This is a genomic window from Enterococcus sp. DIV1444a (assembly GCF_051712125.1).
Taxonomy (GTDB): Bacteria; Bacillota; Bacilli; order Lactobacillales; family Enterococcaceae; genus Enterococcus; species Enterococcus faecalis.
This window is the reverse complement of the sequence record NZ_JBIOOG010000001.1, coordinates 2,777,501-2,821,852: the sequence shown is the minus strand read 5'-3', so window position 1 is coordinate 2,821,852 and position 44,352 is coordinate 2,777,501. Positions and strand designations below refer to the sequence as shown.

Sequence of the window (44,352 nt, the reverse complement as noted above, 5' to 3'; positions counted from 1 at the left end):
ACAGTGACCTCCTATATGTTTAAATTTTGGTTATCTAAAAAATGTGGATAACTTAAAAGAATGAGCATAGTCGATTTTAGCATTTTTTTTAAACTTTTTCCACAAGCAATTGTTCAATGTGGAAAAAAAGTACACAAGGGTGAAAAAAGTTTTCCACAGGGTGTCGACACTTGCGGAAGAGAATGGTAACTGAACAAGTTATCCACAAAAAGCTGAGAATAATTAACCTTGATATAATCATCTTTCAAGAACTTATCAACAGCTAAAAAAACGCCTGTGTAAAACTTTTTAACAGGCTGTTTTTTTGTGTAAAACTAGTGGAAAAATGGTCGTGAACAGAAAAAAATGTGGAAAACTATCCACAAGCTACTCACAGGAAAATTTAATTTGTGGATAATTGAAACGAATCTTTCTCAGGAAATATTTCTTAAATTTTATTGACAAAAGACCCTATTACTCGTTATACTATCAAAGTATGTCTATATATTGATGGATAGTTACAATTTCAGGAGGTGTAATTGCATGAAAAGAACGTATCAACCAAACAAACGTAAACGCCAAAAAGTTCACGGATTCCGTAAACGTATGAGCACTAAAAATGGCCGTCGCGTATTAGCAAGCCGTCGTCGTAAAGGTAGAAAAGTTATTTCTGCTTAATGATGGTCTGGTCTTTTAAACAGTCAATTTCTAAGAACCCTTAGTTATCTCCATAATTTTTTGGAAGATGTGAAGATAACTAAGGGTTCTTTTTCTATTTTCAATAAAAGAAAGCAGGATTCTATAGAAAAGGCTACTAAAAAAGAGCGGAAATATGCTATTATTATTAAGAAGTAAAAAAATATAGAAACAAAGGGATGCCGATGAAAAAGTCCTACCGTGTCAAGAAAGAAAAAGAATTTCAACAGGTGTTTAATAAAAAACAATCTTGTGCAAATCGTCGTTTCGTTGTGTACGTTTTAGAGAAACCACAACAAGCCCATTTTCGAGTGGGAATTTCTGTTGGGAAGAAAATTGGAAACGCGGTCACAAGAAATGCTGTGAAGCGGAAAATCCGCGCGAGTTTATTTCAATTAAAAGACCGTATCTCTCCAGAAATTGATTTTATCGTGATTGCACGTCCAGGATTGGATAAGTTATCGTCTGAAGAAGTGAAAGCTAATTTAATCCATGTGTTAAATTTAGCTAAAATATTAGATGTAAGAGAGGGAATTGAGTAGTGAAGAAGTATAAGCGCTTATTATTAATGGCTGGGTTAGTGACCTTAGTCTTTGTTTTATCCGCCTGCGGAACCGCGCCCGTAAGTGAAAGTAGTACAGGAATTTGGGATCGATACATTGTTTATTATTTTGCCCAAGCGATTAAGTTCCTATCATTAGGCGGCAGTGTCGGAATTGGGATTATCCTATTTACGTTAGTCATCCGGATTATTTTATTGCCGTTGATGCATTTTCAAACGAAGAGTATGCGTAAAACACAAGAGTTGCAACCGCAATTAAAGGCCTTGCAACAAAAATATTCTTCAAAAGATCCTGAAACACAACGCTTATTCCGAGAAGAACAGCAACGTTTGTATGCAGAAAATAATGTGAATCCTTACATTGGCTGTTTACCACTGTTGGTTCAACTACCAATCATGATGGCTTTGTATCAAGCCATTTCGCGCGTGCCTGAATTAAAAGAGGGAACGTTCATGTGGTTAAGCCTCGATAAGCCGGATCCGTATTTAATTTTACCAATTTTAGCAGCTGTCTTTACGTTTGCTAGTACGTATCTTTCAAGTATGAGCCAACTAGAAACAAATGCCTCACTAAAAATTATGAATTACGTTATGCCAGCGATGATCTTCTTTATGGGGATTTCATTGGCCAGCAGTTTATCTCTTTACTGGGTGGTCTCAAATGCCTTCCAAACAGGGCAAACATTGTTATTGAATAATCCATTCAAAATCCGTAAAGAGCGGGAGGAAGCAGCACGTCAAGCCAAAGCACGGGAGCGAGCGCTTGAACGAGCAAAAAGTCCTAAGAAAAAAGGGAAGAAAAAATAAAGGAGGTCGTTCAGATGCCGATTTATGAAGGAAATACAATCGAAGAAGCAACGCAGAAAGGCTTACAAGCACTTGGTTTAACCAAAGAGGATGTTACAATTGATGTGTTAGACGAAGGAAAAAAAGGATTTTTAGGTCTAGGAAAAAAACTTGCCCAAATTTCAATGGAACCAACGATTAGTGAGCAAGTCACAGAAGCGGTCGAAGAAACAGTGGAAGATATTGTTGTTGCCGATGAAGCAACAGCAGTGGAAGAAGCAGTTGAGGAATTAACCGAAACAATTCCTAGTCTCTCAGAGGAACCAACACATTCTTTAGAAAATCTGGAAGACGAAGCTGCTATTACTGAATTAGCGATGTATTTAACGAATATTTCAAATGAACTGAACGCTCCTGCCATGGTTCGCATAGCGCGCGAGAACGGCAATATTATCTTCCATTTAGAAACAGAAAAACAAGGTATCTTAATTGGAAAACACGGAAAAGTTTTAAATGCGTTACAATATTTAGCGCAAGTCTTTATTCACCGCATTGCAAGCAATAAGCTATCGATTGTTGTGAATGTCGGAAATTATCGCGAAAAACGTCATGAAATTTTGGAACGTTTAGCGAAACGCACTGCGGAAAAAGCCAAGCGCACTGGGCGACCAGTCTTCTTGGAACCAATGCCGGCTTTTGAAAGAAAACAAATCCATCACACGCTAAGCAAAGATGAACAAATCAAAACCCATTCTGAAGGGGATGAACCTTATCGTTATTTAGTGGTTGAACCAGTTAAGAAGTATTTTTAAACAGAGGTCGGGACGGAACCGTTTAGCTCCGAGAAATAAGAAGGAATTTCCGAAAATTGCTTTTTAATTTTTGGAGAATTTCGGCTTATTTCCGAAGGAGTTGGTTCTGTTCCCGCCGTTTATCAGGTTTTGAGCCTGGGACAAAAATCACTTGGGATTTTTGTCCCAGGCTCTTTCCAAGTTAAATGATTTTTTTAGCCGTTTCCGTTTCTTTTTTGTGTTATGATAATCAGTAATTACTCCAATAGTAAGTTCAAATGAAAAAGTTTTGTAAAGAGACGTAGGGGGAGCAACAGGTATGCGTACGGAGAAAATACTGGTTGTAGATGATGATGCAACGGTTCGTCGCTTGATTTGGAAAGCATTACAATCAACAGGTATTCTTATTTACCAAAGTGAATCAATTGAAAAAACAAAAGATATCGTGTCCAGAGTCACCTTTGATTTGTTCATTTTAGATGATACTTTGGAACATGACAGTGATGGTTACTACTTAGTCCAAATGATTAGAGAGAAATATCCACTGGTGCCAATTATCTTTTTTAGTAGCAAAAAAGAAGAAGAGGATATCATTGCAGCCTTGGAAATGGGCGTAGATAGTTATATAACGAAACCTTTTTCTTTGAATGTTTTTAAGGCTCAGGTGATTGCTTCGTTGAATCGGGCTCGAATGATTAAAAAACAATTGAATGTTTATAAAAAAGAAGAGTTACAAGTAGGCGATTTCCGTTTTGATTATGGTCGTTATCAACTATTTAAAAAGGATTTACCTATTCCATTGTCTTCGAAAGAAGTTCAATTAATTCAATTTTTTCTGGAGAATCCCGAGCAAGTATTCTCTAAAGAACAAATTTACAGTAGCGTTTGGGGCACCGGAGATGTCGATGCGAATACGATTATGGTTTTTATTAATCGTTTACGAAGTAAATTAGAAGAAAAACCGAAAGAACCTTGTTACCTTCGGACCGTTTGGGGCATTGGTTATACCTTTACGCCAAATGGTTGTGAACAAAAAAAATGAAAAAAGGCCCGCAGTCGCTAGTTCAACTGCGGGCCTTATTGGCTTATTCAATTTGCCGACGTTCCATTTCTTTCAAAATAAATTGAAGCGAACGATTTAGATGTTCATGGGTTAAAAGTGTAATCTGGTCAATATTCTTTGTTTTCATTCCGCGAAAAATTAACCAATGTTCTTCCAGTGCAATACTGCGACGTTCTGAGGCACGAATCGCAATATCTCTGAAATAGATTAAGTAAGCATGGAGATCAGTCACAATTTTTTTTAAACGTAGCATCTGACTCTTAGTATAAATAAAGGAATTAAAATCTGAAAAGTTCTGTAGTAAGTCATCTACTTGGTCGTTTTTATTGTATTGCTCACCTTGATGAAGTAAGGCTTCCAGTTCATCAAAATCTTCTGGTGTCATGAGTTCCATAGCTTTAATGGTTGCTAAAGTGTCCAAAGATTTACGAATATCATAGATTTCATAAGCATCTTTCATACTAATCCCTTTGACCACGATACCCACCATAGGTATATGTTCCACCAATTGTTCTTTGACCAATTCTTGCAAAGCAAAGCGAATGGGCGTCCGACTAATGTTTAATTGCTCGGAAAATTCTTTTTCGTTAATCCGTTCACCCGCAGGAATATCCCCTAAAATAATGGTTTTTTTAAAGGCTTCATAGGTACAGATTTTTAGAGGTTTACTGCTGGTTAAATCTAAGTTCCGTTTTACTGCTTCAACCGTTGGATTCATATGAGGCACCTCCCTATAGGTTATTTTTATAGATAATAAATATAATATTAAAAAAGAAAATATAACGCAAGAAAAGACTAAATGAAAAGAAAACCGAGGAGAAAAGGCACTCCTACGGTTTCAATGATAACGTTTAATTTTGTGGAATAAATAGAGGCATGTGCCCTAACGCAACAATGGTTACAATAAAGATAACGAAAATTCCTAAAGCGTATTTTGCTGATTCTTTTTGCCATTGCCCCATATCTAAGCCAGTTAAACGTAATAACAAGTAGATAAATGCTACTAATGGACTTAATAAGTGGAATGCTTGTCCCATTAAAGAAGCTAAAGCCATAGACATGTTATCAAATCCATAAGAACGGCCAGCTTCTGCAAGAACTGGCATCACACCAAAATAGAAGCCATCATTTGAAATAAAGAAGGTTCCTGGCGCCGAAATGAACGCAATCACTAAGCCCCAAGCGCCGGCTAATTGTTTTGGAATAATATTGACAAAGCTATTTGCTAAGGCATTGGCCATACCAGATCCTTGGAATAAGCCCATGAAGACGCCGGCTGCAAAGACCAAGATAACCACCTGTACAGCATCGCCAGCGTTCGCACTGATGCGACTGCTTTGATCTTTTAATTTTGGATAGTTAATCATTAAAGCAATACAAGTACCGACTAGGAATAGTAATAGCGGTGGCATTTCAATCCATGAAGGCAAACCTAATTGACCCACGAAGGAGCTTAGGACTAACCAACCAATTAAGATAATCGTTAAAATGCCATTGAAAGCAAAATTCTTTGGACGACGAATTTCTAATAACTCAGGATCGTTAACAATAGTCATTTCTTCTAATTCTTTATCGGTAAGAGCTGTCACACCTAAGCGGGCACGTTCTTTTTTCCCCATGCGATAAGCAACAAAGAAGATAACATATAATACAGATAAAATCATACCAGGTGCTAAATAAGAAAGGATGTCGGCGTCCACTTCTAGTACAGCCATAGCACGAGCTGTTGGGCCACCCCAAGGTAATAAGTTCATAATGGTGTTCTGTAAAATAACAAGCACACCTAAGTTCATCATTTTCATATTAAGTTTTTTATAGATCGGGATAAATGCAGAACAGCAAATTAATGTCGTCGTTGTTCCATCGCCGTTTAAGGAAACAGCAGCAGCAACTACCGCAGTAGCCATCAAGACTTTCATCGGATCGCCTTTGGCAAAGTAAATCATTTTTTTGGTGATTGGATCAAACAAACCAGCATCTAACATAATAGAGAAGTAAAGAATGGCAAATAATAACATAATACCAGTTTTTGAAGTAGTTGAGATCCCATCTAAGACGAAATTCCCAATGTTGACTTCAGGGACAACGCCGTCAGCGCCAGGTGGCGGACTCGCTACCCCAGTTGCAATTGCAATCAAAGTAAAAATAAGAGGAATAATTACTAAAGATGTAAACGGTGACAATTTCTTTTTCATGATTACATACATAAAGATGATAATCATACCATAAGCTAAAATAGTGAGTAACATGTTTTTCTTCCTTTCTTTTTTAGAACTTTATTGTAAGCGTTAACAACCGGTGTTAATAAAAAAGAATAGCCATGAGAAATGTTTCACAGTATTCTGGTTTACAACAAAAAATATTTTTTGTGTTTGTCTATAGTGTGAGAATATACAAACTTTCGCAGAGAATAAAGAGCCTAAAACAAAAAGAACATCAAAAAAACAATTCAACAATCAATTTCTTATTAATAACTTAATATAATATTAATAGAATCTTAACGGCTGATAAATGCTTATATACCAATGTTTATAGAGTTTTTTTCACAAAATAAACAATAAAAGAACAATCTGGGCTGGTGTTTTCACTAGGTTTTTTAACTGTTTTTTCTATAATGGACGTATACCAAGAATTAGTGAAAGGAGAGACAATATGGGCCTATTTAAGTCCTTATTCAAGAAAGAGCAACACACGCAGGATACCGAGATTAATGAAAGCGTTATCCAACGTGAAGCGGATAACTTGGAAAAGCGATGGATAGATATACCAGCATATATTCCTGCTGAGCCAAAAGAATATCAATTGGTAAGTATTGTGGCCACTGCCATCGCAGCAGGAGAGTTTCCGGAAAGTCGTTTTGTCATCAAAAAAATCGCAAAACGAAATCCAGAAGCAAAAGAAGTTGCCATTATTGCAGCAAGTATAGCTGCAGAGCTTTCAGAAGAGTCTCAGCTAGTTGTCAAAAGAATTTCAAAACAAAACCTTGAGGAGGATCATTATGTTACGCAAATTTAAAATTTCAATTGATGGGAAAGAATATTTAGTCGAGATGGAAGAAATCGGTGGAGTCCCACAACCAGCGCCTGTTGCGCCCCAACCAACAGCCCCAGTTGCTACGGCAGAAACGCCAGCTCCTGCTGTTGAAGAAGCCCCAGCGCCAGCGGCACAGACAGCCGCCCCAGCAGGAGCAGATGCAATGCCAGCGCCAATGCCAGGAACTGTGTTAAAAGTATTAGTCAATGTTGGTGATACGGTGTCAGAAAACCAACCATTGTTAATTTTAGAAGCAATGAAGATGGAAAACGAAATCGTTGCAGGAAAAGCAGGTACGGTAACAGGAATTCATGTTACACAAGGCCAAATTGTGAATCCAGGAGAACCATTAATAACAATTAATTAGAATTAATTTAAGAAGAGGAAGTGATTTGTGTGGAGACACTGATTCAAGGTGTTATAGGAATGGGCCAAGAGCCAGGACGCATTGTGATGATGCTGATTGGTGGACTATTAATGTATTTAGGAATAAAAAAAGAGTATGAACCAACACTTTTAGTGCCAATGGGTTTAGGAACGATTTTAGTGAACTTTCCTAATTCTGGCGTATTGAGCGCTGGCGGCGAACCAGGTCCGTTTAATGTTCTTTTTGATTTTGGAATAAAAACAGAATTATTCCCGTTATTATTATTTATTGGGATTGGGGCAATGATTGATTTCGGTCCATTATTACAAAATCCGTTTATGTTGATGTTTGGTGCCGCTGCACAGTTTGGGATTTTCTTTACAGTTATTATGGCTGTTTTATTAGGTTTTGATTTAAACGATGCTGCTTCAATTGGGATTATTGGTGCCGCCGATGGTCCAACGTCCATTTTCGTAGCAAATACCTTACATTCAAAATACATGGGGGCCATAATGGTTGCCGCATACTCCTACATGGCGTTAGTTCCGATTATTCAACCAGTAGCGATTAAAGCAGTGACGACGAAAGCCGAACGTCGTATCCGTATGACTTATCGGGCTGGGGAAGTTTCTCAAACAGCGAAAATTCTTTTCCCAGTTGTTATTACGATTGTCGCTGGTTTAATCGCGCCTGTGTCCTTACCATTAGTTGGTTTCTTAATGTTTGGGAACTTATTAAGAGAATGTGGCGTTTTGGATCGCTTATCCATTACAGCTCAAAATGAATTGGTGAATATTATTAGTATCTTGCTAGGACTATCTATTTCCGTTAGCATGAACTATGCAGAGTTTTTAAAAGTCGATACGTTGATGGTTATTGGCTTAGGGTTAGTCGCCTTTATTATGGACTCAGTCGGCGGCGTGCTTTTTGCTAAATTCTTGAATTTATTTAGAAAAGAAAAAATCAATCCAATGATTGGTGCTGCGGGTATTTCCGCTTTCCCAATGTCTAGTCGGGTCATTCAAAAAATGGCTACGGATGAAGACCCACAAAACTTTATTTTAATGCATGCTGCTGGTGCCAACGTTTCAGGACAAATCGCTTCTGTAATTGCTGGTGGCTTACTATTAGCCTTTTTAACATAGGACGGAAAGGAGAACGAATACATGTCTGTTAACATGGAAGATTTAAAAATTGCTTTTGAACTGTTAGGTTTTGGTTGGGGCGGCGTTTTCGTTGTTTTATTTATCATTTATCTAGCATCTAAATTACTATCAAAATTATTCCCGATTAAAAAATAAAGGAGGTTATTGCTGTGAGCAGCGTATATACAATGAAAAGAATCTGGTTGCAAAAAGATAAAAAAGCTTATCAAGCTTGGCGCGAATTAATGGAAAAAGCCGCATTGCAAACGACAGAAGCACTTGATTACACCGTTGGCATATATGATGACACAGCATTAATCGCCTCTGGCTCGCTTTCAGGCAAAACGATTAAGTGCGTGGCCGTTTGTAAAAAATATCAATCTGAAAATTTGTTAACCCAATTGGTGGTTCATCTACTTGAAAAACTGAGAGAAGAAAACCAATTACACAGTTTTTTGTATACAAAACCAAAAAATGAACAAATTTTTCAGTCGCTAGGCTTTCAAAAAGTGGTTGCGAACCAAGAGGTGCTGTTTATGGAGCAAGGCAAACCAGATTTTGCCGATTATCTTGGTTACCTGACACAGCATAAAAAAGCAGGGCCAGCCAGTAGCATTGTTATGAATGCAAATCCTTTTACGAAAGGCCATCAGTACTTAGTCGAAAAAGCAGCCAAAGAAAGTCCGCACGTTTATGTGTTTGTTTTATCTGAAGATAAATCGCTGTTTTCAAAAGAAGCACGTTTCGCAATGGTGCAAAAAGGGGTAGCCCATTTACCCAATGTGACAGTCCTATCTACAGAAGATTACTTAGTTTCGTCTGCGACTTTTCCTACCTATTTTTTGAAAGAAAAAGCGCCATTAGAGGTAGCTGCAATTCAAGCAACGCTTGATGCAACGTTATTTAAAGAAAGGATTGCGCCAATACTTGAAATTCAGCAACGTTATGTGGGAGAAGAGCCTTATTCAGAAGTGACCGATGTCTACAATCAAGCAATGCAACAAGTTTTCGGACAAACGATAACGCTAACCATTGTCCCGCGATTAGCGATTGATGGAGAGCTGATTAGTGCGACGAAAGTTCGCAAAGCGATGGCTGAAGGCGACAAAGAGACACTCAAGAAGTTTTTACCAGCAACAAGTTATCAATACTTAGTAGAACACAAGAAACTAATGAGGTGAAGAAAGTGAAGATTATCAAAAATGCTACTGCAGGAACAGTAGAATCAAGTGATATTATGATTACCGTCCAACCCCTTGAAGCAACAGAAAATACCATTGAATTAGAAAGTAGTGTCGAAAAACAATTTGGCAATCAAATTCGTCAGGTGATTACGACAACTTTAGAACATTTAGATGTTCAAGGCGTTGCGGTTAAGGCGATTGATAAAGGGGCGTTAGATTGTACGATCAAAGCGCGGATGATTACAGTTTTACATCGAGGCGCTGAAAAAGAAACGTATGATTGGAAGGAGTTAGACTCATGGAACGTTTAAGAAGAACAATGATGTTTGTCCCTGGAGCGAACGCAGCAATGCTAAGAGATGCACCTTTGTATGGGGCAGATTCAATTATGTTTGATTTAGAAGATGCGGTTTCATTAAAAGAAAAAGACTCTGCCCGTGTTTTAGTCCATTCTGCTTTGAAAACTTTCGATTATGGCAATATTGAAATTGTTGTTCGGATCAATGCTTTAGATGCCGGTGGCGCAGAAGATATTGAAGCGATGGTCTTAGCTGGTGTCGATGTGATTCGTTTACCAAAAACAGAAACAGCCCAAGATATCATTGATGTCGAGGCAGTCATTACAGAAGTAGAACAGCAAAATGACATTCCCGTAGGAACAACGAAAATGATGGCTGCTATTGAATCGGCCGAAGGTGTTCTAAATGCACCCGCGATTGCCAAAAGTTCAACTCGCTTGATTGGCATCGCGTTAGGCGCAGAAGACTATGTTACCAATATGAAAACACGGCGCCATCCAGATGGCCAAGAACTATTCTTTGCTCGTAGCATGATTTTACATGCCGCTCGAGCAGCTGGGATTGCAGCTATTGATACGGTCTATTCAGATGTAGACAATACGGAAGGCTTTGAAGCCGAAGTTCGTTTGATTAAACAGCTAGGTTTCGATGGGAAATCGGTGATTAATCCTCGTCAAATCCCATTAGTTAATACTATTTATGCGCCAACAGAAAAAGAAATCCAGAATGCTAAGGAAGTAATCTGGGGCATTCGGGAAGCCGAAGCAAAAGGGTCAGGCGTTATTTCTGTAAATGGAAAAATGGTTGATAAACCAATTGTTGAACGAGCTGAACGGGTCATTGCGTTAGCATTGGCGGCTAAATTAATTACCGAGGAGGAAATATAGACATGGTAGTAAATAAAGTAGGCAAAGACATTCCTCAATCTTATGCAGAGCAATACGGCATTTATGAAGGAGAATTAGCACACATTGATGCTTATCAAGAAGCGAGCCGAGCAATTAAACCAGTGAAACCTCGGGAGACAAAGCTTTTAGGAAGCATTCGTGAAGCAATTGAAAAAACAGGTTTGAAAGATGGCATGACCATCTCTTTCCATCACCATTTCCGTGAAGGAGACTATGTGATGAATTTAGTTTTAGCCGAAATTGCCGCAATGGGGTTGAAAAATATTTCGATTGCACCTAGTTCAATTGCAAATGTTCATGAACCTTTGATTGAACACATTAAAAATGGAGTAGTCACCAACATTACTTCTTCTGGTTTGAGAGATAAAGTGGGGGCCGCTATTTCCTCAGGTATCATGGAAAACCCTGTGGTGATTCGTTCACATGGTGGCCGAGCACGGGCAGTAGCAGCAGGCGATATCCATATTGATGTGGCCTTCTTAGGTGCGCCAAGTTCAGACGCTTATGGAAATGCGAATGGCACCAAAGGAAAAGCCACCTGTGGTTCTCTTGGTTATGCGATGGTCGATGCAAAGTATGCGGATCAAGTAGTCATCATTACTGACACATTAGTGCCATATCCTAATACTCCTATTAGTATTCCGCAAACAGATGTTGATTATGTAGTAGAAATTGATGCAATTGGTGATCCAGATGGAATTGCCAAAGGCGCAACACGTTTTACAAAAAATCCTAAAGAATTGCTGATTGCTGAATATGCCGCAAAAATAATTACACATTCTCCTTACTACAAAGAAGGCTTCTCATTTCAGACTGGAACAGGTGGCTCTTCACTTGCAGTTACACGGTTCATGAGAGAACAAATGATTAAAGATGGTATTAAAGCAAGTTTCGCTTTAGGGGGAATTACGAATGCAATGGTGGAACTTTTGGAAGAAGGTTTAGTAGAAAAAATTATTGACGTCCAAGACTTTGACCACCCATCAGCTATTTCTTTAGGCGAAAATGCGAATCATTATGAAATTGATGCCAATATGTATGCCTCACCGCTTAGCAAAGGGGCGGTTATTAATCAATTAGACACAGCTATTTTATCTGCTTTAGAAGTGGACACAGATTTTAATGTAAATGTCATTACTGGTTCAGATGGTGTCATTCGTGGTGCTTCTGGCGGACACTCCGATACAAGTATGGCTTGTAAAATGAGTCTAGTGATTGCGCCACTTGTTCGTGGACGGATCCCAACAATCGTTGAGCAAGTAAATACAGTCGTTACACCAGGTACGAGTGTCGATGTCGTGGTAACAGAAGTCGGCATTGCAATCAATCCAAAAAGAACAGACTTAATTGATTGTTTTAAAGCTTTAGACGTTCCTCAGTTTACATTAGAAGAGTTGAAAGACAAAGCCTACAATATTGTCGGCACCCCAGAACCAATTAAATATGGAGACAAAGTCGTTGCGTTAATTGAATACCGAGATGGTAGTCTAATTGATGTGGTACGCAATGTTTAACGGGGAAAAAGTAACACTTTTAGAGATGTTGGATGCTCGCGAACAAAGAGTTGCCACACAGAAGGAATTGTTAGAAACTGCTCCAGAAGCCAGTCTCTTATCTGCCACAATGAATATCCCTGGAGAAGTAAAAAATTCGCCTACCTTAACAGCTGTTTTTTTAGAAGTAATTGAAGAAGTCGAGCAACAATTGCTGGATCAAGTGCCGATTGTTAATTTTTACCGGAATGAAAAAACAGGGCCTGAATATTATTTGGCGGTTTCATTAGCCCCACAAGAATTAAAACAAAGAATGGTCAAAATTGAAGAAACACATCCTTATGGTCGTTTAGTGGACCTAGATGTTTTATGGGGAAATGAGGAACTAAAAAGCCTTCATCGAGGAGATTTAGGCTTGCCACTACGGCGCTGTTTTATTTGCCAAGAAGAGGCGAAAGTCTGTGGACGAAATCGACGTCACAGTCTTGAAGTAATGCAAGAAAAAATAACAGAAATAATTTTGACACGAAAGGAGCAGCCAAGTGAGTAAAAAAATTCGTTTTACAGAAACGGTGTTACGCGATGGACAACAAAGTTTAATTGCAACACGGATGCCAACCTCAGATATGCTGCCGATTATTAAAACAATGGACGAGGCAGGATTTCATGCATTAGAAATGTGGGGCGGAGCAACGTTTGATTCCTGTGTCCGCTATTTAAACGAGGACCCGTGGGAACGTCTTCGCCAAATTCGCAAAGAAGTTAAAAATACTAAACTTCAAATGTTATTACGAGGACAAAATTTACTAGGATATCGTCATTACGCCGATGATGTGGTGCGGGCCTTTGTCGAAAAATCAGTTGAAAATGGGATTGATATTATTCGTATTTTCGATGCCTTGAATGATGTCCGTAATTTACAAACAGCGATTCAAACCACAAAAGAAGCTGGCGGACACTGTCAAGCAGCAATCTCTTATACCACGAGTGAAATTCATACCATCGATTACTTTGTAAAATTAGCCAAAGAATTAAGTCAAACAGGAGCGGATTCCATTTGTATTAAGGACATGGCAGGCGTTTTAACGCCACAAACTGGTTTTGAATTAGTGAGCAAAATGAAAGATGCCATTGATTTACCTTTAGAGGTGCATACGCATGCGACTAGTGGTATTTCTGAGATGACCTATTTAAAAGTTGCTGAAGCAGGTGCGGATATCATCGATACAGCTATTTCTTCTTTCGCTGGCGGTACGAGTCAACCAGCTACAGAATCTGTGGCCATTGCGTTAGAAGATTTAGGCTTTGAAACAGGTTTAAATATGGAAAAAGTAACAGAGATTGCTGACTATTTCAATCCGATTCGTGATCGCTTTAGAAGTGAAGGCATTTTAAACCCTAAAGTTAAAGATACAGAACCGAAAACCTTGATTTATCAAGTGCCTGGTGGTATGTTATCAAACTTATTAAGTCAATTAACGGAGCAAGGTTTACAAGACAAATATGAAGAAGTTTTAGCTGAAGTACCTAAAGTAAGAGCAGATTTAGGGTATCCGCCACTAGTTACGCCGCTTTCACAAATGGTCGGAACACAAGCCTTAATGAATGTGATTTCTGGGGAAAGATACTCCTTAATACCGAATGAAATCAAAGATTATGTGCGCGGAGAATACGGCAAATCACCAGCACCTATCGCAGAAGAGATTAAACAAAAAATCATTGGGGATGAAGAAGTAATCACTTGTCGACCAGCGGATTTATTGAAACCAGAGTTGCATAGTTTAGAAAATGAAATCCAACAATATGCAAAATCTGAAGAGGATGTCCTATTATACGCGATGTTCCCACAACAAGGAAAAGACTTTTTAGGCCGTCGCGAAGATCCTTTTTACGACGTACCGTTACAGAAAGTGACAGTCAAACTTGACTTGCCAGAATAGCACGGGCAAGTGCTCCGCAGATGCATAAAGAAGCAAGGGTTTGAGCGACGATAACGGTTGTTCAAACCCTTGCTTCATCAAATAGAAAAACAGGCAGCCCGTGAAAGGAAGTGACAATGTGTTAGAAGAAGTTCTAGCAATTCATCAAAAAAATATTGGCGTGCTAAGTCTTGAAGCAACAGAAGCGGTATTAAACCATCATGATTTAGCCAAAATGTATACACCTGGTGTCGCAGAATTGAGTTTAATGATTGCCCAAAATCATGAATTAGCGCGCGAGTGGACCATTAGTGGTAAGTTAATTGCGGTTATTACAGATGGATCAGCTGTTCTGGGTCTCGGCAATATGGGCACGCAAGCGGGCTTGCCAATTGTTGAAGGCAAAGCTTTACTTTATAAAAATTTAGCTGGTGTCGATGCTATTCCTTTAGCACTGGAACAAAAATCAGTTGACGAGATGGTTCAAACAATTGAAAATTTACAAAATAGTTTTGCAGGAATCCATTTAGAAGATATTTCTGCACCAAAATGTTTTGAAATTGAAGAAAAACTTCAACAACGTTTGAACATTCCTGTGTATCATGATGACCAAGAAGGCACAGCCATTGTCGTTTTAGCTGGACTAATCAACGCAGCTAAAATTAAAGGAAAACCTTTAAATGAATTACGTGTGGTGATTAACGGAGTTGGTGCTTCTGGTGTAGCGACCGCTAAGTTATGTATTCAAGCGGGGATTACGCATCTCACCTTAGTAGATCGCCAAGGTGTTTTAAGAGAAGAAGACCCGACATTGAATCCTTACCAACGTGCTTTGCTTCGACAGGTAATAAAACCATCAGTAGAAAACAAAGATTTAGCTACCGCTGTCGTCAATCAGGATGTTTTTTTAGGCTTATCAGAAGCGGATGTGCTAACGCCAGCCCTGATTAAATCAATGAACCAAGACCCAATTATCTTTGCTTTAGCAAATCCTAAACCAGAAATTGAACCAGCCCTCGCCCAAGCCAATGGCGTCCGTTTATTAGCAACTGGTTCTTCCAAATATCCGAATCAAGTGAACAACATTTTAGCTTTTCCAGGTCTTTTTAAAGGGTTATTGGCAGCGAAAGGCAGAAAAGTCGATGTCGGTTTGCAAATGACAGTAGCACGAAGCTTGGCCGCTATGATTTCAGAACCCACAGCAGAAAAATTCATACCTAATGTATTTGATGGCGGCGTAGTTGACACGGTTTTTAATGCTGTACTAGACTATATAAAACAAGAGAAGGCCACAGCAGAAGAAGGGACGTAAAAGGCAATGACAAAGCAAGCAAGGAGTAAATTAGCACAGCAAGCACAATTGGCACTACTCTACGAAGTGACCTGTTTAAATAAACCAGGCTTGGTGGATCCAGTTGATGCAGGCGCCCATCAAGATATGGATGTTTTCACTTTTTTAGAAAGTAGTGTAGTTTTGACTCCTTATTTTGAAACCTTCGTTCAAGCTGGGACAGAGCTACGTCATTTGCCGATTGAGGCAACCTTTCGCGAGATTCGGCAAGTGGGGTTAGAAGCAGAACGAGCGATGTTTGAGGCAACAGAAGGTATCAATACACATAAAGGAGCGATTTTTTCTCTAGGTATTTTTTTAGCTATCTGTGGTCGTCTAATGATTTGGGAGACCCCTTGCTCCTTACAATTGTTTCAACAAACGCTTCAAACAATGACGCAAGACTTACTGGCCGATTTTGAAAATCTCGCTACGAATGAGCTAGAAAAACTAACTTGGGGTGAACGATTATTTGTTCAGTATGGCTTGACTGGAATCCGTGGTGAGGCGCAACAAGGGTATCCTGCTGTCTTTGAACAGGGGGTGCCTTATTATCAAAAACATCAAGGAACACAACAACAAAAACTCATTGATACGCTCCTTTATTTATCGCTCTATGTTGAGGATACGAATTTGATTAAACGAAGTCAAAGTGTCCAAATTTTTGAAATATATCAACCGTTAATCCAGGAATATTTTGCTTTAGGGGGGACACAAACGTTACGGGGAACTCTTTGCTTAGAAAGATTGAATCACTTATTCAAAGAAAAAAATTGGAGTATTGGTGGCAGTGCAGATGCTTTAATTTTGGTGGTGTTTTTAGATAAACTAATGAAATTAAATTGGCTGACTGCTTAATTAAAAAGATAGTTACAACGCTGACTTGGTCAGTTATTTTGACCTTATATGCCTATGGAAAGGTCTCAAGAGAATTCAAGAAAGCGATTGACAAATACCACGAAACACAGTATATTTTATTACGAAATCATTCTTATCAGAGTATACAAATACGATGATAAACAGTTGAAGCGAATCTTGATTTGCTTTTCCTAAACCTGATTCTTTTAGAATCAGGTTTTTGTTTGTCTAAAAGGCGGCATTCGTTCAAAAACGGCTGTCGCCTTATTTTATGAAATTTTTTTAATATAAAAATTTCATAAAATAAAATCTTAAAAATAGAAAAAATGTTATAGATTAGAGTCATTTTTTTGATGTAAAGTTTTTATGACTTACAGCCATAAAATTGATAAAAACAGTCAAAGAAGTAGAAAAAATAATAGTGGAATTACTCAAAAAAATAAAAAAATTTTCCGTTATTTAATTATCGATTTATCAAACGATAAGTTATAATAAAATAATTTATTTATCTTTAATGATTGGGGAGAAACGTATAAACTTCCTCATTTTACTCTCATTGTATAATAACTCACTAATGAATTAGTGAGTTTTTTAACATATCCATGATGTTTGTTATCAAATGAATTTTTATATAAAAATTCACAGCATTATATTTTGAAAAGCTGAGGAAATGTACTAAACTGCAGGTGTTAAATCCATTTAAATCGCTAAAGGGGGAGATGAACAACTAGGGGAAGCTAATTATCTTGGTATTTATCGTTTATTTTAAAGAAAAGAGGGACGATCAGATGAAAAAGAAAATTGTTGAGGATTTTAATCGGAAAAGTCAGCATAAAAAATGGACAAAACGCAAGATGCTTAATTTAGCAATATCAAGTGGTTTATTATTTACGTCATTAGCAATCCCTGTAAGTATAGCTGTTACCTCTGGCACAATCAGTGCATCAGCAGCGGTCTTGGATATCGAACTATTATCAAATGTTACGTCAAATAATGACAGTGGCACTTCAACGAGCAATCGTTGGACAGCCGCAAACCAAAATCAACCAGTTAATTTCACTGTTTCTGGTGGCGCTTTAGCAGATGCTTCCGCTGTGTTTAGTGGACAAAAACAAGCGGTGTTAGTGGTTCCTCCTGAGTTAAGAGGAGATGTAGCTGCAGCAGGCAGCGCAGCAATCAATACCAACGTTACGATTGATCTTTCAAAAGTTACTTTTTTGACTGCCGTTTTGAATGCAGCCAATGATTTAACCAATGTCATTACTCAAATTACCAGTGGAGCGTTAGGGAATTTAACTGGTGTTGATATTGATTTGACGGAAGTGAATCGTCAGTTGGAATTAGTTAATAACATTGAAAACTTAGGTGCTGCTTCATTTACAGCTCCGGAAACGTTAGCCGCTGACGGCTCATACATTAGCGCACCAATTAGTGATGGTTTAGGGTTAGTTTTAGCCCAAAATGTTTCAAACATCTTGCAAGATTTGAATGCAGCAGTTCAAGCTTTGGAGGCAAAAGGAACCAGTATCCCAAGTAATCTTGTCGCCGCAGCCATAAATGCAGCCTTGCTTCCTGTCAAAGGCACGGTAAACGTGGCTGTTTCAGGTGCTTTGCCTTTATTAGCGGTTGGTGGTTCAGGCGTAAATGAGTTAGTGGATGCTTCTTTACTAGGCGCAACCACGGTTACTTTACCAACTACCGTTTCAACACCTCAAAATTTATCCAATAATTTAGATGCTCGTTTTGTAGGAACAGTCGTTCAAACAGACCTTTTAGACGTTAATTTATTAGCAACAGCAGATGGTGTGTCCAACATTTATTTTGCTGCAGGTACTACTAGTGAAGTAACTGCACCAACAATCACAGGAGTAACAGGCAATTCAACGGCAGGTTACGAGATCAAAGGAACTGCTGACGCCAACGCCACGGTTGAAATTCGAAATGCAGGAGGCACCGTGATAGGCACAGGCACCGCCGATGGGACAGGGGCATTTACAGTCACCATTCCCGCAGGTGAAGCAGGCGCCAATGAAACATTAACCGCCGTAGCGAAAAACGCCAGCGGTACAGAAAGTACGCCAACAACGTTCCAAACGCCAGCGGATGAAGCAACCGTAACCGCACCAACAATCACAGGAGTGACAGGTAATTCAACGGCAGGTTACGAAGTTAAAGGAACTGCTGACGCCAATGCCACGGTTGAAATTCGAAATGCAGGAGGCACCGTGATAGGCACAGGGACCGCCGATGGAACAGGAGCATTTACAGTCACTATTCCTGCAGGAGAAGCAGGTGCTAATGAAACGTTAACCGCCGTAGCGAAAAACGCTAGCGGCACAGAAAGTACGCCAACAACGTTCCAAACGCCAGCGGATCCTAATACACCCGTGGCAACGCCAATTGTTGAGACTGTAACAGGTAGCACAACAAAAGGCTATGAAGTCACAGGGACTGCTGAAGTTGGAACCACCATTGAGGTTCGCGATGCAGCGGGCACGGTTCTTGGTACTGCAACAACTGGAACTGACGGAAAATATACAGTAACTTTAGATCCAGGAAAAGCAACAGCAAATCAAACGCTGAGCGTGGTAGCGAAAAACGCTAGTGGCACGGAAAGTCAACCAGCAACGGCGACAACACCAGCTGATGTCACTGCACCAACAGTTGATAACATCACAGGCAACTCTGGTTCGGGTTATGAAATTACAGGAACAGCAGACCCTAATACAACAATCGAAGTTCGTGATCCAGCTGGGGCAGTCATTGGTACAGGTACCTCTGATGCGAATGGTGATTTTACTGTAACGCTACCAACGGGAACGACAAATCCTGGGGATACGTTAACAGTAATTGGAAAGGATAACGCGGGAAATGAAAGTCAACCGACCGAAGTACTTGTTCCTGCTGATGCCACGGTGACAGCACCAACTGTAACAGGAGTAACAGGTAATTCAGTTGCTGGCTATCAAGTGACAGGCACTGCTGATCCGAATGCTACCATCGAAATTCGTGATGCAGATGGGAACGTGATTGCAACAGGGACTGCCGATGGGACTGGTTCCTTTGCCGTGAACCTTCCAGCTGGGACGGCAAGTGCGAATGAAACATTGACAGCGTTAGCCAAAGATCCTGCTGGCAATCCAAGTACACCGACAACCTTCCAAACACCAGCAGATGAAGTAGTGGCACCGCCAAGTGTTGACAAAGTTACCGGGAATACAACACAAGGTTATCAAGTGACAGGTACCGCTGAACTTGGCACTACCATTGAGGTTCGTGCAACAGATGGAACAGTTTTAGGCACCACAACAACTGGACCGACTGGCCAATATACTGTGACGTTAGCTTCAGGAAAAGCAACAGCTAAACAAGCAGTGAATGTGGTTGCTAAAAATGATACTGGACTTGAGAGCCAACCGACTACAGCTATGACACCAGCTGATGTTACCACACCAACAATTGGTGACATTACTGGAGATTCAACAACTGGTTATGAAATCACTGGGACGGCGGACCCTAATACTACCATTGAGGTACGGAACCCAGACGGAACAATTATTGGCACAACGACAACGGATGATCAGGGAAACTTTACTGTAGACATTCCAGCGGGAGCCGCTAATCCTGGTGATACATTAACTGTTGTTGGAAAAGACGGTGACGGCAATGAAAGTCAACCAACGGAAGTGACGGTTCCTGAAGATGCAACCGTGGCAGCGCCAACTGTGACGACTGTTACAGGAACAACTGCTACTGGGTATCAAGTAACCGGTACGGCAGAGCCAAATGTCACCATTGAGATTCACAATGAAGCAGGTTTAGTTATTGCTACGGGAATGACTGATGGTGCTGGCGCCTTTACAATCACTCTTCCGACGGGCACAGCAACAGCCAATGAAGCTTTAACTGCCGTTGCGAAAGATGCTACTGGGAAAGAAAGTAATCCGACTGCATTCAAAACACCTGCTGATCCAGATGCACCAGTCGCGACACCTACTGTTGACAAAATCACTGGTAGCACGACAAAAGGCTATCAAGTAGTAGGAACAGCAGAAGTTGGTACAACAGTTGAGGTGCGTGACGCAGATGGCACAGTCCTTGGCATGACAACGACTGGAATTGATGGCAAATATACAGTGACTTTAGAGCCAGGAAAGGCCTCAGCTAACGAAACAGTAACTGTCGTAGCGAAAAATGCAACAGGGACAGAAAGCCAGCCGGCTACAGCAACTACACCAGCCGACTTAGCCACACCAACCATTGACTCAATTACCGGAAATTCTGGTAAAGGGTACGAAATCACTGGCACGGCGGATTCACAAACCACCATTGAGGTTCGTGATGCAGATGGCACAATCATTGGTGCTACAACTGCAAATGAAACCGGCCAATATACGGTGACTCTACCAGCTGGCGTAGTGACACCAGGAGAAACGATTACGATTATTAGCAAAGATGGCGCTGGCAATGAAAGTCAGCCAGCTACAAAAGTTATTCCAGCGGATGTTGTTTTAGCGGCGCCAACCATTACGAAGGTTGAAGGGAACAAAGCTAATGGCTATACGGTCACTGGAACTGCTGATCCAAATGTCACGGTTCAATTTTATAATAGCAGTGAACAATTGTTGGCAAGTGGCAACACAACTGCTGGAGGTACCTTCTCCGTTCATATTGCAGCAGGGTTAGCAACAGAAAAAGAAACGTTAACCGCACTAACCACAGATACACAAGGAAATGTGAGTCCTAAAACCACATTTATGACACCAGCCGATATTACGGGAGAACCAGAAATTAAAATTGTGGCACCAACTGTTTCTTCAGTTTTAGGAACGTCTAAAGCCGGCTACCTCATCAAAGGAACAGCTGAACCAAACCGAATCATTCAAATTAGTAACCGACTATTAAGAAGTGTGATTGCTGTAGGTGCCACCGATGCTGAAGGTAACTTCGCTATCCAATTAACAGCGGGCCAAGCGACTGCTCAACAAAGTTTACTTGCGACAGCTACAGATGGCGCAGGACATTACAGTACGGCTACAACCTTCATGACGCCAGCTGACCCAACAAATCCTGGAGGAGGCAATGGTAACACTGGCGGAAATAACGGCAATACAGGCGGCAACACAGGAAACAATGGCGCAACTGGCGGGAATAATGGGAATGGTTCAAACACAGGTTCAAATCCAAATGGGGGTTCTGGTTTAGGCACAACAGGTTCTGGCTTAGGTTCACTAGGCAATGGCCTCGGTACAAATGGTAGTGGCTACAACCCGAAACTAAGTACCATTAGTTATGGCACTGGAAATCACGGGAAAACAGGCTACTTACCTAGTACAGGTGAAAAAGAGTCCTCAGCCGTGACAACGAGTTTGTTTGGTGCCTTTGTCGCATTCCTTGCGAGCATGGGAATCATCAAACGCAAACGTAAAAACTAGCTCTCTCCTTTAATTCCTATAGATGAGAAAACGTATTGTTGAGAATTCCCCACTCAATGATACGTTTTCTTGTTCCATTTAATGAAGAAAAATTGCCAAATAGAATAAAATGTGCTATTCTATTTTCAGAAAATCGAAGGAACAAGCAGTGAAAGTGCTAAATCCAACCTGAATTTTTTAATGCAGGAGGAGTGGGCGCTTTTTTTGTTGTTATGAAGAAAGGAAGCTAATTATGCAATCAGCTACAATGGAATTTGATACAATTGCGGCGATTTCTACGCCGCCAGGTGAAGGTGCGATTAGTATTGTTCGTTTAAGTGGCGAGCAAGCAGTTGCTATTGCAAACAAAGTTTATCGGTCAGGCACTAAAGATTTAGCTAAAGTCCCCACGCACACGATTCATTATGGTCATATTGTTGATCCGCAAAACGATCAATTGATTGATGAAGTCATGCTTTCTGTGATGCGGGCGCCGAAAACATTTACACGAGAAGACGTGGTAGAAATTAACTGTCATGGCGGCATTGTCGTGGTGAACCAATTACTGCAATTACTGTTACGTGAAGGCGCACGAATGGCCGAACCTGGTGAATTTACAAAACGTGCTTTTCTAAATGGCCGAATGGATCTTTCACAAGCAGAAGCAGTGATGGACTTAATCCGTGCCAAAACGGATAAAGCGATGAATGTTGCATTGAACCAATTGGATGGCAACTTGTCGACGTTAATTCGTTCATTAAGACAAGAAATTTTGAACACTTTAGCTCAAGTAGAAGTAAATATTGATTATCCAGAATATGATGACGTCGAAGAATTAACCACGAAACTACTTTTAGAAAAAGCCGAATTTGTGAAAGCACAGATTCAACAATTATTAACGACCGCTAAACAAGGAAAAATTTTGCGAGAAGGCCTAAGTACAGCAATTATTGGCCGACCAAATGTCGGGAAATCCAGTTTGTTAAACTATCTGTTACGAGAAGAAAAAGCCATCGTTACAGATATTGCTGGGACAACACGTGATGTCATTGAAGAATACGTTAACGTTCGCGGCGTTCCTTTAAAATTAATTGATACAGCGGGGATTCGCGAAACAGAAGACATTGTTGAACGAATTGGTGTCGAACGTAGCCGCAAAGCGTTAGCAGATTCAGATTTAATTTTGTTAGTCTTAAATCAAAGCGAAGAATTGACAGAGGAAGATCGGCAACTGTTGGAAGCAACGAAAGGCTTAAAACGCGTCATTCTTTTAAATAAAATGGACTTGCCGACAAAACTAGATCCTAACGAATTACAAGAATTAGTCCCTGCAGAAGAAATTTTATCCGTTTCAGTGTTATCAAACACAGGCTTAGACCAGTTAGAAGCGAAAATTGCTGATCTTTTCTTTGGCGGCCAAACAGGCGAAAAAGATGCTACCTATATTTCTAATACACGTCATATTGCTTTGCTGGATCAAGCAGCGCTTTCGTTACAAGAAGTGATTAACGGCATCGAAGCAGGTATGCCAGTTGATTTAGTTCAAATTGATATGACCCGTTGTTGGGATTATTTAGGTGAAATCGTCGGCGATAGTGTCCAAGATGAATTAATTACACAGTTATTTAGTCAATTTTGTTTAGGAAAATAAGACAAGAGAGGAATTTTTTATGAATCAATATCAAGCAGAATCATATGATGTTATTGTCGTCGGTGCTGGACATGCTGGCTCTGAAGCAGCCTTAGCAGCCGCACGAATGGGCGTTAAAACGTTACTTTTAACGATTAATTTAGATATGGTTGCTTTTATGCCATGTAACCCTTCTGTTGGCGGACCTGCCAAAGGAGTCGTTGTCCGAGAAATCGATGCATTAGGCGGCGAAATGGGTAAAAACATTGATAAAACCTACATCCAAATGCGGATGCTAAATACTGGTAAAGGTCCAGCGGTACGTGCGTTGCGCGCGCAAGCCGACAAACATGCCTATGCGACAGAAATGAAACATACCATTGAAAAAGAAGAAAATTTAACACTTCGTCAAGGGATTGTTGAAGAATTAATCGTGGAAGATGGCGTTTGCCGTGGTGTTGTAACTTCAACAGGTGCCGCGTACCATAGTCAAGCAGTGGTGATTACTGCCGGGACTGCCTTGCGTGGCGAAATTATTATTGGTGAATTAAAATATTCTTCAGGACCAAACAATTCGCAACCTTCCGTTGGTTTAGCCAATCATTTAAAAGAATTAGGTTTAGAAATCGATCGCTTTAAAACAGGAACGCCGCCACGAGTAAAATCAAGTACGATTGATTATTCTGTGACAGAGGAACAACCAGGCGATAAAGAACCCAACCACTTTAGTTATAGCACGCCAGATAGTGCCTATAATCAAAACCAAGAACCTTGTTGGTTAACTTATACGAATGAAACAACGCATGAAATTATTCAAAAAAATCTACATCGCGCCCCAATGTTTACTGGGATTGTTGAAGGTGTTGGCGCTCGGTATTGCCCATCCATCGAGGACAAAATTGTTCGCTTTTCAGACAAACCAAGACACCAATTGTTCTTGGAACCAGAAGGGTTGAATACCGAAGAAGTTTACGTTCAAGGCTTATCTACTTCTTTACCAGAAGATGTGCAAACAGAAATGCTTCATTCTATTGAAGGATTAGAAAAAGTAGAAATGATGCGTACAGGTTACGCTATTGAATACGATGTAGTAGTCCCTCACCAATTACGCCCAACATTAGAAACAAAGGTCATCGAAAATCTTTATACAGCAGGCCAAACGAACGGAACTAGTGGCTACGAAGAAGCTGCTGGTCAAGGTTTGATGGCAGGGATTAATGCTGCATTGAAAATTCAAGGCAAAGAGCCTCTTGTTTTAAAACGTAGTGATGGCTATATTGGCGTCATGATTGACGATTTAGTTACAAAAGGTACCAACGAACCTTATCGCTTGTTAACGTCACGTGCGGAGTATCGTTTGATTTTACGACATGACAATGCAGACTTACGTTTAACAGAAATGGGTCATGAAATTGGTTTAGTTAAAGAAGAACAATATGCCGCCTATCTAGTCAAAAAAACGGCTGTTGAAGCGGAAATTGCCCGCTTAGGTAAACATCGGATTAAACCAACAAAAGAAGTGCAAGCATTTTTGGAAACCAAAGGCGCTGCTGGCTTAAAAGACGGTATTTTAGCAAGCGATTTTCTGAAACGCCCAGAAATCAGTTATCAAGAAGTCGCTCAATTTATTCCCGCACCTGAAGAGGCGCTCGATCCGAAAGTGATTGAACAAGTAGAAATTCAAATCAAGTACGAAGGCTACATTAAAAAAGCCATGGAAAAAGTTGAGAAACTAAAACGCATGGAAGCAAAACGCATTCCAGAAAACATTGATTACCAAGCGATTAACGGCTTGGCGACAGAAGCAAAACAAAAACTACAAAAAATCCAACCAGAAACGATTGCCCAAGCAAGCCGTATCAGCGGTGTGAACCCCGCTGACATTAGTATTTTGATGGTCTACATCGAACAAGGAAAAATCGCGAAAGTGCAAGGATAATAAGTGGAGGGCGGTTTTAATTCAGCTGCTTATCATAAGATTTAGAAAGTGGAGAATAGGTCGAAGCGACTTGTTCTCCGCTTTCTCTTTTTTTGTTTCACATGAAACATCTACGATTATTCACTTGCTTAAAAACCAGACAATTTTCTTTATTTGTCAAAGAATTTCTTAAAAAAAAGGGTTATCTTTTGGGTATTTTTTTTGGTAGCAGTATGATGAGGGTATCAAATGATAGGAGGAAACGAGAATGAGATACACAAATGGAAATTATGAAGCATTTGCTCGACCAAGAAAACCAAAAGGTGTAGATGACAAGAGTGCCTACATTGTTGGTGGTGGCCTAGCAGGTTTAGCAACGGCTGTTTTCTTAATTCGTGACGGTCAAATGAAGGGCGAAAATATTCACATTTTTGAAGAACTCACGCTGTCTGGCGGTTCTTTAGATGGTAAATTTATTCCCCATGATGGCTTTGTCACGCGCGGCGGACGCGAAATGGAAAACCATTTCGAGTGTTTGTGGGATCTATTTCGTTCGGTACCATCATTAGAAGTAGAAGATGCCTCTGTCCTAGATGAGTTTTACCGTTTAGATTTAGATGATCCGAATTCTTCAAATTGCCGCATTATTCATAACCGTGGCGAACGTGTCCCAGATGATGGACAATTTACTTTATCCAAAAAAGCACAAAAAGAAATCGTTGATTTATTTATGACTTCTGAAGATCAATTAATTGGCAAAAAAATTGAAGATGTTTTCGGCGAAGAATTTTTTGAATCCAACTTTTGGATCTATTGGTGTTCAATGTTTGCTTTTGAAAAATGGCACTCTGCCATTGAAATGCGCCGCTACATCATGCGCTTTATCCACCACATCAAAGGTTTGCCTGACTTTACAGCCTTGAAGTTTACCAAATACAATCAATACGAATCGTTAGTGAAACCATTACTAAGCTTTTTAACCAATCAAGGGGTAGACTTTCAATATGAAACAACAATCAATGATATCCAAGTCGACATCAAAGGAGCTACTAAAGTCGCTCGGCGATTATTGCTGACACAAGCTGGCAAAACCAAAGAAATTCCTTTAACTGAAAATGATTTAGTCTTCGTAACGAATGGCTCAATTACTGAAAGTTCGACGCAAGGAGATCATCATACACCAGCACCAATTACTCATGAACTAGGGGGCAGTTGGAATCTCTGGAAAAACTTAGCAAAACAATCCCCAGAATTTGGGCACCCAGAAGTTTTCTGTGAAAATTTACCAGATGAAAGTTGGTTTGTCTCAGCAACGATTACGTGGGAAAATTTCGATATTGAACCGTATCTTTCTCGGTTAACACATCGTAAATTACGCACAGGAAAAATTGTCACAGGTGGTATTATTACTATCAAAGACTCTAATTGGATGATGAGTTTTGCTATGCATAGACAACCACATTTTAAAGAACAAAATGATCAACAATCTATAACTTGGGTATATGGATTACTTTCTAATAAACCAGGAAATTATATCAAAAAACCAATCGAACAATGTACAGGTCAAGAAATTACACAAGAGTTACTCTATCATTTAGGGGTTCCAGAAGGAGAAATTGAACGTATTTCAGAAGAATCTGCTACCACTATTCCGGTCTATATGCCGTTTATCACTTCTTACTTTATGTTAAGAGAACCAGGCGATCGACCATTAGTTGTACCAAACGGCTCTAAAAATCTTGCTTTCATTGGGAACTTCGCAGATACTGAACGAGATACGGTGTTTACAACAGAGTATTCTGTACGGACAGCGATGGAAGCTGTTTATCAATTGCTAGAGGTTGAACGCGGAGTACCAGAAGTGTTTGCTTCTGCATACGACTTGCGCGTCTTAGCAAACTCTGTTTATTATTTATCTGACAAGAAAAAATTAACAGAAATGGATATGCCATTCGTGGAACGCAAAATGGTTGAACACTTTGTGAAGAAATTTGAGGATACGTATATTGGTGATATTTTAAGAGAAAATCATTTAATTTAGTTGAAAAAGCGAGTGTAAATCACTCGCTTTTTTGGTTGTTTTATTAACCGTTGAATAAATATTCATTATTATGTATATTTATTTTGTGATTTTACGGATATTAAATATATAATATATCGAATGGGAGTGGCAAGTGAACAACTTCGCAAAAAAATCTTAATTTCTGAAGAGACTTTTTCAAAATTTTGTTGAAAAGAAGGCGCATTTTTACCATAGTTTCTTCACATTTAACGACTATTATTTAAACATACCCGATAAACAAAACCCTAACAAAACACTTTTTCATTTTTTAACTCCTCCGCCCGCCCTTCCCCAAAGGGCGGGTTGTTTTTTTTGCGTTAAAGCAGTTGGCATTTTGCGGGGAAAGGATTATCATTATAGAAGAAAGTATATAGAAAAAGGCGGCGAGAAGATGGAACGTTGGCAAGAATTACAACAAGCAATGAGTGCTGGTGTAGAGGCGGCGATTGACGCTGGCTGGGATCGCCAAGCCGTTTATGGGTTAGTGGAAAGCGCCATAAAAGACACGCGTTTCTTGCCACTTGAGCAAGCGAAAACAGCAGTTGCGGAATTGTTTTCGGAAGTGGAAGAAGTGGGCTCTTCGGCGTATGAGCGATTATTTCGCTTTTCAGCTTATCGTCCGCAAGAAAAGCTCTCATTACTGTTGTGGCAATTAGGTGCAGTATTGGACCAGCATGGCATGCTGCAATTAGCAGGACCTTATCGTTTCTCGAAGACGATTGCGCCACATGCGACGTTTTGGCATTTGTTGGCAAAGACAGTTCAAAAAGCCTATCCGTTAGGTCTTCTTGGGAGCTTTAACCAAGAGAAGGCGAAAAAGATACATCAATTGAGAATGTATATTGATCGTCAAAATATCACGTATATCCGCGATTTTTTTAAACAAGAAGGAGATACCGATGAACAGGCGTTAAAACGCTATGTTTTTGCGGCCAAGCCGCAAGGGATGGGCGGGCGGAAGCTGAAAAAAAGCTCTGCTCGTTTGCATAACAAATACCCTAAGGGGGCATCTTATTCTTTGGTTAATAAGAAACGATTGACGCCTAATTTTCACAGTGAGTTTATTTTGAATGAAGAAGGGACCTTTGTGACCCAATGGGATGTGTTAGTTGAAGACTGGCGAGGCAGATTAATTAGTAATCCAGCCTATTATCAAGCGGCCAAAAACAATGAATACCAGGAAAAAGTCTTGAATGGTGAATCGTTTAATTATGCAAATCGGAATAATCGTACCCATGAATTACTAGATAGTTCACCACCAGGGCGATTTGATCATCAATTACGAAAAACAGCCAAAAAAGGTTGGTTAAGTCCCCGTATCCAAGAATACGACTACCGCAGAGAACGACAAATAAAGTGCGATGATTATAGTAAGTAAAACAAGCCAATGTTTCATGTGAAACATTGGCTTGTTTTACTCTTAGAGAAAGGCGGTTTTCGTTGCCGCCGATTGAACATTTTGGCCCGTGGCTAGAGACTTTTTACTACATAAAAAGGCGGGTTTTTCTTTTATCATTCAGGCAAAAATCTTCCGAAAAGCATTGCAAGAAATTGCTATTTGCGTTAAAGTAGGAAAAGATGATTGTGAAACATTTTTCTGTTTCACAAAAAAGGAAGGAGTCTTTATGCTACCCGAAGAATTTAGACAACTATTAGCCGCAAAAGGCATTGAATTGACAGATCAACAGATGACACAATTTGACCAATATTTCCATTTACTAGTAGAATGGAATGAAAAAATGAATTTAACAGCCATTACAGAAGAAAAAGAAGTTTATTTGAAACATTTCTATGATTCTGTTTCGTTGGCATTCTTTGAAGACTTTGCCAGTGATAAAGCCATTTGTGATGTTGGCGCAGGCGCAGGATTTCCAAGTATTCCTTTGAAAATTGTTTTTCCTTCATTAAATGTCACAATTGTTGACTCTTTAAATAAACGAATTACTTTTCTAACAGAGTTGGTGAATCAATTAGGTTTGGTCAATGTTTCTTTGTACCATGATCGTGCAGAAACATTTGGTCAAAAAGCAGAATTTCGTGGTGCGTTTGATTACGTTACAGCGCGAGCGGTCGCACGGTTAAATGTTTTAAGTGAACTGTGTTTACCGTTGGTTAGAAAAGAAGGCTATTTTTTAGCATTAAAAGCATCGAAAAGTGAAGAAGAAATTAATGAAGCAAAACCTGCGATCGCTACATTAGGCGGTCAATTTCAAAAAGAAGTTGGTTTTACTTTGCCGATTACGGCAGACGAACGCCACATTGTCGTGATTCAAAAGAAAAAAGAAACCCCTAAAAAATATCCCAGAAAACCTGGATTACCAAATAAACAACCGATTAAATAAGATGGAGGCACACACATGACACGAATTATTTCTGTAGCGAACCAAAAAGGCGGCGTTGGTAAAACAACGACCACTGTGAATTTAGGCGCATGTTTAGCAAATTTAGGCAAAAAAGTCTTACTGATCGACATTGATGCACAAGGAAATGCTACCAGTGGCATGGGTGTCCCTAAACCAGATGTCGCACACGATGTGTATGATGTCCTTGTAAATGAAGAACCAATCACTAGCGTGGTTCAACATACCAGCCGTGAAAATTTAGATATTGTCCCTGCAACCATTCAATTAGCAGGCGCCGAAATTGAATTAACTTCAATGATGGCTCGAGAATCGCGCTTGAAATTAGCAATTGATGAAGTAAGAGATATGTATGATTTCGTGTTAATTGATTGTCCGCCTTCTCTAGGACATTTAACAATCAATGCTTTTACAGCAAGTGATTCGATTCTAATTCCTGTTCAATGTGAATATTACGCATTGGAAGGCTTGAGCCAATTGCTCAATACGATTCGTTTGGTTCAAAAACATTTTAACCCTGAATTGAAAATTGAAGGGGTCTTGTTAACCATGTACGATGCTCGGACCAACTTAGGTGCCGAAGTCGTGGAAGAAGTCCGTAAATATTTCCGTGAAAAAGTCTATGACACGATTATTCCAAGAAATGTCCGTTTATCCGAAGCACCAAGTCATGGTTTACCAATCATTGACTATGATATTCGCTCAAAAGGTGCCGAAGTGTATCAAGCACTAGCAAAGGAAGTGTTGGAGAATGAATAAAGGCAAAGGTTTAGGCAGAGGCATCGATGCCTTGTTTCAAGATATCGCAAAGCTAGAAGATGTCGATGTTAAGAATGAACAAGTGACAGAAATTCTATTAAACGAACTTCGTCCCAATCCTTACCAACCGCGGAAAACATTTGATGAAACCTCTTTACAAGAACTAGCGAACTCGATTCTACATTCCGGTGTGTTTCAACCGATTATTGTCCGTAAATCGGCAGTTAAAGGCTATGAAATTATTGCAGGTGAGCGTCGGTTCCGGGCTTCTAAATTAGCCGGCAAAGAAAAAATTCCCGCAATTATTCGCGAATTTGATGAAGAATCCATGATGCAAGTTGCTGTTTTGGAAAACTTACAAAGGGAAGATTTAAATCCGCTAGAAGAAGCAGAAGCCTATGAAATGCTAATGAAAAATTTGAAATTAACGCAAGCGGAAGTCGCAGAACGTTTGGGAAAAAGTCGCCCGTATATTGCCAATTATTTACGGTTGCTAACCTTACCAGATGCAGTCAAAGCAATGGTTCAAAAACAAAGCATGTCAATGGGTCAAGCACGGACGTTATTAGGCTTGAAGAATAAAGAACAGTTATTGCCATTAGCTAATCGTTGTATTAAAGACAATTTAACGGTTCGACAATTAGAACAACTTGTCGCTGAATTAAACGAAACACAAGGCAAAAAGGGCAAAAAAGCGAAAAAAGCCATCAAAGAAAAACCCATTTATATTCGTGAAAGTGAAGACCGCTTAATGGATAAATTTGGGACAACCGTAGCAATTCAAGAAAAAGAAGGCAAAGGGAAAATTGAAATTGAATACTTGTCCTCTTCGGATTTGGCTAGAATTTTAGATATTTTAGATATTCATTTTGACGAGGAATAAAAAGCAGAGTGAAAAAGTAAGCCAGAAAGTCACAAATCCTTTTGCTAGTTTCGTTAAAAAATGGTATTGTAATCATGGTATTTTTATATAAGTCAGAGAAGAAAGAAGGCTTGGAACATGTATGATTTAGGCGATATTGTCGAAATGAAAAAGCCGCATGCTTGCCAAGCAAATCGTTGGCAAATCATTCGCATGGGCGCTGATATCAAAATCAAGTGCACGAATTGCGGGCATATTGTCATGATGCCGCGTCGTGATTTTACTAAAAAATTAAAAAAAGTAATCGAGAAAAAAGCAGACTAATGCTTTGATGCCTCTAATAGAAAAGAGAATAGACTGAGAGAAAGAGTGGAAAACAAATGGCACTAACAGCTGGAATTGTCGGCTTACCAAACGTTGGTAAATCGACCCTATTTAACGCAATTACAAAAGCAGGAGCAGAAGCTGCAAATTATCCCTTTGCAACGATTGATCCGAACGTCGGCATGGTTGAGGTACCAGATGCCCGTTTACAACGCTTGACAGAACTAGTAAAACCGAAAAAAACAGTTCCCACAACGTTTGAATTTACAGACATCGCCGGAATTGTTAAAGGTGCCAGCAAAGGAGAAGGGCTGGGAAATCAGTTTTTAAGTCACATTCGCCAAGTAGATGCGATCTGTCACGTGGTTCGTTGTTTTGATGACGAAAACATCATGCGTGAACAAAATCGGGATGCGGATTTCGTTGATCCTTTAGCAGACATTGATACAATTAACTTAGAGCTAATTTTAGCAGATTTAGATTCAATCAATAAACGCTATACTCGCGTGGCTAAAATGGCAAAAGCAAAAGATAAAGAAGCGGTGGAAGAATTAGCTGTTTTAGACAAAATCAAACCAGTTTTAGAAGAAGGTTTATCTGCTCGCACGATTGAATTTACGCCAGAAGAAGAGAAAATTGTTAAATCGCTTTTCTTATTAACCACAAAGCCGGTCCTTTATGTAGCGAATGTTTCAGAAGATGAAGTGGCAAATCCAGATAACAATGAGTATGTACAACAAGTTCGTAATTTTGCAACCAGTGAAAATGCGGAAGTAATCGTGGTTAGTGCGCGAGCAGAAGAAGAAATTGCCGAATTGGATTCTGAAGAAGACAAGGCTGAATTTTTAGAAGCAATGGGCATTGAACAATCTGGCTTAGATCAATTGATTCGTGCGGCTTACGATTTGTTAGGCTTAGCTACCTACTTTACAGCTGGTGAACAAGAAGTTCGTGCGTGGACGTTCCGTAAAGGAATCAAGGCACCTCAAGCAGCTGGAATTATCCACAGTGACTTTGAACGAGGCTTCATTCGTGCGGAAACAGTTTCTTATGAAGACCTAGATAAATATGGCAATATGCAAGCTGCCAAAGAAGCGGGCCGTGTTCGTTTAGAAGGAAAAGACTACGTCGTTCAAGATGGCGATGTTATGTTATTCCGTTTTAACGTTTAAGAAAAAAACCGTGCCCAACAAGCAATTTGTTTTGGGGTAAGCCCACATATTTAAGGCCATTCAGCCGTTTAGAAAGAGGTTCCCTCTACAAGAGGGTGAGGAGGATACAACTATGGAAGCAGAAGCATTACGAGCAATCGTGGCTGAGAATCGTCAATTAGAACAGAATTTGACTAAAAGAAATGAACAATACATTTTTGATTTAAAAAAATCATTAAAAGCGGCTAATTTATCTGAAGAAGAGCTAGCATTGGCTTTACACGGTATTTTACCAGAATTAGTAGCAGGTCAAAAAACAGGCAAAACAGCCCGTCAGTTATTTGGCACTGTTTCAGAACGGACGGAAGCGATTTTAAATAAACCAGCAGAAGTCAAAGAACCAGCGGGCTGGATGATTTGGCTCGACAATACCTTGTTATTACTTGGTTTATTAACAATCATGTTAGCGGCGATGTCTTTATTTTCAAAAGGAACCGCACAGCCGCTAGGATTAACCACATATATCTTAGGTGCGATGGCTGGGGGTTATGTTTTCTATCTAATGCACAAATATGTTTACCGTTTTGATCGTCAAGGTGGCGACAAAAGCAAACGTCCTGGTTGGTTAAAAACGACCGCCATTCTATTTGGTGGGATGTTCTTGTGGATTGCAGTTTTCGCCGGTTCAGCGATGCTGCCACCAGTGATCAATCCAATTTTAGATCCGATGATTGCTTTAGTAATCGGTGCGTTAGCCTTTGTGGCACGCTATTTCTTCAAGAAAAAATACAATATTCAAGGTAGTTTTATGACACGTCAATAAACGGCACGCTCTCAATTGTGAATGCGCATAGGTTGACGCAGAAACTGCAACAAGCAAAGTCGCTCTCTCAACAGAGAGTTTTAACAGTTAAAGCCTGGGGGATTAGTCGAAAGAACTAGTGTCCCAGGCTTCTGTTTTCAGAAGTTTGCTAAAGAAAGGAGCCTCTTATGGGACAACAAGTGAAGTCTTGGTGCCGTCAACACGAGCGGCTACTCATTTTTATTAGTTTTCTCTTATTAAGTGGACTTTCTCTCTATTTTGTCTACTTTCAAGAGAATTTTTTACGAGCAAGTGATTTCCGCTTTCATCAAAATCGGGTGGAAGGCCTCGCATTAGCAATTAAAAACAACGACTGGTTTCCTAAAATCAATTATTTTTTCTTGGGAGGCTATGGGTATGCCTCTAGTTTGTTTTATCCAGATGCGTATCTTTATTTACCTGCGCTTTTGCGTGTTCTGGGGTTTACCTTTGTCGCTAGTATGACGATTTTTGTATTTGTGGTAAACTTAGCAACATTTAGTCTTACTTATTACGCAGGCCGATTAATGGCGCTCTCTAAAAAAAGAAGCTATGTCTTTGCCATTTTGTATGGCTTATCTATTTACCGCATGCAAGACTTGTTTAATCGCCAAGCGTTAGGAGAATTTTTGGCGTTAAGTTTTTTTCCGTTGGTCTTAGCGAGTCTGTTTTTATTACGAAGGGGAACCACGAAACGTTGGCCATTGTTAACGATGGCGATGACCGGGATTGGGCTGGCTCACTTTATTTCTATTGAAATGGTTTCTATTTGGATTGGTTTATACATTCTGTTTTATTGGCAGCAGTTTTTTAAAAAGGAGGTCCTGTTGGCATTAGCGAAGGCTGCAGGTCTGACATTGCTTTGGCTGGCCTTTTACCTTTTACCAGTGGTTGAACAAATGAAAAATCAAGTGTTTAAAGTTACGTCCAATCCACTCACTTATATTTCCGAAAGAAGTTATTCTATTGTTTCTCTTTTCATTAATAGTTTAAAGAGCAGTGTTTTTCACGCAAAAACAGCGAATCTAGGAACTCTTTTGTTTGTGGGGCTTGTTGTAGCAGTGGTTTCGCTTGCCAGCAAAAAAATTCAGGACAAACGGTTTATTGGTTTGACTCTGGTGCTCTTATTGATGGTTACCACGCTTTTTCCTTGGCACTGGCTGAACCACACGCCTTTAAATACGATTCAGTTTCCTTGGCGGTTTTTAGGGATTCTTTCTGTGATGCTCGCTTTTTTCATTGCACAAGATGAATGGGGCGTTTTCCGTAACTCTTGGACCGTGGCTTTGTTGGTTTTCCTTGCCATTAGCAATTTGGGCATTTATCAATATCAAAGTATTCAGTCACAACAAGGCCGCCTGTTAACAAAAGCTGAGTATGAGCAACCAACGCCTTTTTATATCGGTGCGGGCCATGAATATTTGCCAGATGAAATCAATTATCAGGAATTATTGAAACGGAAAAAACGACCACTTAATTATTCGGCAGAACAAGTAACCATTACAAACGTTAGAATGCCTTATGGGAAAATTTCATTTGACTATCAAGTGGTGAATCAATCAGCAAAGGTGGCTGTGCCTTTTATTTATTACTTAGGCTATCAAGCCACGATTCAAATGAAAAACCAAACGGGCGCCCAAAAAATGAACCTAACCAATCAAGGAGGCTTAGCCACTCTTTCTTTATCTGGTACAGGACATGTCGACATCCGTTACCAAAGAACAAAAGTGCAAAAAATAGGGACAATGATTACCCTGCTTTCTGTCGGCGGTTTTGGATTTAGCCGATTTTTACAACAAAAAAAGAAACACAAGGTAAAAGTATAACCTTAATTAGGAAGAGTTGAATAAAGGACAAAACGATTTTGGTGTTTTGTCCTTTATTCCTCATTGATTATTTAAACAAATCTAGTTGACTTCCTTAGTATTATCTGTTATTTTCATATATAAAATTAAGTTGAGGAGTGGACAAAAAAATGTCAAATTGGGAAACAAAATTTGCGAAAAAAGGTCTTACATTTGATGATGTGCTATTAATCCCTGCAGAAAGCCATGTCTTACCAAATGATGTAGACATGAGTGTACAACTAGCTAAAAATATCAAGTTAAATATTCCGTTGATGAGTGCCAGTATGGATACTGTTACAGATAGTAATATGGCAATTGCGATGGCTCGTCAAGGTGGACTAGGTGTCGTACATAAAAATATGACTGTCGCCCAACAAGCAGACGAAGTACGTAAAGTCAAACGTTCTGAAAGTGGCGTTATCATTGATCCATTCTTTCTAACACCAACAAACTTAGTAGCGGATGCAGAAGAATTAATGAGTCGTTACCGTATTAGCGGTGTGCCGATTGTAGAAACAATGGAAAACCGTAAATTAGTCGGAATTATTACAAACCGTGATATGCGTTTTGTAACGGACTACCAAATCAAAATCGAAGAAGTCATGACAAAAGATCATTTAGTCACTGCACCAGTTGGCACATCTTTAAAAGATGCAGAAAAAATCTTACAAAAACATAAAATCGAAAAATTACCAATCGTTGATGAAGCAGGTCGCTTAAGTGGCTTAATTACAATTAAAGACATTGAAAAAGTGATTGAATTCCCCAATGCTGCCAAAGACGAACACGGTCGTTTACTTGTGGCGGCAGCAGTCGGTGTCACTAGTGATACGTTCGAACGTGCGGAAGCATTATTAGAAGCAGGTGCCGATGCGATTGTTATCGATACTGCACATGGCCATAGTGCCGGCGTTATTCGCAAAATTAAAGAAATTCGTGAAACGTTCCCTGAAGCAACATTAATTGCTGGTAATGTTGCCACTGCTGAAGCAACCAAAGCCTTGTATGATGTCGGCGTTGACGTTGTTAAAGTTGGTATTGGACCTGGTTCCATTTGTACAACGCGTGTCGTTGCAGGTGTTGGTGTTCCTCAATTAACAGCGATTTATGATGCTGCTTCTGTAGCTAGAGAATATGGTAAAGCAATTATCGCTGATGGCGGTATTAAATATTCTGGTGATATCGTGAAAGCCTTAGCTGCTGGTGGACATGCTGTAATGCTAGGAAGTATGTTAGCAGGTACAGATGAATCTCCAGGCGAATTTGAAATTTATCAAGGCCGTCGTTTCAAAACTTACCGTGGCATGGGCTCATTGGGCGCAATGGAAAAAGGATCAAGTGATCGTTACTTCCAAGGAAGTGTCAATGAAGCAAACAAATTAGTGCCAGAAGGAATCGAAGGACGTGTTGCCTACAAAGGAAGCGTTTCTGATATTGTCTTCCAATTAATCGGTGGCTTGAAATCAGGGATGGGTTACGTCGGTGCAGCAGACCTGAAAGCGTTGCGTGAAGAAGCACAATTTGTTCAAATGAGCGGTAACGGATTGAAAGAATCACATCCACATGACGTTCAAATCACAAAAGAAGCACCAAACTATTCTGTTCAATAAAATAAAAGCTGATTTTTTTTGAAATTTAAAAGAGGCAGACGTCATTTCGACGTCTGCCTCTTTTTCTGTAGAATAAAAGCCGTTATCTGATATCAGACAACGACCTTCATCTTCCCTTTATTTAATAACTGTTAGGTTACCCATGTAAGGAACGAGGACTTCTGGTACAGTCACAGAGCCATCTTCGTTTTGGTAGTTTTCTAAAATAGCAGCGACTGTCCGTCCTACGGCTAAACCAGAACCATTGAGTGTATGCGCATATTGGACTTTATCATTTTCATCACGGTAACGAATCATCGCACGGCGCGCTTGGAAATCTTCACAGTTTGAGCATGAACTGATTTCACGGTATGTCTCTTGAGCGGGAATCCAAACTTCCAAGTCATAAGTTTTCGCAGCTGAGAAGCCCATGTCACCTGTTGAAAGAGCCATGACACGGTAAGGTAAACCCAGTTTTTGCAGAATTTCTTCGGCATTATTCGTCATTTTTTCTAATTCCTCATAAGAATGCTCTGCATCACTAAATTTAACCATTTCGACTTTATTAAATTGGTGTAAACGAATTAACCCACGTGTGTCACGACCAGCGCTACCAGCTTCAGAACGGAAAGAAGGGCTCAAGGCCGTAAAGTAAATCGGTAAATCCTTGCCATCTAAAATTTCATTGTTGTAGTAATTAGTTAAAGGGACTTCCGCCGTTGGAATTAACGTTAAATCCGTATCTTGTAATTGGAAGACATCTTCTTTAAATTTAGGAAATTGGCCAGTTCCGAACATGGCGGTGTCATTAACGATATAAGGCGTAATCATTTCTGTATAGCCATGTTCATAAACATGTAAATCTAACATGAAGTTGTATAATGCACGTTCCAAGCGAGCACCTAAGCCTTTGTAATAAACAAAACGGCTACCGGCTACTTTGGCACCACGTTCAAAATCTAGAATGTCTAAGTTTTCAGCGACTTCCCAGTGTGGTTTTGGTTCAAAAGCAAAAGTTCTTGGTTCACTCCAACGACGTACTTCTACATTTTCTTCTTCGCCAGCGCCAACCGGTACAGAATCATCTGGCAAGTTCGGTAAAGTAGTTGTGATCCCACGTAGTTCTTCGTCAATAGCGTTAATTTCTGCATCTAACGCTTTAATATTGCCGCCGACTTCTTTCATTTCCGCGATTTTTGCTGTTGCATCTTCCTTGTTCCGTTTTAATTGAGCAATTTCAGCAGACACATCATTCCGGTATTTTTTCATTTCTTCGACTTTGACTAGTAAATCACGCCGACTTTCATCTAAACGCAGAAATTCCACTAAAATTTCTTCTTTCACGCCACGGGTTTGGAGCTTTGCTTTTACTTCGTCAAAATTTTGACGCATCATTTTTACATCTAACATATTTTTTCCTCCTTAAATTAGTACATAATCAATAATAACTGTTGTAGAAAACAACAAAAAAGCCATCTCACCCCAAAAATAAATATTCTTGGGACGAAATGACTGGAAATCTCGCGGTACCACCCAAGTTCAGTAATGTTACTGCCCTTGATTTGCAGATAACGGCTGCAGGCCGTTCCAACTTATTTCGCTGGACACCTAGAAGAGACGGACTTCTTTATAGATGAATGTTTGCTCGCACCCCCGCAAACTCTCTGGAATTCAGTGCCATAAATACTTTTTCTCTTAGTTTTCTCTTTTCTATAGAATACCGAAAAAGCTCAGGGATGTCAATTAACTCTCTGATTTCTTGTTGGTACGCTGTAAGGGTAGATGAATAATAAAGGAAGTCCACTTTTGATCAGACTTCGCATAGATATATCCACCATGCAAAGCGACAATACTTTGTGCAATAGCCAGACCTAAACCAGTACCACCCGTTTCTTGTGATCGCGATTCTTCGACACGATAGAAGCGGTCAAATAACTGATCTAAAGAATGTTTAGGGATAGCTGGTCCATCATTACGAACAGCGATAATTGCTTCGGTGCCGACTTTGTCTACTTCCATCACAATATGATGGCCGCCTTTACCATATTTCAAGGCGTTTGAAAGAAGGTTGTTAAAGACTCGGACTAGTTTTTCCGTATCGCCTTCCATCATTAAAGAAGCTGGATTGGCTTTTACTTGGATTTGCATATTAATCTTTTTCGCTTCCAATTCAAAATCGGCAGCAAGCTGTTCAATTAATTGTGCCATATCAAAAGTCGTTGTATGAATCGGTACACTTGGTTGACGGACTTTTGTATATTCAAAAAGATCATCAACTAATAATTTCATTTGTTTCGCTTTGACGTAAGCGGTATGCGTGTATTTCAGTAAATCTTCTTGGCTATGGAATTGACGATCTTCAATCAATCCCAGATAACCAATAATAGAAGTTAACGGTGTCCGAATATCATGACTGACATTCGTAATTAATTCATCTTTTGATTTTTCAATTCGCCGTTCATCTTCAATGGCTGCAACAGTACTATCAACCAGACCGTTAATACTCGTCACGACTTTTGCTAAATCACCACTTAATTCAAACGGAATGCGATGATTGTAATTACCATCAGCGATGTAATGTAACTCACTGATAATATGACGTAATTGCATTTGATGGTAGCGACGGATTAAGCGCCAATAGAGAACAGCTGCATCTACTAAAAAGAAAATGGGTAAGACAAATTTATTCCAGCTCCAAAACAAATCAGTATTTAATTCTTTAGCGACCGCATCCTTAGTGGCCCAGATGACACCAGCTAAGGGCGAGTTTTCACTAAGTAGTTGTCCTAAAAGGAACATAATTGAGACATTTAATAGTAGTAATAAAACAATTGTTACAATTGCTTCTGCTAATAACTCGCTGATTTCTTTAGAGGTTAAGGTAATTCTTTTTTGTTTTTCAATCTTTTTAGGTTTAACGAGCATCGATCTTATATCCAACTCCCCACACTGTTTGAATGACTTTTTCTCCGCCAGTTGCTTCTTCAATCTTATCTCTTAAATGACTTACATGGACCATCACGGTTTTAGCAGAAACAATACTTTCTTGTTGCCACACACGCTCAAAAATTTCATCCGCACTAAACACACGATTTGGATGACTAGCTAATAGATAGAGGATACCAAACTCAAGAGCGGTTAATTGAATTTCTTTTCCTTCTATTGTTTTGACTTCGTGAGAGTCCTTATTAATCATTAATGGGCCGACTTCTAATTCATCGGGTTCTTCTTTGGTTAATTGCATTTGGCTTCTACGTAAAATAGACTTTACCCGAGCCATTACTTCTAAAGGATTAAAGGGCTTGGTGACATAATCGTCTGCGCCAGCAACTAAGCCTTTGATTTTATCCATATCGGTTGTTTTTGCCGTTAACATAATAATTGGAATTTGCGACTCTTTCCGAAGTTCTTTCACCACTTCCATTCCATCCATGATTGGCATCATAATGTCCAAGATTAATAAATCGATATCTGGTGTTGTGTGCAATTTGGATAATGCTTCTTTTCCATCATAAGCTTTCACAACTTCGTATCCTTCATTATGAATATAAATACTCAATAGTTCTACAATTTCTTTATCATCATCTGCAACTAAAATTTTCATAAGCGTTCATTTCCTCCATATATAAAAAATCTCTTTTCCATATTTTAACAAATAATCGCTAAAAAGGACAAAATCCTTGATATATTACGATAAATTTAGAAGATTTTGCTAAAAGTTAATAAACTATAGTCAAAAAAGGATGAAAGGGGGTAAAAAGCGAACGAAAATACCTAGACCAATCATAATAATCGGTATTGGAAAAAAGTTTAAAAAAAGTGAAAATAATGATTGACCAATGCTTGAAATCTTGGTATATTATTACATGTCGCAAGGCGAGTCACACAGCTGAGCGATTTAGAAATCAATAATTAAATAACAATTCTTGATTTCAAATCTCTCGAAAAAGTTTGAAAAAACAACAAAAAAGTTGTTGACAAATAACAAACGAGATGATAAGATATAGAAGTTGTCACAACAGACAACAACGACCGAGCAAAACAACTTAAAAAAACTTTTTCAAAAAAGTTCTTGACATTCAAACGAAAGTTTGTTATGATATAAAAGTTGCTGCGAGGTAACGTAGACCTTTGAAAACTGAACAAAGAATAGACGAACCAAATGTGTAGGGCGTCTTGATTCAATTCAAGACAACAAACATTTTTAACAAGCAAGCAATATGCTAGCAAACAAATTGAGCTTAACAATCGCAAGATTGTTCTAACTTTTATTATGAGAGTTTGATCCTGGCTCAGGACGAACGCTGGCGGCGTGCCTAATACATGCAAGTCGAACGCCTCTTTCCTCCCGAGTGCTTGCACTCAATTGGAAAGAGGAGTGGCGGACGGGTGAGTAACACGTGGGTAACCTACCCATCAGAGGGGGATAACACTTGGAAACAGGTGCTAATACCGCATAACAGTTTATGCCGCATGGCATAAGAGTGAAAGGCGCTTTCGGGTGTCGCTGATGGATGGACCCGCGGTGCATTAGCTAGTTGGTGAGGTAACGGCTCACCAAGGCCACGATGCATAGCCGACCTGAGAGGGTGATCGGCCACACTGGGACTGAGACACGGCCCAGACTCCTACGGGAGGCAGCAGTAGGGAATCTTCGGCAATGGACGAAAGTCTGACCGAGCAACGCCGCGTGAGTGAAGAAGGTTTTCGGATCGTAAAACTCTGTTGTTAGAGAAGAACAAGGACGTTAGTAACTGAACGTCCCCTGACGGTATCTAACCAGAAAGCCACGGCTAACTACGTGCCAGCAGCCGCGGTAATACGTAGGTGGCAAGCGTTGTCCGGATTTATTGGGCGTAAAGCGAGCGCAGGCGGTTTCTTAAGTCTGATGTGAAAGCCCCCGGCTCAACCGGGGAGGGTCATTGGAAACTGGGAGACTTGAGTGCAGAAGAGGAGAGTGGAATTCCATGTGTAGCGGTGAAATGCGTAGATATATGGAGGAACACCAGTGGCGAAGGCGGCTCTCTGGTCTGTAACTGACGCTGAGGCTCGAAAGCGTGGGGAGCAAACAGGATTAGATACCCTGGTAGTCCACGCCGTAAACGATGAGTGCTAAGTGTTGGAGGGTTTCCGCCCTTCAGTGCTGCAGCAAACGCATTAAGCACTCCGCCTGGGGAGTACGACCGCAAGGTTGAAACTCAAAGGAATTGACGGGGGCCCGCACAAGCGGTGGAGCATGTGGTTTAATTCGAAGCAACGCGAAGAACCTTACCAGGTCTTGACATCCTTTGACCACTCTAGAGATAGAGCTTTCCCTTCGGGGACAAAGTGACAGGTGGTGCATGGTTGTCGTCAGCTCGTGTCGTGAGATGTTGGGTTAAGTCCCGCAACGAGCGCAACCCTTATTGTTAGTTGCCATCATTTAGTTGGGCACTCTAGCGAGACTGCCGGTGACAAACCGGAGGAAGGTGGGGATGACGTCAAATCATCATGCCCCTTATGACCTGGGCTACACACGTGCTACAATGGGAAGTACAACGAGTCGCTAGACCGCGAGGTCATGCAAATCTCTTAAAGCTTCTCTCAGTTCGGATTGCAGGCTGCAACTCGCCTGCATGAAGCCGGAATCGCTAGTAATCGCGGATCAGCACGCCGCGGTGAATACGTTCCCGGGCCTTGTACACACCGCCCGTCACACCACGAGAGTTTGTAACACCCGAAGTCGGTGAGGTAACCTTTTTGGAGCCAGCCGCCTAAGGTGGGATAGATGATTGGGGTGAAGTCGTAACAAGGTAGCCGTATCGGAAGGTGCGGCTGGATCACCTCCTTTCTAAGGAATATTACGGAAATACACATTTCGTCTTTACTTTGTTCAGTTTTGAGAGGTCTACTCTCAAAACATTCGTTCATTGAAAACTGGATATTGAAGTAAAAAGAATCAAAACAAACCGAGAACACCGCGTTGAATGAGTTTTTTAATAAGTTCAATTGCTTATTTATTGATTAACCTTCTATCGCTAGAAGAAGTGATCAAGACCCAACCGTAAGGTTGATAAGGTTAAGTGAATAAGGGCGCACGGTGGATGCCTTGGCACTAGGAGCCGATGAAGGACGGGACTAACACCGATATGCTTTGGGGAGCTGTAAGTAAGCTATGATCCAGAGATTTCCGAATGGGGGAACCCAATATCTTTTATAGGATATTACTTTTCAGTGAATACATAGCTGATTAGAGGTAGACGCAGAGAACTGAAACATCTTAGTACCTGCAGGAAGAGAAAGAAAATTCGATTCCCTGAGTAGCGGCGAGCGAAACGGGAAGAGCCCAAACCAACAAGCTTGCTTGTTGGGGTTGTAGGACTCCAATATGGTAGTCTGTTAGTATAGTTGAAGGATTTGGAAAAGTCCGCTAAAGAGGGTGAAAGCCCCGTAGACGAAATGCTGACAACACCTAGGAGGATCCTGAGTACGGCGGAACACGAGAAATTCCGTCGGAATCCGCGGGGACCATCCCGCAAGGCTAAATACTCCCTAGTGACCGATAGTGAACCAGTACCGTGAGGGAAAGGTGAAAAGCACCCCGGAAGGGGAGTGAAATAGATCCTGAAACCGTGTGCCTACAACAAGTCAAAGCTCGTTAATGAGTGATGGCGTGCCTTTTGTAGAATGAACCGGCGAGTTACGATTGCATGCGAGGTTAAGTCGAAGAGACGGAGCCGCAGCGAAAGCGAGTCTGAATAGGGCGAATGAGTATGTAGTCGTAGACCCGAAACCATGTGATCTACCCATGTCCAGGTTGAAGGTGCGGTAAAACGCACTGGAGGACCGAACCCACGTACGTTGAAAAGTGCGGGGATGAGGTGTGGGTAGCGGAGAAATTCCAAACGAACTTGGAGATAGCTGGTTCTCTCCGAAATAGCTTTAGGGCTAGCCTCGGAATTGAGAATGATGGAGGTAGAGCACTGTTTGGACTAGGGGCCCATCTCGGGTTACCGAATTCAGATAAACTCCGAATGCCATTCATTTATATCCGGGAGTCAGACTGCGAGTGATAAGATCCGTAGTCGAAAGGGAAACAGCCCAGACCACCAGCTAAGGTCCCAAAATATATGTTAAGTGGAAAAGGATGTGGGGTTGCACAGACAACTAGGATGTTGGCTTAGAAGCAGCCACCATTTAAAG

The 44,352-nt window shown here is 40.2% G+C and carries 35 protein-coding genes, 2 rRNA genes and 1 other annotated feature (1 of these 38 running past the window's edge); of the genes, 32 read left to right on the top strand and 5 right to left on the bottom strand.

All coding sequences use genetic code 11. The features are described 5' to 3' along the window. The first annotated feature begins 522 nt into the window (after positions 1–522). The 5 genes from rpmH (at position 523) to IGI87_RS13495 (ending at position 3,856) form a co-directional block, all read left to right on the top strand. A complete protein-coding gene (gene rpmH, locus IGI87_RS13515) occupies positions 523–657 on the top strand; it encodes a 50S ribosomal protein L34 (RefSeq protein ID WP_002356012.1) in 135 nt (44 codons plus the stop codon). A 203-nt stretch (positions 658–860) separates the two neighbouring features. Further along, positions 861–1,217, top strand: coding sequence for a ribonuclease P protein component (rnpA, locus tag IGI87_RS13510; RefSeq protein WP_438737371.1), 357 nt, complete (start codon positions 861–863; stop codon positions 1,215–1,217). Beyond that, on the top strand, positions 1,217–2,044 hold the full coding sequence (locus IGI87_RS13505) for a YidC/Oxa1 family membrane protein insertase (RefSeq protein WP_002378672.1): 828 nt from the start codon (positions 1,217–1,219) through the stop codon (positions 2,042–2,044). The genes rnpA and IGI87_RS13505 overlap by 1 nt, the downstream gene beginning before the upstream one ends. A gap of 14 nt (positions 2,045–2,058) precedes the next feature. Beyond that, entirely contained in the window at positions 2,059–2,835 is a 777-nt protein-coding gene (gene jag / locus IGI87_RS13500) for an RNA-binding cell elongation regulator Jag/EloR (protein ID WP_113795127.1), read from the top strand. A gap of 298 nt (positions 2,836–3,133) precedes the next feature. Further along, positions 3,134–3,856: a response regulator transcription factor gene (locus tag IGI87_RS13495; protein ID WP_438737369.1), complete on the top strand. Its 723-nt coding sequence runs from the start codon at positions 3,134–3,136 to the stop codon at positions 3,854–3,856. A gap of 43 nt (positions 3,857–3,899) precedes the next feature. Here IGI87_RS13495 and IGI87_RS13490 read toward each other — a convergent pair whose 3' ends face one another. Then, positions 3,900–4,595, bottom strand: a complete 696-nt coding sequence (locus IGI87_RS13490; RefSeq protein WP_104853899.1) for a GntR family transcriptional regulator — start codon at positions 4,593–4,595, stop codon at positions 3,900–3,902. Between the two features lie 133 nt (positions 4,596–4,728). Further along, positions 4,729–6,126: a CitMHS family transporter gene (locus IGI87_RS13485; RefSeq protein WP_104853898.1), complete on the bottom strand. Its 1,398-nt coding sequence runs from the start codon at positions 6,124–6,126 to the stop codon at positions 4,729–4,731. Positions 6,127–6,529: 403 nt separating this feature from the next. Here IGI87_RS13485 and IGI87_RS13480 point away from each other — a divergent pair, with 403 nt between their 5' ends. From IGI87_RS13480 to guaB, 25 genes are all read left to right on the top strand, one after another. Next, positions 6,530–6,892: a hypothetical protein gene (locus IGI87_RS13480; protein WP_002356004.1), complete on the top strand. Its 363-nt coding sequence runs from the start codon at positions 6,530–6,532 to the stop codon at positions 6,890–6,892. After that, positions 6,876–7,277: an acetyl-CoA carboxylase biotin carboxyl carrier protein subunit gene (locus IGI87_RS13475; protein WP_113795129.1), complete on the top strand. Its 402-nt coding sequence runs from the start codon at positions 6,876–6,878 to the stop codon at positions 7,275–7,277. Before IGI87_RS13480 ends, IGI87_RS13475 begins: the two co-directional genes overlap by 17 nt. Before the next feature lie 29 nt (positions 7,278–7,306). Continuing rightward, positions 7,307–8,422 carry a sodium ion-translocating decarboxylase subunit beta gene (locus IGI87_RS13470; protein ID WP_002383526.1) on the top strand — a complete coding sequence of 372 codons (1,116 nt, stop codon included), beginning with the start codon at positions 7,307–7,309 and terminating at the stop codon, positions 8,420–8,422. 21 nt (positions 8,423–8,443) lie between these two features. Further along, on the top strand, positions 8,444–8,578 hold the full coding sequence (locus IGI87_RS13465; protein ID WP_104853896.1) for an OadG-related small transporter subunit: 135 nt from the start codon (positions 8,444–8,446) through the stop codon (positions 8,576–8,578). A gap of 32 nt (positions 8,579–8,610) precedes the next feature. Next, positions 8,611–9,603: a [citrate (pro-3S)-lyase] ligase gene (gene citC, locus IGI87_RS13460; protein WP_071646868.1), complete on the top strand. Its 993-nt coding sequence runs from the start codon at positions 8,611–8,613 to the stop codon at positions 9,601–9,603. 5 nt (positions 9,604–9,608) lie between these two features. Continuing rightward, the gene (gene citD, locus IGI87_RS13455; protein ID WP_438737366.1) at positions 9,609–9,917 is read left to right on the top strand and encodes a citrate lyase acyl carrier protein; all 309 of its coding nucleotides are present in this window, start codon (positions 9,609–9,611) and stop codon (positions 9,915–9,917) included. Next, positions 9,905–10,792: a citrate (pro-3S)-lyase subunit beta gene (gene citE, locus IGI87_RS13450; protein ID WP_002355998.1), complete on the top strand. Its 888-nt coding sequence runs from the start codon at positions 9,905–9,907 to the stop codon at positions 10,790–10,792. Before citD ends, citE begins: the two co-directional genes overlap by 13 nt. Before the next feature lie 2 nt (positions 10,793–10,794). After that, the gene (gene citF / locus IGI87_RS13445; protein ID WP_438737364.1) at positions 10,795–12,327 is read left to right on the top strand and encodes a citrate lyase subunit alpha; all 1,533 of its coding nucleotides are present in this window, start codon (positions 10,795–10,797) and stop codon (positions 12,325–12,327) included. After that, positions 12,320–12,856, top strand: coding sequence for a citrate lyase holo-[acyl-carrier protein] synthase (gene citX / locus IGI87_RS13440; protein WP_438737361.1), 537 nt, complete (start codon positions 12,320–12,322; stop codon positions 12,854–12,856). Before citF ends, citX begins: the two co-directional genes overlap by 8 nt. After that, positions 12,849–14,246: an oxaloacetate decarboxylase subunit alpha gene (locus IGI87_RS13435; protein WP_002359205.1), complete on the top strand. Its 1,398-nt coding sequence runs from the start codon at positions 12,849–12,851 to the stop codon at positions 14,244–14,246. The genes citX and IGI87_RS13435 overlap by 8 nt, the downstream gene beginning before the upstream one ends. A 118-nt stretch (positions 14,247–14,364) precedes the next feature. After that, positions 14,365–15,537 carry an NAD(P)-dependent malic enzyme gene (locus IGI87_RS13430; protein ID WP_002363552.1) on the top strand — a complete coding sequence of 391 codons (1,173 nt, stop codon included), beginning with the start codon at positions 14,365–14,367 and terminating at the stop codon, positions 15,535–15,537. 6 nt (positions 15,538–15,543) lie between these two features. Then, positions 15,544–16,413: a triphosphoribosyl-dephospho-CoA synthase CitG gene (gene citG, locus IGI87_RS13425; protein WP_438737359.1), complete on the top strand. Its 870-nt coding sequence runs from the start codon at positions 15,544–15,546 to the stop codon at positions 16,411–16,413. Between the two features lie 740 nt (positions 16,414–17,153). Continuing rightward, positions 17,154–21,848, top strand: a complete 4,695-nt coding sequence (locus IGI87_RS13420; protein ID WP_438737444.1) for an Ig-like domain-containing protein — start codon at positions 17,154–17,156, stop codon at positions 21,846–21,848. Between the two features lie 232 nt (positions 21,849–22,080). After that, positions 22,081–23,478: a tRNA uridine-5-carboxymethylaminomethyl(34) synthesis GTPase MnmE gene (mnmE, locus tag IGI87_RS13415; RefSeq protein ID WP_438737357.1), complete on the top strand. Its 1,398-nt coding sequence runs from the start codon at positions 22,081–22,083 to the stop codon at positions 23,476–23,478. A gap of 19 nt (positions 23,479–23,497) precedes the next feature. Then, positions 23,498–25,396, top strand: coding sequence for a tRNA uridine-5-carboxymethylaminomethyl(34) synthesis enzyme MnmG (mnmG, locus tag IGI87_RS13410; protein WP_104853888.1), 1,899 nt, complete (start codon positions 23,498–23,500; stop codon positions 25,394–25,396). A gap of 247 nt (positions 25,397–25,643) precedes the next feature. After that, positions 25,644–27,416, top strand: coding sequence for an oleate hydratase (locus tag IGI87_RS13405; protein ID WP_002361446.1), 1,773 nt, complete (start codon positions 25,644–25,646; stop codon positions 27,414–27,416). A gap of 412 nt (positions 27,417–27,828) precedes the next feature. Next, on the top strand, positions 27,829–28,815 hold the full coding sequence (locus tag IGI87_RS13400; protein ID WP_438737355.1) for a DUF3114 domain-containing protein: 987 nt from the start codon (positions 27,829–27,831) through the stop codon (positions 28,813–28,815). Between the two features lie 247 nt (positions 28,816–29,062). Next, positions 29,063–29,779, top strand: a complete 717-nt coding sequence (gene rsmG / locus IGI87_RS13395; RefSeq protein ID WP_438737353.1) for a 16S rRNA (guanine(527)-N(7))-methyltransferase RsmG — start codon at positions 29,063–29,065, stop codon at positions 29,777–29,779. 15 nt (positions 29,780–29,794) lie between these two features. After that, the gene (locus IGI87_RS13390) at positions 29,795–30,556 is read left to right on the top strand and encodes a ParA family protein (protein WP_002355976.1); all 762 of its coding nucleotides are present in this window, start codon (positions 29,795–29,797) and stop codon (positions 30,554–30,556) included. Further along, a complete protein-coding gene (locus IGI87_RS13385; protein ID WP_002355975.1) occupies positions 30,549–31,439 on the top strand; it encodes a ParB/RepB/Spo0J family partition protein in 891 nt (296 codons plus the stop codon). The genes IGI87_RS13390 and IGI87_RS13385 overlap by 8 nt, the downstream gene beginning before the upstream one ends. 117 nt (positions 31,440–31,556) lie before the next feature. Continuing rightward, positions 31,557–31,742, top strand: a complete 186-nt coding sequence (locus IGI87_RS13380) for a DUF951 domain-containing protein (protein ID WP_002355974.1) — start codon at positions 31,557–31,559, stop codon at positions 31,740–31,742. Between the two features lie 56 nt (positions 31,743–31,798). Next, the gene (gene ychF / locus IGI87_RS13375) at positions 31,799–32,914 is read left to right on the top strand and encodes a redox-regulated ATPase YchF (protein ID WP_438737351.1); all 1,116 of its coding nucleotides are present in this window, start codon (positions 31,799–31,801) and stop codon (positions 32,912–32,914) included. A 112-nt stretch (positions 32,915–33,026) separates the two neighbouring features. Further along, the gene (locus IGI87_RS13370) at positions 33,027–33,716 is read left to right on the top strand and encodes a DUF1129 domain-containing protein (RefSeq protein ID WP_002363563.1); all 690 of its coding nucleotides are present in this window, start codon (positions 33,027–33,029) and stop codon (positions 33,714–33,716) included. A 167-nt stretch (positions 33,717–33,883) separates the two neighbouring features. Further along, positions 33,884–35,560 carry a 6-pyruvoyl-tetrahydropterin synthase-related protein gene (locus tag IGI87_RS13365; protein ID WP_317095910.1) on the top strand — a complete coding sequence of 559 codons (1,677 nt, stop codon included), beginning with the start codon at positions 33,884–33,886 and terminating at the stop codon, positions 35,558–35,560. A 149-nt stretch (positions 35,561–35,709) separates the two neighbouring features. Further along, entirely contained in the window at positions 35,710–37,191 is a 1,482-nt protein-coding gene (gene guaB / locus IGI87_RS13360; protein ID WP_002355966.1) for an IMP dehydrogenase, read from the top strand. 117 nt (positions 37,192–37,308) lie between these two features. Here the strand turns inward: guaB and serS are convergent, their stop codons facing one another. The 3 genes from serS to IGI87_RS13345 all read right to left on the bottom strand — a co-directional run bounded on the left by serS (position 37,309) and on the right by IGI87_RS13345 (position 40,774). Next, complete coding sequence (gene serS / locus IGI87_RS13355) at positions 37,309–38,580, bottom strand: serine--tRNA ligase (RefSeq protein ID WP_104855283.1); 1,272 nt, start codon at positions 38,578–38,580, stop codon at positions 37,309–37,311. Between the two features lie 86 nt (positions 38,581–38,666). Beyond that, positions 38,667–38,875: a binding site (T-box leader), on the bottom strand. Between the two features lie 38 nt (positions 38,876–38,913). Next, a complete protein-coding gene (locus tag IGI87_RS13350) occupies positions 38,914–40,095 on the bottom strand; it encodes a sensor histidine kinase (protein WP_002363566.1) in 1,182 nt (393 codons plus the stop codon). Then, positions 40,085–40,774, bottom strand: coding sequence for a response regulator transcription factor (locus IGI87_RS13345; RefSeq protein ID WP_002355963.1), 690 nt, complete (start codon positions 40,772–40,774; stop codon positions 40,085–40,087). The genes IGI87_RS13350 and IGI87_RS13345 overlap by 11 nt, the downstream gene beginning before the upstream one ends. A 665-nt stretch (positions 40,775–41,439) precedes the next feature. Between IGI87_RS13345 and IGI87_RS13340 the strand changes: the two genes are divergently transcribed. Both IGI87_RS13340 and IGI87_RS13335 read left to right on the top strand, forming a co-directional pair. Further along, positions 41,440–43,000, top strand: a 16S ribosomal RNA gene (locus IGI87_RS13340). Between the two features lie 226 nt (positions 43,001–43,226). Next, positions 43,227–44,352: ribosomal RNA gene (locus tag IGI87_RS13335) — 23S ribosomal RNA — on the top strand; it runs 1,787 nt beyond the window's last position. The 16S and 23S rRNA genes sit together here, the layout of an rRNA operon.

Bases quoted from the DNA above. Each gene is read 5' to 3' on its own strand.
- rpmH (WP_002356012.1), top strand. From the start codon at position 523: ATGAAAAGAACGTATCAACCAAACAAACGTAAACGCCAAAAAGTTCAC.
- rnpA (WP_438737371.1), top strand. From the start codon at position 861: ATGAAAAAGTCCTACCGTGTCAAGAAAGAAAAAGAATTTCAACAGGTG.
- jag (WP_113795127.1), top strand. From the start codon at position 2,059: ATGCCGATTTATGAAGGAAATACAATCGAAGAAGCAACGCAGAAAGGC.
- IGI87_RS13495 (WP_438737369.1), top strand. From the start codon at position 3,134: ATGCGTACGGAGAAAATACTGGTTGTAGATGATGATGCAACGGTTCGT.
- IGI87_RS13490 (WP_104853899.1), bottom strand. From the start codon at position 4,595: ATGAATCCAACGGTTGAAGCAGTAAAACGGAACTTAGATTTAACCAGC.
- IGI87_RS13485 (WP_104853898.1), bottom strand. From the start codon at position 6,126: ATGTTACTCACTATTTTAGCTTATGGTATGATTATCATCTTTATGTAT.
- IGI87_RS13480 (WP_002356004.1), top strand. From the start codon at position 6,530: ATGGGCCTATTTAAGTCCTTATTCAAGAAAGAGCAACACACGCAGGAT.
- IGI87_RS13475 (WP_113795129.1), top strand. From the start codon at position 6,876: ATGTTACGCAAATTTAAAATTTCAATTGATGGGAAAGAATATTTAGTC.
- IGI87_RS13465 (WP_104853896.1), top strand. From the start codon at position 8,444: ATGTCTGTTAACATGGAAGATTTAAAAATTGCTTTTGAACTGTTAGGT.
- citC (WP_071646868.1), top strand. From the start codon at position 8,611: ATGAAAAGAATCTGGTTGCAAAAAGATAAAAAAGCTTATCAAGCTTGG.
- citE (WP_002355998.1), top strand. From the start codon at position 9,905: ATGGAACGTTTAAGAAGAACAATGATGTTTGTCCCTGGAGCGAACGCA.
- citF (WP_438737364.1), top strand. From the start codon at position 10,795: ATGGTAGTAAATAAAGTAGGCAAAGACATTCCTCAATCTTATGCAGAG.
- citX (WP_438737361.1), top strand. From the start codon at position 12,320: ATGTTTAACGGGGAAAAAGTAACACTTTTAGAGATGTTGGATGCTCGC.
- citG (WP_438737359.1), top strand. From the start codon at position 15,544: ATGACAAAGCAAGCAAGGAGTAAATTAGCACAGCAAGCACAATTGGCA.
- mnmE (WP_438737357.1), top strand. From the start codon at position 22,081: ATGCAATCAGCTACAATGGAATTTGATACAATTGCGGCGATTTCTACG.
- mnmG (WP_104853888.1), top strand. From the start codon at position 23,498: ATGAATCAATATCAAGCAGAATCATATGATGTTATTGTCGTCGGTGCT.
- IGI87_RS13405 (WP_002361446.1), top strand. From the start codon at position 25,644: ATGAGATACACAAATGGAAATTATGAAGCATTTGCTCGACCAAGAAAA.
- IGI87_RS13400 (WP_438737355.1), top strand. From the start codon at position 27,829: ATGGAACGTTGGCAAGAATTACAACAAGCAATGAGTGCTGGTGTAGAG.
- rsmG (WP_438737353.1), top strand. From the start codon at position 29,063: ATGCTACCCGAAGAATTTAGACAACTATTAGCCGCAAAAGGCATTGAA.
- IGI87_RS13390 (WP_002355976.1), top strand. From the start codon at position 29,795: ATGACACGAATTATTTCTGTAGCGAACCAAAAAGGCGGCGTTGGTAAA.
- IGI87_RS13385 (WP_002355975.1), top strand. From the start codon at position 30,549: ATGAATAAAGGCAAAGGTTTAGGCAGAGGCATCGATGCCTTGTTTCAA.
- IGI87_RS13380 (WP_002355974.1), top strand. From the start codon at position 31,557: ATGTATGATTTAGGCGATATTGTCGAAATGAAAAAGCCGCATGCTTGC.
- ychF (WP_438737351.1), top strand. From the start codon at position 31,799: ATGGCACTAACAGCTGGAATTGTCGGCTTACCAAACGTTGGTAAATCG.
- IGI87_RS13370 (WP_002363563.1), top strand. From the start codon at position 33,027: ATGGAAGCAGAAGCATTACGAGCAATCGTGGCTGAGAATCGTCAATTA.
- IGI87_RS13365 (WP_317095910.1), top strand. From the start codon at position 33,884: ATGGGACAACAAGTGAAGTCTTGGTGCCGTCAACACGAGCGGCTACTC.
- guaB (WP_002355966.1), top strand. From the start codon at position 35,710: ATGTCAAATTGGGAAACAAAATTTGCGAAAAAAGGTCTTACATTTGAT.
- serS (WP_104855283.1), bottom strand. From the start codon at position 38,580: ATGTTAGATGTAAAAATGATGCGTCAAAATTTTGACGAAGTAAAAGCA.
- IGI87_RS13350 (WP_002363566.1), bottom strand. From the start codon at position 40,095: ATGCTCGTTAAACCTAAAAAGATTGAAAAACAAAAAAGAATTACCTTA.
- IGI87_RS13345 (WP_002355963.1), bottom strand. From the start codon at position 40,774: ATGAAAATTTTAGTTGCAGATGATGATAAAGAAATTGTAGAACTATTG.